The following is a 47,046-nucleotide window of genomic DNA, read 5'->3' on the forward strand; positions in this document are numbered from 1 at the left end:
GATCTTTTTAAATTCATAATTAATTACCTCAAAATTTTTGTTGGATTCTGGTTACAGAATTTGGATGGTCATGTATAAAAGAATTAAATTCTCTAGCAAGCATCAGGCAGTCATATGCATCGCGAGCATAGAAACCTATTTGATGTGTACTGTTTGATGAATCTTTGTAACTTAGTAAATATTTTTTACAAGATCTGATTGATGTTGAAGACATTTGAACCCATGGCTGCTACTACTAAGTTCTAACTAGACTAAGTAACCAACCGACTAAAAAAGATGTACGGTTTGAGGTACAGACATATACGGATAAAGGATCAACAATTGGATTTCAATATGGATAAAATGTTTAAGACTGATCGAGAGAAATCGAGATAAAATATTATTTACAAGTCAATCGTATGTCTCAAGCTAGACCTACCATGCCACTAGATTTAGGTTTGTCTATAAATACAAATCTAGCTTAGTTTTTAATTTTAAAAGAACTGATACAAAAGATAAAAGGAGCACACTTTTAAAACTAATCTGGAAAGGTAAGGATTTAATAGAAAAGTCTTTTATTACTGTTTTCGAAGACATCAAAGATTATGAAATTGACTATGAAGAGTAATGAATAATTTAATTAATCCTATAGCACTTGGAAAAGTTTTAAAGAAGTACAATTCAACTCCACAAAATAAACAGCAAGTAATATCCTTGTCTAAAAGGAAAAAAGCAACATGGTCAGCCATTCATAGACTTGCAAGAAAACTAGAATTTAAGCAGTCAATAATTGATCAGCAGTAATGGAAAAATTTATTTTGATAAATAAAGATAGATCAAGAATAAAAGTATTTGAACCATTTGAAGATGTTTCCAAGCCATCTCCTTCTATTGATGCAATGATGATTAGTTATGCTTGCGTTTACAAGAGATCAAGTAAACCAGTAATAAAAGGAAGCAGAGTAGAAACTATAGAAGCTGCAAGAAAAGAATATAAACAGTTATTAGAAGAAGGTTGGAAGAAAACTAGTATTTATAGAAATTATTTTTAATTTGATAAACATTTGCATAATTTCTTACAACTGGTAATTTTAGTGGAGTTGAATAAGTTCAAATGCAAGATCAAAGAATTGAAAAGATAGCAGCTATTGCAGTAAACACAACTAAGGTGCTGGTAATAATTTATCTAGGCTTCGTAGAAGTATTTAAAATTGGTAAATTACTTAGAGAGAAGTTAGATGCTGAATTTGATATTTCTCGAAAATGGGCTTCACAAGCTTATTCAATTCTAAAAAAACGACATACGGAACGAAAAGTAGCGGGAGTTTAAGAATTTTTGCTATAAATTAATTTTGCCAAAATTGTTCTTGAGAAAACTGGCTACCCAACAACTCCAGAATTTATTCATGGAGCTATAAAGACATTTCTGTTTTCGTGGATTGGAACTCTTGAGCAGATTAAACGTGGGGGATAATTACATCATCTCCTAGCTATCAAGTTTAGTTTTTAATTTTGCTGCCTTATGTAATAGTCCAACTGCTTCTTTTCTTCCAGTAGCAAAGCCATTCATTGAGTAACGTTTAATACTTTATCTTCGATAAATAAAAGAATAGTCTAGAATATTAATTATCAATAAAAAACTCAAATTAATAATTTTTCTAGAAAGAAATATCAAAATTTAATGGTTAAGAATTTTCAAAAATATCCGTGTAATATAAAGCTTTTTTTTAAAAGTTCTACATTTGGGATTGCTTAATTTTCCTTCTAGAAAATAAAAAAAATCCTCGTATTAATTTTAAATTATCTATTATTTAGTAATTATTAATACACAATGAAATCTCTCCTTGAAAGAAAAAGATCCAAAGCGATATTTGGAATTGGGATAGTTGCTATAAGTATTGGTGTAATATCAAAAAAAGTAATTAGTTATCCAGCGTCAGGATGCATGAAAGGGTCTCAAGAATTGACTTATAAGAAGGGAATAAACAACTACTTAATCTAATTAATAATCTTCATAATTGATCATTAGTTCTTATATCCAGTCAATTTGGATAGTTCTTTTAGTGTTAGCACACCTAAAATTAGGTTTCCATTTATTTCCCATGAAGGAAACCCTTGAATTTTTTTATCAATGCATAATTGAGTTTGACTGTTTTTGCCATCTTTTGCGCATTCAACCACATTAAGTTCCTTATAAGCTTGCTTACCAAAAAGTTCACTTTGATAAAGGCAATTAGGGCACCAATATGCTGAATATTTAACTACACCATTATCTTTAAGGTACTTTGCAAACTCAATAGATTCCTTAGTGCTTTCTGAAGTAACTATAAGTTCTTTTTGATTATGTAAATGGGAGCAATGAACTGCATTTGGTAAAGCAAGAACAGCAAATAGTGGGATTAATAAGCGTTTCATTTATTTACTACTTTTCCTCCATACTTCCTAACTATTTTATCAAGTAAAATACGAATATCTTTATTTTTTAGTTTCTCCATTTGCTGCAGATATTCAAGAAGATCATATATTTGATCCTGTGTGTCTTCATTTAATTCAGTAGCTGTCATTAAGATAAATGGGTTTAATCTTCCAATTTTAGATCGATAATAAAAATGTTTATTGTATTAATACTTTTTTGCTATTTTTTTAATGCGGACTAAGGTTCATTTCTCCACGAGGATTTAGTCCGCTGAAATATAAAGATTAAATTAATTTTAGGATCCCTTTTTTAGCAATTGTTTAGACATAGTTTCATAAATATTTATTATTGTTTAATTGCTACATCATATAGAAAAGCTATTTAACATAAACGCTATTAAGTGTGACACCTCTTATTCCAAAATATTGTTATTTTGCTTCATAACTTTCTTGAAATACTTAAACTCAATAAATTCATGCATCATTTTTATATTATCGGAGAATATTTTTTTATTAACTTTATAATCATCACTATTACCTGGGTATTTATTGTTTTTAGAAAATGATTTTTGTTCAAAGGAATAATTGATGAAATTTTGTTTATCACTATTATCAGGATGAAAAGAGTCGCTTAAAACTCCTCTAGACCTTAAAGCTTCTTCAACCAATAAACCTGTAACTTTTGACTGACTAAATTCATTTGCTAAGCACAATTTATCTATAATTTCGTGAATTTCTTCACTTGGCAAAAACCCAATTCTTTTCCTCTGCGAGGGCATAATAATAAATTCGAAGTGTCACACTTGCACATTACAAGTGTTGCACTATATTTAATTTAAGTCAACCAATTTTGTTATGCATATATTAATATTGCCAGCCGGATTTATTCTATGGTACTTAGCTTATGAAGCTAAACCTACTATTAATGATGAAGTAACACTTCATTGGGAAGAGAAAAACACAAATAAAAGAAATAAACTTTTAAATATAATTAACGAAAGCTTTTAAAACTAACTGCTAACAAATTTTGACCATTCCTTGTGCTTAGAATCTAGATCTGAGATTAACTGTTTTTGATAAGTATATTTGAGTTGATTTTCGTTAAGAGACTTTTTTGTGATAATCATCTCTTTAGAGAAAAAATCAGGAGTGTTAGAACTACCAATTTCTTTTTTGATATCCATTAAAAAATTAAATCTATTAATTTATATAGGAGTTAACAGCCTTATGTCTTAATTTTTTTATATTCTTTTTATGTTTCCTTAATATATCTTTTTTGACATGATTGTAAAAATTATTAAATTATTAAATAAAAAGGCTATATTAAAAAAAATACATTCTTTGGTATGAATCTTAAGGAGAGAGGGATAACTATTGGAGATTTACTAATCACATTAATAATAATCCTCACTACTACAATAGTAGTTAAATCATTGAATAAGGATAAGGAAACGACACTTAACCCTCGTAATCAAGAGGAATTTTCTTATAACAAAACCTTATCACCAAAAATTTATTTAAAAAACTTATCTGTTTAATATGAATTAATTTTTTTTTAGTTTTTATTGATAATTTGTAATTTATTTATTTAACTAGTCCTTAATCTCTTATTTAAATTTCAAATATTAATATCTATCCACCATATAGTTTATGTACTTTAAAAATTTCAATGAAATGATTTAGAACTTTCCCATCTTAAATTATCTTTTAAATCATTGATATCATTAGATAGAGGAACTAAATTAACCATTTGGAGCATTTGAGTTTTATTTAGCCTATCAATAGCTATAAGTTTATTAAGCATTTCTAGAACAGATTTATCATTGATATTCATTATTTATAATTCAAAAAACTTTAATGTTTTAATGAAATAAGTCTATCTTAGAATTTAAAAATTACGCCTAAAATTTCTAATATATTTGTTGCTACATATAAAAAAACATTTATAAATACTTCAAATAAAAATTTAACTATTAAGTTAAAATAATAAGCTCACTTTCTTATAAATTCGTTTATTGTAAAAAAAAAAAAAAAAAATGAAAAAAGACTCTAGGAAAGAATTTCTTAATAGAGATGAAGTAAATCAGATGATTGAATCAGCTATTAGAAGACACAATAGAAGATCAACAATAATTTCAAGTGTACTTGGCTGGATCTTAATAGGAGGTTATTCATTTGGACTTTTTCAAGCAGTACAAAACGTCTAATCAAGGTCTCCAGTTAATTAGGCTAGGCTAGATGATAGATTAATACTAAATTTAGTATTAATTATGAGGGAATATATAGAGGCAAATTTAACAGTTATTAGAAAATACTTAAGAAAACGAAAAAAGGTAATATCAAAATTGAACAATGCATCGATAATGGAAGAATTCAAAGAATGGAGCAAGGATCCAATACCGGAAACAGAATCAATATGGACTTTACCTGACTTAACGAGCAATGAAAGATTAAGAAATTTTTGTCGCTCAATCAAAAAAGAAATAAGATAATTTATCAACTACCTAGTTGAATATGATTTAACTTTAAGTAGAAATAACCCGCAAATCCAACTATATTCAACACTATAACGAAAATCCAAGCTCCTATTGGTTGCTTAGAATCGAACTTTTTAATTTTCATTTTATTCTTTAGCCTTTCAATATAATTAGCCATAATTAAAAATCACTTAAAAGAATAATTTAAATTATTATAAAGAGTTGAATTTAAATGAATCTTAAATAAAAAAAATTTACTTTAATTTAATTTTTATTATCTAGCCTATTAATGGGATATTTGATTAACTCCTTTTTGAGATTTTTTAAAAGTTTATTATGGTTCAAAATTGTAAATTTCCTTGTAAAGGAATAATGCCATTTCATTGAATTAAAAAAAACTTGCTAATTTATTATTAATAAAATTATAATACTTATTACGGTCATTTAGACCTTACATAATTCAAATAAGGACAAATTATTCCATGAGCTTAAGAGTTGGCCAAGAAGCACCAGATTTTAGTGCTACAGCAGTATATGATCAAGAGTTTAAGGAGATTACACTTTCAGGTCTAAGAGGTAAGTGGGTTGTTTTATTCTTTTACCCATTAGACTTTACATTTGTATGTCCAACCGAGATCACTGCATTTAGTGATAGATATCAAGATTTCTCATCACTTAATACGGAAATACTCGGTGTATCAGTGGATAGCAAACACTGTCATTTGGCTTGGATACAAACTCCGAGAAATGAGGGAGGAATAGGCGATATTAACTATCCATTAGTTTCTGATTTAAAAAGAGAAATTTGCCAATCATACAATGTTCTAAATGATGATGGAGAGGCAGATAGAGGTTTATTTCTTATCAATCCCGAAGGAATAGTTATGCATACGACTGTTAACAAAGCCCCTGTAGGCAGAAATGTTGATGAGACACTAAGAATACTTCAAGGCTATCAATACGTTGCCGCAAATCCAGATGAAGTATGTCCAGCAAACTGGACCCCCGGTGAGAAAACAATGTTAGAAGACCCCAAAGGTAGTAAAGAATATTTTTCTGCGCTATAGAAGGATTTGTAACTTTTACGTAAGTATTGAGTAATAAATAATTATAAAAAAATAAAAAATAAAAATATTCAGAATTGGGATCATATCCCTTTTTTGAGGTATATTAACAATCCAATCGCTTAAATTAGTTTTATACGATAGAAAAGACCACATAAAAAAAGATATTTCAATAGCAAATAAGATAAAAACATTAATTATATTTATGTCATTCAAACCAAAATATCTATAAATATGAAACTGATCATCAATATTAATATTATTAATTTGTATATACCAAATGCAAAAAGAACTCAAAATAAAATTTACTAATATTAATTTTTTAAATAAAAGTCTAGATTTCTTGAAAATTAATAAAATAGCAATTAAAAGCATGAAAAAAGATAACTGAGAAATATCAGGTTGTTTTAATTTAATTCCCTGCAGAAATAAATTAGATACAAGATCAAAATTTATATATAAATAATCAGCTATTAAGTAAGAAAGAAATAACAAATTTATTGCTACTAAGAATAATAAAGCTTTTCCTTTAATTATTATTTTACTATAAATTTTATTCTTATTAAATTTATAGTTTGTATAGTTATTTAATGAGTTTAAACATATCAAAGATGGGCATATAGTGCCGCTCAAATAGTAAAGAATCGAATAAAAAGAAATATTATTAATACTGAATAAATATAAATTAAACCATTGTTTTTGAACAAAAGGAATAATAAGCAAGAATGAAAGTGTAATTATTAACCTTGTTGAGTTGTTTTTAATTATCAAGATAAATATTTTATTTATGATTTAATTTAAAACAATCAAATCAAACTTTCAACAATTTAGATGTTGTTAATTTAAATTCTTGTTTATCAATAGTTTCTTGATTTAAAAGTATTTCAACTAATTTATCTAGTAAGAATCTATTTTTTTTTAATATTTTTATTGAATTATTTAATGAAATTTTAGAAATCTTTATGATTTCATTATCTATTCTAGAACTAGTATTTTCAGCTATGAGAGGCTTTCTTCTAAATAATCCATCTCCCAAAAACATTTTATTATTATCAGAATCCATTGAAATTGGACCAATAATTGAGAATCCATATTTCGTAACCATTTCCCTTACAATATTTGTTGAATAAGAGATATCATTTATTGAGCATTGTGTGATTTCACTTTCACCAAAAACTATAGTTTCTGCTGCTCTTCCAGCTAAAGCAATTTCAATTTTTGAAAATAATAATTTTTTTGAGATCAAGCCACTAGAAATTACATCTTCGTCAGGGCATATCTTTGTATATCCTCCTAGAGATCCAGATCTAGGTAGAATTGTAATTTTATCAACTGATTCAATTCCATTTCTCACAGCAGATACAATTGCTCTACCTACTTCATTATAAGCAATAATTTTCTTCATATTTGGAGAAGATATTAATGAACTTCTAAGGCCGATGGTGATTTTATCAAGAGCATTTTCTATATGAAGATCACTGATTAGTTTAGATTCATCTCTTGCACAGTGAATAGCACTCTCATTCATCAAATTTGCAAGATCTGCCCCTGAAAATCCAACTGTTCTAGAAGCCCAATAGCCTAAGTCAACTTCGCTTGAAAGTGGTTTTGAAAGTGAGTGAACTGAAAGAATTTTTTTTCTTCCATCTAAATCTGGAAGCATTACTTCTATTTTTCTATCAAATCTTCCTGGTCTTAATAATGCTGCATCCAAAATATCTGGTCTATTTGTTGCTGCTAAAACAATAATCCCAGAATTATCAGCAAAACCATCTAATTCAGTTAGAAGCTGATTAAGGGTTTGTTCTCTTTCATCATTTCCACCTCCGATCCCAGATCCTCTTTGCCTACCAATAGAATCAATTTCATCAATAAAAATTATACAAGGAGATTTTTCCTTAGCCTTAGAGAATAGATCCCGAACTCGGCTTGCACCAACACCAACAAAAAGTTCTACAAACTCTGATGCAGCTATTGAAAGAAAAGGGACTCCTGATTCACCGGCAATTGCTTTAGCCAATAATGTTTTACCTGTTCCTGGAGGACCAATTAAAAGAACTCCTTTAGGAACTTTTGCTCCTAGATTTTCAAATTTCTTTGGTTCTTTCAAAAAAGTTATTACCTCTTTTAATTCCTCAGCGGCTTCAGGAACACCAGCTACATCATCGAATCTCGTATCTACATCATCAATTGTTATAAATTTAGCCTGATTTTTGCTAAAACCAAAGGCTCTTGAAGCTAGTTTTGATGTACTCCTCAAGATTAAAACTATAGCTAATATAAAAATCAGGAAAAGACTAATTGAAGCAAACGAATTAGCTGCTGAAGCTTCTTTTCTACTATTGTTGATAGTAAGTTCTACTTTATTTTCAGTAGCCTTTTCAAGGATTAATTGATCGTTATAAAGTATAGGTATTTTAACTTTATCACCATTTTTATACAGGACATCAATTTCTCTCTGCCTAGGATAGAAAAATATTGATTCTATGTTTCCCGACTCTATATCTTCTAGAAGATCCGAATAACTTGATTTAGAATTTGAATATGAGAATTTTGATCTAAACACTAATCTTTAAAAGTGATTAATAAAGCATATATGCTTATTTATAAAATTGAGGTATATAAACAAAATATACTCAAAAGTTTGGGAGATAACCACTTAAAGGTTATATTATTATAAGGAAATAAAGAAACAGAATGGCTGTACCAAAGAAGAAAAAATCAAAAAGCAAAAGGAATCATAGGCATGCTGTCTGGAAAGGAAAAGCAGCATTAGCAGCTCAGAAAGCTATATCATTAGGTAAATCAGTTTTAACTGGGAAAGCTCAAGGATTTGTTTATCCTATTGAAGAAGAAGAAGAAGAATAGGTTTTAAGATCCTAGCTTAAATGCTTCAAGTATAACTGCATAGATTGCACCAATTCTTAATTTATCAACTACGGACCAAAGATCATAATATATTGAACTTGAGGAGGGCTTAATTCTTATAATAATTTCAATAAACACAATAATTATTGGAACCATAATTAATTCATTTTTACCTTCGGATATAAATTTAGTAATAAAATTTGCAAACAAAAAATAACCTGTCAAAACAGAAATTAGACCAATAGATTTTGACCTCCAAGTATCACTGAGAAAACCAAATAATACATTATTTAATTGATAGGTAATCCTTGAAAACTTAGTTTTTTGCATTGCTAACAGTCTTTAAATAATCACTTAGGAAGCTATGGTCAATATATGGTGTTTTAAGTTTAGGACCTTTAATTACATTTGCCACATTGTTCTCATCACCTAGACTGTCTAAAATACAATCTAATTTAATATTTTCCTCAAGAACTATTGGGATATTAGAAGGAACAAAAATTGTAGGCAGGTTAGCTGCTAAGGCAGATATCAATCCTGGATTCGAGTCTTCAAAAACTATTGAGTTATTTTTTTTAATGCCACTTAATTTAACTGCCTTTAAGTAAGGTAATGGATTTGGTTTCTTTAATTCAACGTCCTCACTTGAAATAATGAACTCAAATGGATTGAAACCATTAAATAAATATCTAATGAGTAAATCAACTTGCTTTCTAGAACTTGAAGTAACAATAAATTGCCTTATTTTTTTGCTATGTAATTCATTTATTAATCTAAAAACTCCAGTTTTAAAGTTAACGCAATTTTTTTTTATAATTTCTAAATAGTGAAACTGTTTCTTTTCATGGATTTTGATAATTAAATCATCTGATAAATCATCATCGTTTGATTTAGAATAGTAGGCAATTCTATTTTTGCCTCCGTTAATTCTCAAAAGCTGGATGTATTTATTAGTTTCCCAATTCCAATTTAAACCAAAGTCCTTAAAAGCTAGATTAAAAGCAGGTAAATGAGCTTCTAATTCTGTATTTGCGATAGTACCATCTAAATCCCAATAAACACCTTCGAGATTAGTATTCACAAAGGAGATTATTTATTTCTAAAAAATACTAGAGCAATTATTGCTGGTCCTGATAGAGCAACTACGCCTAATACAATAAGATTTGCCATAATAATGAATATGTTTTGTGATACTATTTTTACAAATAAATGAAAGAACTGTACTGATACGTTACAAGATTGAATTAAATTATGAAATCATGGACATGTATAGAAAATTGTGGAGCTTGTTGTAAATTCGACTTGAACGAAAGAAGCGACTTGGCTGACAAACTTAACAAAGAAGATATTGCTTTGATAAATTCAATGACTGCTAAAGACGGATGGTGTAAAAATTTGGACAGAGAAAATAAAAAATGCTTAATTTACGAAACTAGACCCCACTTTTGCAGGGTGAATCAATTCTCAATTGCATTTAAAGGATATTTGAATTCTGGTGATAAATTCCTTATAGATTGTTGCAAACAACATATTTCATCAAATTATGGATATAAAAGTAAAGAAATGAAGAATTTTAATATCGCAGTTTCAGGAAAATGAATAGTAAATCAGATAAAAAAGATAACAATATCGAAAAAAGTTTCTTATCGATATTCATAACAACTTTTTCAACAATATTTATTGCAGAACTTGGCGATAAAACCCAGATAGCCACACTAATGCTTTCTGCTGAATCTGGTAGGCCAATAATTGTTTTTATTGGAAGTTCTCTTGCTTTGATTAGCTCTAGTGTAGTTGGAGTCCTAATTGGAAAATGGTTATCAAAAAAAATATCTCCAAGCAAATTTGCTTTATTTACAGGAGCTTTAATGGTAATTATTAGTGTATTTTTAGCCTATGATACTTTCAAAATTTATATATAAATGGTTTTAAGTTTATTACTCTCAACATTTATAACCGTTTTCATAGCTGAATTAGGCGACAAAACCCAACTAGCTACTTTAACCATAAGCGGCACTTCAAATAAACCATTAGCAGTTTTTTTAGGATCCTCTTCTGCGCTTGTCTTTGCAAGCTTAATAGGAGCTTTGACAGGAGGTACTATTTCAAGTTTTTTACCCGAAGTAGTTCTTAAATCAATAGCCTCAATAACATTTTTTATTATTGGGATCAAACTTTTTATAAACTCATTTACTATCGACAAGGAAGAAAAAGAAGACAACGAAAAAAATTAGTTTTAAGCTTGGATAATAAGGTGTAATAATGGAGTATGTACAACCTAATTAATTTATAATTTTTTTTCTATTCCATGTTTACAACATCTTCAATAATTGATAATCTTAATAATTCAGAAGGCTTAGAATATAAAAAACTATGCAGATCATTAAAGATAACAAAGAAATCTGATAAGGATAAATTAGATATCGCATTAACAGCGCTAGAAAAGCTTGAAATAATAAATAAAAATTCAGACAATGAATATACCTGCACAAAAGATAGCAATCATATTGTTGCCAAGATAAGGTGTAGCAGCAAAGGTTATTGCTTTGCCGTAAGGGAAAAAAACAAAGAAGATATTTATATTAAAGAAAATCTACTTAATTTTGCATGGAATGGAGATAAAGTTTTTGTAAGGATCATAAAAGAGGGCTACAGAAGAAGATCTCCGGAGGGAATAGTTGATTGTATTCTTGAACGATCAAATCAAATACTTCTTTCTAAAGTTGAAACAATTAACAATGATATATATGCCATTCCTATAGATGATAGGATTCTTTCTAAAATAAAACTTCCAAAGGAGGATAAGAAATACACCTACAATCCAGAGAATAAGAATGTAGTAAAAGTTGAGATTGATAGATTTCCTATAGGCCAAGAAGAAGGAATAGGCCACGTTATACAAGAACTAAAACTAAATAATGATGAGGAATTAGATACAGATTTTGTTTTATCAAAAAGCAATATCGTAAAGCTAGGTAATAAAAATCTAATTGAATCTAAGAAGATAGAAAAAAGGGAAAGAATAGACTTATCTGATAAAAACTCTTATTTGTTCAAAAGTTGGAATTCCGATAGTTCTCCAATGCTCCCAATGATTCAAATAGAAAAAGCGGGGAAAAGTAGTACTAAATTATGGATACATACAAATAATCTTGCAGAAAGAGTAGAACTAAACAGTAAAAAATCCTTAGAAACATTCATTAATGGCTTTGAATCATTACCCTTGTTAAATAATTGGCAAAACTACCTTAGTGAAGCCCTAAGAAATGCTTCTGAATTTAACTTAGGTGAAAAGAATGAAGCAATAAGCCTCTGCTTGCATTTAAATAGTGATAATGAAATAACTGAATGGTCATTTCATCTTACTTTAGTAAGATGCTCTCTTATTGTTGGAAGCGATCATACCGAAGCTCTTCTATCAAGAAAAAGTAAAACTAGAATTACCTCACGATTATTAAAACCCATAAAGGAATATATTGAGGATTTAGATGAAATACTGGAAATTTCCACATCATTCAGACAAAGACATCTCTTGGAAGGTAAAGTCGAAATTCCTGCACCACTTAATAAAATTGAATCATTAGATGAATTTTTTATTCACAACCCAGCTGAATATTCAAAAGGATACTTTGAACCCTTAATAAAAGAAGATTGTCAAACATATCTTTCCCCAATATTACATGAAGCGAATTTAATATGGTTCAAACATTCAAATCAATGCGGTTTAAAAAGTGCAGGCTACTACTTAAAGGGGTTAGATTACATTAATGCAAATGAAATAATAAAATATTCAGAATTTATAGATACTAATATGGAGTTAAATGAAGATGGTAATTTATCTTTTAGCCAAGTAATTAAGTTATGCGCAGATGATAATAAAAAAAGAATCTTACATAAACTTTTAATTAATGAATTTAAGGAAAATGAAGTAAGCCTGATTTCTAAAAATGAAGATCATGATGAATCAGAAAAACTATTTATTTCTCCATGGACAATGCCTGGCTATGAATTCACTAATCTTTTAAACCAGTACACTATTTTTAATATGATAATTAATGGGAAGAAATCAAGAAAAAATAATGCTAATGAAATAAATATAGTTGAGAGTAATTCATTGAAGTTAGTAAATTGGGATATATTTAATTCATCAATTTCAAAGAATATAGATTCATTATTTAACAAGTTTGTAATAGATAAAGTAAATGAATATAAGTATAAAGTAAATCAATATAAATCTAATATGATAAGTATAAAAAAAGTTAGAAAGGCCGAAAATTTATTAGGTAATATTTATAGTGGGTTGATCTTGTCAGTGCAAAGTTATGGTTTTTTTGTTGAAATATCAGAAATAAATGTGGAAGGTCTAGTTCACGTTAGTACTCTTAATAATGATTGGTATGAATATAGATCAAAACAAAATTTATTGATTGGTAGGAAATCTAAGAAAGCATATAAAATTGGAGATAAAATAGAGGTTCAAATTATAAAAGTCGATATTCTTAAATATCAAATTGATCTAGAATTATCATAAATAAATCTTCAAAAAAATATAATGGGAACAATAATCAAAAATAATATATATTACTTTTTAGAATGATTTTTAAGAGAAAAATTTTATTATTAACTATTTTTTTAATAATAATCTTTCAAACATTACTATATACAAATAACAATCAGAAGAGTTCATTTCGATTCTTTCAATGGACTGTCCAAGAAACAAGTATAGGTAAGTTAATCAATATTTCATTTTTTTCTGGTTTATTTATAAGCACATTATTAAATACTACGGTTTCTAGTTTTAAAAAAAATAATTTCAAAAATATAGAAGAAAATCATGAACCTTTAAATCTTGAAGAAGATAGCGAATCTAATATTGAGATACCTCCACAAAGGGATATCAGAGATGCTCAACCAACAATATCTGTTAATTACAGAGTAGTAAAAAATACGGAAGAAAATTATATGAAAAGAGATCAAAATTATTCAAATAGTTCCAATAACAATGATGATTGGGACAATGATGACAATGATTGGTAGAAAACTAAATAAGTTAATTTATAAAAATTGTCTTTTTTATTTATAATGAGGTATCGTTAGTATTTTTTATGGAAGAAAACTTAGAACTAAACAATAAAATATCAGACAATGTTAATGAAGCCAATTCATCGGAAATAAATGTATCAAAATCAGAAAAAATAAATAATCAAGAAAAAGAAATCAATATAAATGAAAATAGCAATAACTCAAAAAATAGTCTTGTTCCTAAAGTTGATAGAAAAGAGGACAATGATTCACCAGTTAAAACTATTCCCAAGCAAATAAAAGAACCCCCTATAGAAAAAAAGCCATTCCAAGAATTTATAAATATTCATTTGATTCCTGCTTTAATTGAAGAAATCAATCAAAGAGGATTAGAAATAAATAATATTAATCTCAAAAACACCAACAGACCAATTGCTGGAGATAAATGTTGGGTAATAAATTGTGAAATTAAGCAAACTTGTAATTTTTGGTTATCTTTTGAGAAGGAGGATATAACCTCATTAAAAAGTATTTCTTTATCTAAACCAAATCAAAAACCCAGTATTATTGAATCATTTCTAATTGACGAAAAAAGGATAACTCTAAAATTAATCATTTCAAGAGTACTGCAGAGACTAAATGGGCAAAAACTAATAGGAGTAAATTGATGATAAAAAAGAATGACACCTAGTTAACTTTTCCCTCGAAAATACAAATCATAGTAAATAATAGTAATAATAAATAAAAGAAAAGATGTCTCAATCAATTATTGAATCTAAAAATAAAAAAGAAGCAAATAAAGGAAAAATTCCAGCAAAGGAAACAATTTTGTCTCCAAGGTTCTATACAACAGACTTTGAGGCAATGGAAAATATGGATTTATCAATAAATGAGGAGGAATTGGAAGCTATATGTGAGGAATTTAGGAAAGACTACAATAGGCATCATTTTGTTAGGAATAGTGAATTTGAAGGAGCTGCAGAAAAACTAGATCCTGAGACAAGAGAACTTTTTGTTGATTTTCTAGAGGGAAGTTGTACTTCAGAATTTTCAGGTTTTTTACTTTATAAGGAGTTAAGCAGGAGAATTAAAGACAAAAACCCTCTTCTTGCAGAATGTTTTGCTCATATGGCCAGAGATGAAGCTAGACATGCAGGTTTCTTGAATAAATCAATGAGTGACTTTGGATTACAGTTAGATTTAGGCTTCCTAACAGCCAATAAAGATTACACTTATTTTCCACCAAGAAGTATTTTTTACGCTACTTATTTATCTGAAAAAATAGGTTATTGGAGATACATCGCAATTTATAGACATCTTGAAAAGAATCCAGATAGCAAAATTTTTCCACTATTTAATTACTTTGAAAATTGGTGTCAAGACGAAAATAGACATGGTGATTTCTTTGACGCATTAATGAAAGCACAACCTCGTACTGTTAAATCTTTAAGTCAAAAAATTACTATTGGGGGCTCTACCTTTACTCATCCGCTATTTGATTATTTTCATAGATTCAGATACTTTTTGAACAATCTTCCATTAACATCTAAATTATGGTCAAGGTTTTTTCTACTGGCTGTATTTGCAACCATGTATGCTAGAGATCTGGGAATCAAAAAAGATTTCTACAGTTCTTTAGGGTTAAATGCTAGAGATTACGACCAGTTTGTTATTAATAAAACAAATGAAACTTCTGCTAGAATTTTCCCTGTTGTATTAGACGTATACCATGAATCTTTTTATGGAAGACTAGATAAAATAGTTGAAAATAATAAGTTCCTTTCTGATATTGCTAACAGTGATGGAAATAAAGTATCTAAAACTTTAAAGAAATTACCTACCTATTTATCAAACGGTTACCAGCTATTAAGACTATACTTATTAAAACCTCTAGATAGCAAAGATTTTCAACCTGCGATTAGATAATCTTTTATACAGAGCAAATTTCTATACTCATATGCTTTCTTCACAAATTAAATCTAATGAAATCGAATTTGGTAGTTGCAATAAAGATTTATTAGAAGAAATTATTGTCTATGGGATGGGACTCGGCGCTGAGTTTGTAGAAATTTTTATAGAAAATACCGATACCGCAAGTGTACTTGCTGAAGAGGATCACATTACAAGTGTAAGTCCATCATTTGGAAGAGGAGCTGGGATTAGAATCTTCAAAGACAAAAGGGACGGATTTGTAAGTACTAATGATTTAACAAAACATGGCCTTATGAGATCAGTATCTCAAGCTATTGAGATGTTAGATATAACTGACAAAAAAAATAGAGAAGTATTTAACGGTCTAAATAAATTTAGGGATTATAGTTTATCCAAGAGAACATGGATTGATGAAGTTCCATCAATTCATGAGATAAGTGAAAAGCTATTAGTCAGCACAAAGTCTCTTAAAAAAAATAACAAAATAATAACTAGAAAAGGAAGTTACTCTAGAAATCTTCAAGAAGTAATCATAGCCTCCAGCGATGGAACCTATACATCCGATATTAGGTTGCATCAAACAGTTGGTCTTAACGTAATTGCTAGTGATGCCCAATATAGATCTAGTGGGAGTAGAAGATTTGGATCATCAGGAATGCCTAATGAATTTAGACTCTGGGATCATGAAAAAGCAGCAAATGAAGTTTTTGAAAGTTCAATGAATATGTTGTATGCGGATTATGTTGAGGCTGGACAAATGCCTGTTGTATTAGCTAATAAATTTGGTGGCGTTATATTTCATGAAGCCTGTGGACATTTGCTTGAAACTACACAAATAGAGAGAGGGACAACACCTTTTGAGAATAAATTGAATGAAAAAATTGCTCATGAATCAGTCACAGCAATAGATGAAGGCATATCAGAAGGATCCTTTGGCTCATTATCAGTAGATGATGAAGGTATGGAACCGGAGAAATCAATCCTTATAAAAGATGGTATTTTAAAAAAATTCATATCCGACAGAGCAGGTGAATTACGAACTGGCCATAAAAGAACAGGGAGTGGAAGAAGGCAAAATTATTCATTTGCAGCAGCTTCAAGAATGCGAAATACTTATATAGCTAAAGGTGAGTACTCCAAAGAAGATTTAATAAATAGTATTAGTGATGGTCTTTACTGCAAATCTATGGGTGGAGGCAGTGTAGGTGCTACAGGACAATTTAATTTTGCAGTAGAAGAAGGATATCTAATTAAAAATGGAAAATTAACTAACCCAGTAAAGGGAGCTACTTTGATTGGAGAGGCTAAAGAAGTTATGCCAAAAATATCAATGTGCGGGAATGACCTTGAATTAGCGCCTGGATTCTGTGGCTCCATTAGTGGAAGTGTAAACGTAACTGTTGGCCAACCTCATATTAAGGTTGATTCAATAACTGTTGGTGGTAGATAGGATATGAATTCAAGAGAAATTACAACTCAAATCTCCAAAGCTGCAGATTTACTAAATCTTAAAAAATGGGATTATGGTGCAAGCTTTTCTAATGATTATTCTGTACAAGTAGATAAAGGCGAAGCTAAACAACTTAAGGCATCACAAAAGCAAATTTTAACTTTAAGAGTTTGGAATGAATCTAATCTAGTTGGTATTACTACAACAAGTGATATCAGTGAATCTGGTATTAAAAAGGCTCTAAATCAAGCAAATATTGCTTCTGATTTTGGCAACAAGAATGAAAGGACAGAATTCTCACCACTAGCCAATGATCCTATTAAAGTTAAGGATTTAAAAAAAAGAAATCCTGTTGGAATTAAAAAATTACTTACTCTTTTAAGAGAAGCGGAAGTAAAACTACTAGAAAGTCATGAATCCATCAAATCTGTTCCATATAATGGTTTATCTGAGAGTTTTTATGAGAGAGTTTATGCAAATAGTGATGGTGCCTTTCGAAGTTATACCAAAAGTCAAGCTGCACTCTATTTATATGCAAGAGCTGAAGAAAAAGATAGGAAACCTCGTAGCTCAGGTTCAGTAAAACTTGGATATGGAGTTGATGATTTAGATATAGAGTCGTGTATTAAAGACGCTTCGAATAAAACAATTTCTCATTTAAATTATTCATCTATTAAAACTGATAAATATTTAATATGTTTTTCTCCAGAGTCTTTTTTAACGATCATTAATGCCTTTAGCTCAATTTTTAATGCTAGAAGCATTTTAGATGGAGTGAGTTTATCTAATAAAAATTCTATTGGAGAAAAGCTATCTACAGAAGCACTTAATATTTATGATGATGGTCTTCACGAAAAGAATATTTCTTCATCACCATTTGATGGAGAAGGAACCCCTACGAAAAGATTATGTTTAATTAACAAAGGTAGAATTGAAAATTTTATACATTCTGAATCAACTGCAAGAATATTTAAAACAACTCCTACTGGCCATGCTGGACTAGGATCAAAAGTCTCTGTATCTACTGATTGGATAGTAGTTGAGAAATCAGAGGAAAACCTTGATCTCAAAACATCATTAGATCACTCTACTTATGATGGAGAATTTGTTTATATTGAAGAATTAAATGCAATCCATGCAGGTGTCAGAGCAAGTCAAGGTTCATTCTCTCTTCCATTTGATGGATGGCTATATAAAAACGGTACAAAAATCTCAATAGAATCTGCAACTGTTGCAGGGGATATCAAATATCTTTTAAAAAATATAGTAAATATTGAATTAAACCAGGAGGTAACAACAAGTGGGGTTTCTCCACATATATGGGTAGATGAATTATCAATAACTGGTGACGCGTGAGAATTATATTCTGGGGGACACCTGAATATTCCCTTGCGAGCCTTGATATTTTTATTAAATCTAAGCACGAGGTAATTGCAGTAGTTAGCCAACCCGATAAGAAAAGATCTAGGGGAAATAAATTAATATCTTCACCTGTTAAAAGCTTTGCCGAGCAAGAATCTATAAAAATTTATACTCCAGAAAAAATTAGAGAAAATATACATTTTATAAATGAACTTAAATCACTATCTTGTGATTTATTTATTGTTATAGCTTATGGAAAAATTTTACCCAAAGAGATTTTAGAAATCCCAAAATTAGGTTGTTGGAACGCACATGCTTCATTACTTCCAAGATGGCGTGGTGCTGCCCCAATACAATGGTCCCTAATGAAAGGCGATGAATATACTGGAGTAGGAATTATGAAAATGAATGAAGGACTAGATACTGGCGACATTTTGTTGGAAGAAAAAATTAAAATCGATAATAATGATAATTTAAAAACACTAACGGAAAAACTTAGTATTTTATCTGCAAAATTATTTTTAAATGCTACATGTTTACTCGAAGAAAATATTAATAAAAATACTAATTCTCAATTAGCAAAACAAAATACCCTTGGAAGAGAAATTACTTACGCAAGAATGATTGAAAAATCAGACTATAAATTGGATTGGGGTAATGAGGCAATTAAAATTTCTCAAAAAATAAAAGCATTATACCCACGAGCAAATACAATATTTAGAGGTATGAACCTGAAAATAATTAAAATTAAAGTTTTGAGCAGTGAAGAAATTAATAATGAAAAATACTATTTGATGAGCAATTATTCAAAACCAGGTATTATTCTTGCTGTTATAGAAAATGAAGGAATAATAATTTCAACTAAAACTGATCCGATTATTTTGTTAGAAGCAAAACTTGAAGGCAAAAACATATCTAGCAAAAAGCAATTAATACAACAGTTAAAGCCCTCAGTAGGTGAATATCTCTCAGATTAAGTTTTAGATTCTTTTTTAGATAAGCCCCAAAAGAAAGCAAAAAGAATCAAAATATAAAAATAATAGTCTGGAAGAATAGATTCTTTAATTAACGTATTTAGTAAAAGTTTAATCCCAACAATTAAAATTGCTACATAACCCGCTGTTTCTAGTCTAGAAAATATATCCAGAAGTTTTAGAAAAATCCCTGATGTAAATCTTAAGGCTAATACCCCAATTAATGCTCCAAATATTATTAATATGTACTGATCGCTAATAGCTACTGCAGTAGTAATACTGTCTATAGAAAATGCAAAATCAGTAATTGCAAGAAGTGCTACAACCCTTAAGAACCTAAAATTATTTTTATTATCATCTGTGCCATTTTCTGCGTTTTCTATTTCAGAATTCAAAAAAACATTAGCGAAGAATAAATATATTAAATAAAAACCAGCAAAAACCCTAATAAAAATAAACTTGAGAAGAAAATTAGATAGTATAATAAGAATAATTCTAAATAATAAAGATATTGTTATCCCAATATTTAAGGCTCTTGACCTTAATTCCGAACTGTTGAGAGATTTAGTAAGAGAAGCTAGTGCGACAGCATTATCAGCTGATAATAATAATTCTAGTGCAATTAATATTGGTAAAAGTGTAAATATTTCGTACCAACTGTCTACCTGATCTAGTGTTGGTATAAAAGAATTTATTGCGGCTGAATCCATCAAATATTATTCACAAACAGTATAAAATCTAATATAATATGTCGGATATTCGTAATCAAGATTGATAACTATAAATGAGTTTAAATACTTTAGTTAATTATATTTCAAACGCACAAATTACTTCTGAATTAATAAAAAGAATTTCAAAAAATAAAGAATTAAATATTGTTGGTTCAAGTAGATATGCAAAATCAATAATCTTAGATAGCATCGCAAAAAAAGAAGATAAGAATATATTATTAATTTGTCCTAATACAGAAATTGCATACAAATGGATTGGTTATTTTGAAAGTATAAATGATAAAGCAGTTTTATATTATCCACCAACAGAACATCTACCATACGCATCAATTAATAAATCCAAAGAAATTGAATTTACTCAGCTTACTGTTTTATCCAAATTAATAAAAAAAGAGAAAAAAAAACTTAATATTGTTATTTCAACAGAGAGATCACTACAACCTCATCTAATAACTAAAACCTTATTAATTGAAAATAAGCTAGATTTACAAAAAGGGGTTCAAATTGAAATTCAAGAATTAGCAAATAAACTTACCTTGCTGGGTTATACAAGGGAAAATGTAACTTCTACAGAAGGATTCTGGAGTAGGAGAGGGGAAATAATAGATATTTATCCTGTCAATAATGAGTTTCCTATAAGATTAGAATTTTTTGATAATGTAATTGAGAAAATAAGAGAATATGATCCACATACACAAAAAACATTAGAAAATATAAATAATATTGAAATAATACAGGCTGGATTTGATTTACTAATAAAAGATAAGTTAAATAATTTATCTAAGAACAGTATTTTTAATTCAGAAGATATCAATAAAAATAATCTTGATCGTTATTTAGGAATAATTGAAAAAGACCCCTCAAATATAATAGATTTCATAAATAAGGAAACAATTCTTGTAATTGATGAATTAGAAGATTGTAAAAAATTTGCGAATAATTGGTATCTAGATTCAGAAAATAATTTTGATAATTGTGCGCATGAATTAAATGAAAACCTTAAAAATAATGATATTAATTTAAAGGCTAAGCCTAATTTGCATTTAAAGTTTGACGAAATATTAAATTCACTGGAAAATTTTAATTTAATAAAATTGTATGAATTTGAATCTAAAGACAATATTGATAATAGGTTTTTATTAAACGATAAAAGATTAAATTCATACTCTAAAAATATAGGAAAATTATCCAACGATATAAATAGAAACATAAAAAATAAAGATAAAGTATGGATATTATCAGCACAGCCCTTGAGAACAAGGACTTTACTTTTTGAGCATGAATGTAATACAAACTTCTTAAACAATCCAAATGATATTGATGAAGCATTTAAGTCAATTAATAATTCAACTCCTTTAATTATAAAAAATAAAAACAATTATGAAATCCAGGGTTTTTATCTTCCGATTTGGAAAGTTGTCCTCATAACAGATAAAGAATTATTTTCACAACAATCTCTTTTTAATAATGTATTCATAAGAAGAAAAAAAAGAAGTGTCAATTCAAATATAAATGTGAATAAGATTAGTCCAGGTGATTTTATAGTTCATAAAAATCATGGAATAGGAAAATTTTTAAAAATAGAAAAAATCAATATAACTGGTGATTCAAGAGATTATTTAGTGATTCAGTATCAAGATGGGAAGATAAGTGTTGCCGCTGATCAACTTGGTAGTGTTAATAGATATAGATCAAGCGGAAAAATAAAGCCGAAAATAAATAAATTAGGAGGGACAGAATGGGAAAGAATAAAAGAAAAAAATAAGAAACAAATCAAAAAAGTTGCTGTCGATATCCTAAAACTTTATGCAAAGAGAGAAAAATTAAAGGGACATATATACCCAGAAGATGGTCCTTGGCAAGATGAATTAGAGGATTCATTTCCTTATCAACCAACACCAGATCAAATTACTGCTGTAAAAGAAATAAAATCTGATATGGAAAGCGATAAGCCAATGGACAGACTAGTTTGTGGAGATGTTGGGTTTGGCAAAACAGAGGTGGCTGTTCGGGCTATTTTTAAGGCTATTACATCAGGCAAGCAGGTAATATTACTAGCACCTACAACAATACTAGCTCAGCAACATTGGAGAACAATAAATAATAGATTTTCACCTTACCCAATAAAAGTATCATTACTAAATAGATTCAAAACCGTTAATGAGAGAAAGGAAATCTATGCAGGATTAAAAAACAACAAAATTGATTTAGTAGTAGCAACACACCAAATATTAGGGAAAGAAATTGAAATAAAAAACTTAGGACTACTTGTTATTGATGAAGAACAAAGATTTGGAGTAAGGCAAAAGGAGAAAATTAAAAAAATAAAAACTAACATAGACGTTTTAACTCTCTCGGCAACTCCAATTCCAAGAACTCTTTATATGAGCTTATCTGGACTGAGACAAATGAGCTTACTAAATACTCCTCCTCCATCAAGAAGATCAATCAAAACATACTTATCTGAAATAGATATGGATGTAATAAGAACAGCAATAAATCAAGAACTTGATAGGGGAGGTCAAATATTTTATGTTCTTCCAAGGATTTCTGATATTGATCAAGCTGTAAACAAGTTAAAAAATATGTTTCCGAACTTAAAATTTATTATTGCTCATGGACAAATGAACGAAACAGAGCTTGAAAATGCAATGATTTCATTTAATAACGGCGAAGTAGATCTCATGATATGTACAACGATAATTGAAAGTGGATTAGACATACCGAAGGTAAATACAATTATTATTGAAGATTCTCATAAATTTGGACTTTCTCAACTTTATCAACTTAGAGGAAGAGTTGGCAGAAGCGGGGTACAAGCCCATGCCTGGTTATTTTATCCAAATATAAATAAAATCAATGATGCGGCAAAACAAAGATTAAAAGCGATAAAAGACTTTTCGGAATTAGGAAGTGGATATCAACTAGCAATGAAAGATATGGAAATAAGAGGTGTGGGAAGTTTACTAGGAGAAGAACAAAGCGGGAAGGTTAATGCTATTGGATACGATTTATACATTGAAATGCTCCATGAGGCTATTTCAGAAATCAGTGGACAAGAAATACCCGAAGTTAGTGACACACAAATTGATCTCCCAATCAATGCATTTATACCTGCAACATGGATATTAAACAGGGAAGAGAAGCTTGACGCATACAAATCTGCTACTGAATGTTCTAATAATAAGGAATTAACTGAATTAGCTACAGACTGGGTAAATAGATATGGGACCTTACCCAAACCTGTTGAGTCCTTAATTATGTTAATGAGACTAAAATTACTTGCTAAAAAATGCGGTTTTAACAAGATCAAACTCAAAAAGCCAAATATCTTTATAGAGACCAAATTAAAAAAATCTACTTTTAAAATTCTTAAAAATTGCTTACCAAGTAGTGTTCAAAATAAATTTAATTTTGATGAAGGTGAACAATTATCAATAATAACTATAAGAGGTTTAGGAGTAACTGAAATTCAATATCAAATTGATCAATTAATGTTTTGGTTTGGGTTATTTGTAAAAGAAATAATTAATTTTGAAAAAGATCTTCAAATTAAAAAAGAATAAATTATTAAATATTTATTTTAAATCCGCGAAAGAGTTTTATTTCGGTTAGGTTTATAAAAATTTTTTAATTTATGGGTGAATATATAGACATCGGAATTCAAAATTCGATATTACCATTATCAATAATTTTGTCATCTATAATACTTGGTGTATTCGCACTATTCGGAGAAGAAACTGAAAATGATGATGATGATTCTGATTCTGGAAGCGGTGGTCTAATGCAACCAATCTGAAATTATTTATAACTTATCAATTTAGTCTTTCTCTTCGAGACCCTAAATATCCTATAAAAAGATCCTATTAATAAAATTAAAGTAATAATCGAAGAAATAAAAATAAATATAATTAAAAGAATTTCATATAAATTCGAGATTAGATCAATTAACAATATAAATGATTTATTTAAAGTCTTAGGTAGATTTTGTAGAAGGAGATTCTTATTGGGTATTAAATAATTTATATAAATTAAAAAAAGACTCAAAATAAACATAAACGCAGATTCGATAAATAGTCTTTTTTTAGATTTTCTTCTTAAACTTAATTTTTTTTTAAAAATATATTTATTAGAATTCATATTTAAATTGGGAATTTTTAAATCTGCCATATATCAAAGCTAAAAGAATCAATTAATAATTATCCTGAAAAGAAAAATCATCCCATACTATCGTCTTTGTGGTTAGGATGCTATTAAGTCATTATTTTGAATTTATTAGTTCATTTTTTTCTTTATCTTCAACAGGATTATAAAAATAAATAAAAGTAGAGGAGAATAGAATTAAAGAACAAATTGCGATTAGAGGAGGGAGAAAGAAATTGAAAAATTTAACTTTGTTATTTAACCCAAATCTTACTTTTTTAGGAATATTATTTAAAACGGCAGATTTTTTTATAATGACATTTGATGATTCATTTAACTGGTCAAAACAATTTATAATATCTGACAATAAAGAATTGCCAATCTTTATAATTAGTGGTTTAACATCTGGCTTAGAACTCTTAAGAACAATATTATGTATGTGGAGATTGTCAGCTTTCATATCAATCAATTTGGACTCATATAAAGGGATTTCATTATTTATTAGAAGATTTGAATAAATATAAAATGCATCCATAATTGGTCCTAAATGTTGGATTTTCCCTTCAATAAGTGGTTTATCAATAATGGTTAATTTCCATTGTGAAATTATTGATATTTGATCTTTATTTTCATTATTTGAATAATCTGGTAATCCAATTACTTCGAGACTAGCTGAAGATTGATGAAATAATAATCTGTTCTGCATCATATTAAAAACTAAATAAATAAATAATTAATCATCTTTTGATAACCCTTATTAGAGATACAAAGGGATAATATAAGTAAAGACTTTATAATAATCTCGTCATTGCCACTTTGATTTAAAAGCTTTTTCACTCTCATACTATTTATGTTAAACCTCTCGTTAATTAACTCTATAAATCTCTTATTGAAATCATTCCAAATAACTGAAGTATTTTCAGGATCTTCTTTAGATTGAAGTATCTCTCTAATATAGGGATATAAATATCTTGACATTTCAACAGTGATTTTAATTAAGGCATCAAATTCTTCTAATTTAATGTTGTTATTCATATATGATTTTCTTAATGGATTATTATTTCTTAATTTCCAAATTGTAACTTTATTTGGCAAAATATTATTTAATTTGAGCCTATTTGATAGAGAGTAAATGGATTCTATACCATTTAAATCTATGGTCTCTAGGATTAATAATAAAAAATCAAGCTTCTCTATAGATTGCCTTGATACCCGATTCCCTTTTTTTAAAACAGAAATTGTTCTAGATTACGCTATTTATAAATTATAACAGAGTTGTTATTCTATTTTTTGAAATAAAAATGAATATAACTTATCAAGCTCTTCAATAGTTAGCATTCCATAACTCCATAATAAGATTGGTAATGGAGTGTTATTTTTTATTGATAATTTTATACCAAGTTCAATTGATGTCTCATCTAAACCTATTTCATTAAGTAAAAAAATTATAGTATTTTTAGATAAATAATTATCCATGAGTTTTATTTAATTTTTGAATAAATGAGAGATTTAGTCATTTGATTAAGGACTAATTTTCTTATAAAAACAAAATTATTCAAAAGTAAAAATGACAATTTTTTAATTGGAAATAAAAAAAGGTTTCTATTAGCAAAAATTGATATCAAAGAATCAGTTATAAGCATGGTAAAAATAATATCTAAAATTCTGCTTATAAGAAACTTAAATTTAAATAAGATCAAATGGATTTTAGAAATTTCAATATTTTTGTTCAAAAGATCAAAAATAGTATTAACATCTCTCCAACAAGTATTAAGTCCCTGACCTCCTACAGGATGGAAGGTGTGAAATGCATCTCCTACAAAAATTAATTTTTTAAAATTAAAAAATGGTAAATTCAAGGATAATGAAACAGGAAATAAATTATATTCTCCAATTATTTGATCTAACTTAAATTCATCAGGCAGAATAGTTGATAAATTATCCATTAAAAAATTCTTATCAGAATTTAACCTTTCAATGGACTTTAATGTACTAGAAGTCCAAATTACTTGATATAAGTTTTTGTCTAAAGGTAATAATGCAAGTGGGCCTTCTTTTCTAAAAATTTCGTAAGCTCGCTTTTCACAATTACCTCTTAAAGAAACCTTAAAAGTTAAACAAGACTGATTATATGATTTTTTTATATCTATAAAATTAAACAATTTTTTATCAAGGGAATTTGCTCCTGTGGACAAGAATTGATAATCAAAAAATATTTTCTTGTTTAATAATTTTTGTGGCGTCATTAAAAATATATTCTCGTAATTATCCATCTCTCGAAATAATACTGTCATGAGATCTGAATGTTTAACTACCCACCCAATATTTTCAGCAGAACTTATGTCATCATCTAAATCAGAAATTGTTAATTTGGTAAAAGAGGAAGTTATACTGTCTGATATTGAAAGTGTATCAAAGCCAAATAAATATGGTTCTAATTTTTCCCAAAGTCTAAATTTAGATAATATTTTTCTTGTTGAATGCGTAATTGCATAAGTTTTATCTTTATCGATTAATCTATTTCTTGCTAATAAATCAATTAAAAAAATATCGCAATCAAATTTTGCAAGTGCTAATGAAAGAAGTAAACCTGTTGGACCAGATCCAACAATTTTAAAATTAAATCTATTTTTCATCAGAAAATATAAATATCATCTATCTGTTGTTATAAATATAGCAAATTTCCTCAAATGCTGGTCTTAATAAGTAGGGGTACTCTCCAACCCATAAATTAGTTTCTGGCAACCAAGCATCGGTCAAATAAAAATCTCTGTCAAAATTACGGTTATTAGATGTTAATAAACATTTTATTGACGAACCCACTCTAATTTGACTGTGCTTATTTTCCATCGGGAAACTCAACTTTTCTAAATAGCCATCTTCATCTTCTAATTCAAGTACTAACCAAGTTCTTTTATTTTCGATAACCTCTAATCGACCTTGCCTATTGGATTGTTCCCTTGAACTTTCAATCTTTTCTGTTGTATATATGTCGGATACGTAACCATCAAATATAGAAAAAAATTTATTTTTTCTTATTTTCAAATTTTTTCTACTTGATTCAAGAATTGGGCCCCAGATGATATACAAAAAGAAACCTACACATAGGAACAACCAGAAATTATTAGTTTGATCTCCAGTCGAACTAATAATTAATGAGATAAATCCACCAACTGAAGAAACTATTACTCTTTGAAGAATTTTTCTCGGATTCCCCAACGAGTACTTAAATTGACTTCCTGTACCAACTGCAGGAATAAGTTTTGAAATTTGACTTGAATTAATTGGAATTAACATTTTAAAAAATCAATTTTTCAAGTCCGTAAACTAAAGTTTCATAATTACCTATTTTTTTAATAGCCTGTAAAACTCCTGGCATATATGCCTTTCTATCAATAGTGTCATGCTTAATTGTGTAAGTTTCACCTGGAGATCCCATAATTACTAACTGATGAGCGAGCAATCCTGGTAATCGTACAGAATGTATATTAATTCCAGAATCTCTGCGCCCACCACGTACACCTTTCAATGACTCAGACTCTTTTACTAAATTCTGATTAAATTTCTTTGGATATTCTTCAATCATTTCTGCAGTTTTTATACAAGTCCCACTAGGAGAATCAGCTTTTTGATTATGATGCATCTCTATTAATTCAATATTGTCATAAAACCTTGCGGCAACAGATGCTGCCTGCTGAAGAAGAACCATTCCTACTGAAAAATTTGGAATTATTGCACAACCAACGCATGCCTTCTGAGCAAAAATAGATAAGTCTTTTATTTGCGAAGGAGAAAGTCCTGTGGTTCCGACCACTGGTGAAATACCGTATGCGATAGCTGATCTGGTATTTTCATACACAGAATCAGGGTGAGTAAAATCAACCAGAACAGGTTTGATATTTTCATTTCTATAGTTTTGACTAACAGAACATAAAGTTCCTTCAAAATCATTAGAAACAAAAACATCACAATTCTTTACCTTCAATAATTCAGAAATATTTGAGCCATTGTTCTTTTCATTTATGTCAATTGCTCCAACAAGTTCACAATCTGTAGAATTCAATACTGTATTCACAACTTCGCTACCCATTCTGCCCAAAGCTCCGGATACTAGTACTGGTATTGGTTTTTGAGGATTTTCAATCATTTTTGTAAATAATTTTTTTTTAAAGGTTGTTACACGCTATTTATATTGCACACAATAACGTCTTTTCATTCGTAGGCTGGTAGAAATACTTAAATAAAATCAATGTTTACGCAGGTCCGCTCAGCAAATCGCAGAGTATCTCCTGTTGAGGATAACAAACACAAAGTTGTAATAAAAGCAGTTTATGTTGTCCTTGAGCCACAATACCAAAATTCCTTAACGGAAGCTGCAAAGTCAATAAATAAGATGAATGGGCCAATAGGCATAGACCTTAGTGGCTATCTTATCGAAGAGCTTAGAAATGAAAGTAATTTTGAAGATTTTAAAGAAGATATAGCTAATGCAGATATATTTGTTGCCTCCTTAATTTTTATTGAAGATCTTGCTCAAAAAGTAGTTGATGCGGTATCTCCACATAAAGATAAGCTTAAAGCCTCAATTATTTTTCCCTCTATGCCAGAGGTAATGAGATTAAATAAGTTAGGTTCATTTAGTATGGCCCAACTTGGTCAATCTAAAAGTATTATTGGAGATTTAATAAAAAAGAAAAAAGAATCTGATGGAGCAAGCTTCCAAGATTCAATGTTGAAGTTATTAAATACACTGCCTTCAATACTTAAATATCTACCAGTAGAAAAAGCTCAAGATGCTAGAACATTCATTCTGAGTTTTCAGTACTGGTTAGGTGGAACTACTGAGAACTTAAAAAACTTCTTGTTAATGATTTCTGAAAAGTATGCAGTTTCAGAGAGCATAAAAGATCAAATAGAGGAATTCAAGATTCAAGACCCTGAAACATTCCCAGATTTAGGAATTTGGCATCCACTTGCCCCTTGCATGTTTGAAAATCTTAAAGATTATCAAAATTGGGAGAATAATAGAAAAGATATAAATCCTAAAGATGACAAGACTCCAACCATAGGTTTAGTTCTTCAAAGAAGTCATATTGTTACTGGAGATGATGCTCACTATGTTGCCGTTATTCAAGAATTGGAATACAGAGGTGCGAGAGTACTTCCTATATTCTGTGGGGGTTTAGATTTTTCTAAGCCAGTTAATGAATTCTATTATGATTCCATAAATAAAGATCAACCTATTGTAGATGGAGTTGTATCTCTAACAGGATTTGCATTGGTTGGTGGGCCAGCAAGACAAGACCATCCTAGAGCCATTGAATCTCTAAAAAGGCTAAACAGACCCTATATGGTTGCACTTCCATTAGTCTTCCAGACCACACAAGAATGGGAAGATAGTGATCTAGGTTTACACCCAGTTCAGGTGGCACTTCAGATTGCAATTCCAGAACTTGATGGTGCTATTGAACCTATTATTCTCTCAGGTCGTGATGATGCCACAGGTAAGGCGCATACGCTCCAAGATCGAGTTGATGTAATCGCTGAAAGAGCCATAAAATGGTCAACTTTAAGAGTTAAACAAAGAAAGGACAAAAAATTAGCCATTACAGTATTTAGTTTTCCACCAGACAAAGGAAATGTTGGAACAGCAGCGTACTTAAATGTTTTCGGTTCAATTTTTAGAGTTCTCCTTGAAATGAAATCGAAAGGATATCAAATAGATGAACTTCCTAGTAATTCAAAAGAATTAATGGAAAAAGTAATTAACAATCCTGAAGCGATGGATGGCTCTCCAGAGTTAAATATTGCTCATAAGATGTCAGTTAAAGAATACGAAGAGTTCACACCATATTCACAAAGACTTGAAGAGAATTGGGGCAAACCTCCTGGAAACCTTAATAGTGACGGACAAAACCTTCTTATCTATGGAAAACATTTTGGAAATGTTTTTATAGGAGTTCAACCTACATTCGGTTATGAAGGTGATCCAATGAGGCTACTATATTCAAGAAGTGCGAGTCCTCATCATGGTTTTGCTGCTTATTACACGTATGTAGAAAAAATATGGGGTGCTGATGCTGTTCTTCATTTTGGAACTCACGGCTCACTTGAATTTATGCCTGGCAAACAGATGGGCATGAGTGAAACTTGCTATCCGGATTCTCTCATTGGATCATTGCCTAATTTGTATTACTATGCGGCTAATAATCCCTCTGAAGCAACAATTGCTAAGAGAAGAGGATACGCTTCAACTATTAGTTATCTGACTCCTCCAGCGGAAAATGCAGGCCTCTACAAAGGACTTAAAGAACTAAGTGAGCTAGTTGGTTCTTATCAACAATTAAGAGAAAATAGTAGGGGGATTCAAATTGTTAATGCAATAGTTGAGACTTCTAAACAATGTAACCTTGACAAAGATGTAGAGCTTCCATCAAAAGACGTAGAAGAACTTTCAATAGATGAAAGAGATTTATTCGTTGGTAATGTCTATAAACAATTGATGGAAATTGAAAGTAGATTATTACCTTGCGGTCTTCATACTATTGGAGAAGCTCCAACAGCAGAAGAAGCTGTTGCAACACTTGTAAATATTGCATCTTTAGAGAGAGAACAAGAGGGATTAAGATCTCTTCCTGGATTACTCGCAGAATCCATGGGTCTAACTATTGAACAAATTTATGATGGTAATAATAAAGGGGAACTTAAATTTGTAGAGTTAAATGAAAAAATCATAAAGACAGCAAGAGAGTCGATTTTTGCGATGGTCAACTCTTTAAAAATAGTTGATGGCAGAGTTTATTTAGAAAAATCACTTCTTTCCAAACTTTTCGATTTACTTAAAGTTTTCGGTCTAAATCTACCTACCCCTTGGCTAAGAGTCTGCAGATTAAATGGATTTAATGAAGTTAATCAGAAGGAATTAAATAAATTATTTGATTACTTACTTTTCTGTCTTGAACAGATCTGCGCAGACAAAGAAATGGATAGCCTCATTAAAGCATTGGATGGAAATTATGTTTTACCTGGACCAGGTGGAGATCCCATAAGAAATCCAGGTGTTTTGCCCAGTGGTAAAAATATCCATGCACTTGATCCTCAATCAATCCCAACTACAGCAGCAGTAGCTGCAGCAAAGTCTGTTGTTGACAAATTAATTGAAAGACAAAAGGAAGAGCAAGGGAGCTGGCCTGAAACAATAGCTTGTGTTTTATGGGGTACTGATAACATCAAAACCTACGGAGAATCACTGGCACAAATCTTATGGTTTGTTGGAGTAAAACCAAAACCAGATTCTGTTGGAAGAATTAACAAACTAGAATTAATCCCTTTAGAGGAATTAGGTAGACCAAGAATAGATGTAGTAGTTAATTGTTCAGGAGTATTTAGAGATCTATTTATCAATCAAATGGCATTAATAGATCAGGCAGTCAAATTAGCAGCTGAAGCTGATGAACCATTGGAATCTAATTTTGTAAGGAAGCATTCACTAGAACAAGCAGAAAAAGAAGGCACTTCTATTAGAGAAGCTTCAGCGAGAGTATTCTCTAACGCAAGTGGAAGTTACAGTTCAAATGTTAATTTAGCCGTAGAAAATTCAACATGGGAGGAAGAAAATGAATTACAAGAAATGTATTTATCACGCAAAACATATGCTTTTAATGCCGATAATCCAGGTGAGATGAATCAAAAAAGAGAGGTATTTGAGTCAGTAATGAAAACAGCAGATGTTACATTCCAAAACCTTGATTCTTCAGAGATTTCACTAACAGATGTAAGTCATTATTTTGATTCGGATCCAACAAAATTGATCAAGACATTAAGAGATGACGGAAAAGAACCAAGTAGCTACATAGCAGATACAACCACTTCTAATGCTCAAGTTAGAACACTTGGAGAAACTATCAGATTAGACTCAAGAACAAAACTTTTAAATCCTAAGTGGTATGAAGGTATGCTCAAATCTGGCTACGAAGGAGTTAGAGAACTTTCTAACAGACTTAATTACACTCTGGGTTGGAGTGCGACAAGTGGTCAAGTAGATAATTTTGTATATGAAGAAACTAATGAAACATTTATAAATGACGAAGAGATGAGGAAAAGATTAATGGATCTTAATCCTAATAGTTTCAGAAGAATTGTTGGAACATTGCTAGAAGTCAATGGTAGGGGATATTGGGAAACTTCAGATGAGAATATAGAACAGTTGAAAGAACTATACCAAGAGGTAGAGGATAAAATCGAAGGCGTTAAAGAATAATAAATTTATTATTTTCTGTAAATCCTATCTGCTACTTTCAGGATTTGATAATTTAGTTTAACGTTGTGAACTCTCACAATGTCAATGTTAAATTGAGAACAAAGACAACTTATTGCAAGTGTTCCTATATCCCTTTCTTTTGGATTTTTCTCATTCAAAATTGCTCCTATAAATCTCTTCCTAGATGCACCTATCAAAATTGGCAAATTCCATTTTTTAAATACATCTAAGTTTCTCAAGATTTCCAAATTATGAATAATATCCTTAGAAAAACCAATTCCAGGATCCACTATTATATTTTTTTCAGATATATTTTTTTCTAAAGCATTCTTTATTAAATTATCAAGCGAGCACTTAACATCACTCAATACATTCTGGTAATTAGATAGTTGATTCATATTTTGACTATTACCACGACTATGAGTTATGACGAATGGGCAATTAAATTCTGAAACAACATCCAAAATTTTTATATCTCTTCTTCCTCCCGTGACATCATTTATCCAATTAGCACCATTTAAAAGAGCTTCGTAAGCTACTTCAGAATTAAAAGTATCAATAGAAATTAAAACATCTGGATATTCAGATTTTATTAATTTTAGATATGGGATCAATCTCTTTATTTCTATACTAGATCCAACTTCTTCAGCCTCAGGTCTCGTACTTTGAGCACCAAGATCAATAACATCAACACCATTACTAAAGAAATGATTTACTTGATCTAAAACTTTTTTTGAAGAGTTTAATTCCCCACCATCACTAAATGAATCAGGAGTTAAATTAATAACTCCCATAATTGAAGTTTTTTGGCCCCAGCCTTTTGGCCATGGATTTTTCTTATTTATAATTTGCAATTCTCGCAAAACTATTCGGATCTAATGAAGCACCTCCAACTAACACCCCATCTATATCACTCATTGACATGATTTCGTCAATATTATTAGGTTTAACAGATCCTCCATATTGAATAATTAAATCATCAAAACCTATTAATTTCCTAATCAAAGAACATATCTTATTAGCGTCTTCAGCTTCACACGTTTTACCAGTGCCAATAGCCCATATTGGTTCGTAGGCAACAATTAAATTAGATGGATCTGTATTTTCTAATCCTTGTTCAACCTGTCTAGTAATAACTCTATCAGCTTCTCCTCTCTCTCTTTGTTCTAATGTTTCTCCTACACAAACTATTGGAGTAAGTCCACTAGATTGAGCAAAAACTGCTCTTTTATTAATTTGTTCATCACTTTCACTAAAATATTTCCTTGGTTCACTATGTCCAACGATTGCATATGAGACACCATGTTCAAGAAGCATTTTTGGAGATATTTCTGCAGTAAATGCTCCTTGATCTTCCCAATGAATATTTTGACTAGAAATGTCTAAATAATCAAAATCAGAATGATTAGAAAACGTTGAAATAGCTGTAAAAGGTGGAGCAATAACAACTTTACGATCGTCTTTTATGTTTTTTATTAAAGGAATAAACTCTTTTAAATATGATTTAGCTTCAGCACAAGTCATGTGCATTTTCCAATTACCAGCAATAACAGATTTTCTCAAAATACTATCTCCAAGAAAAATATACTAATACAAAGTGAGTTGAATAAGCTAACTATTCAAAAATTAATTCATTTTTTAGAAATATTACTTTATCACCCTTGTTTAACTTCCTTCCTCTCCTAGTCTCAATTACACCATTAACTTTAACAGAACCGGATTTAATAAAAATTTTTGCTTCGCCACCAGAAGATACCAAATTTTTCCATTTTAAGAATTGATCCAATTTCATTGTTTTTATACCCAAAGATATTGATAAAGTAGGATAAACAATTAAATATATAATATCTTGAGACTAATTCCACCAGTCAGAACATATTCAAATAGGTTTATCAAGGGTTTTATATGCATGCTTATTTATGTAGCTTGTTGGCCTTTATTAGCTTATTTAGCTGGAAACTTAATTCCAGCTATTGGGTCAGGTGATCTCTCAAAAGTTTCTAGCATAATAATTAAGTCTTTATTTGTATTTTTAGTTCAGAAAACTGCTCAATTTGGACAGGATGTATTCATAGCAAAACCATCTTTAGAAATTAGTGAAGTGATGAGAGGAAATTTATTTAGCAGAATTCAAAAAATAAAGATGAATTCTTTTGAAAATATTTCAGCCGGGGACATCACATATAGACTGACAGAAGATGCAGACAGGGTAAGCGAAGTTATTTATAAAACAGCTCAAGATACTATTCCATGCACTTTACAGTTGTTAGCGGTAATAATATATATGTTTTATTTAGACTGGTCATTAACAGTATCAACTTTCGTTTTAGCACCATTGATTATTCTTTCAGTTAACAGTTTTGGAAGAAGAGTTTTAATAGCATCCGAAAAAAGTCAAGAATCAACAAGTGATTTAGCAGGTTTAATAGGTGAATCTATAAATGGAATGTCCACGATAAGATCTTTTGCTGCAGAAAATTGGATTGAGAAAAGATTTTATAAAAGATTAAGTACAAATAAAAAAGCAAAATATAAAACATTAAAACTACTTGCATTTCAACATCCAGTTGTTGGTTTTGTTGAAGCATTTGGAATATTAGCAATATTAGGTTTAGGAGCCGCAAGAATCAATCTAGGCCTTCTAACAAGCGAAGAATTTAGTAGTTTTTTTGCAGCAATATTAATGCTTATTGATCCGATAAGCCATATAAGTACAAATTTTAATGACTATAAACAGGCAGAAGCTTCAATAAAAAGGTTGAAAAACATAAATCAAGAACCTGTCGAAGATGATAAGGAAAATTTAATACGGATATCCAATATCGAAGGCAAATTAAGATTCAAAAGTCTTAATTTTGAATACAAAAAAAATAATCAAGTTCTTAGAAATATAAATTTAGAAATTAAGAAAGGGGAAGTTATAGCTTTCGTTGGAGCTTCAGGGGCTGGTAAAAGTACAATGATGGGATTGATATTAAAATTTATAACTCCAACTAATGGTGACATTTTTATTGATGATAAAAATCTAAAATTGCTTAATACAAAAGATTTAAGACAAAAAATTGCAATAGTACAACAACAGCCTTTTTTATTTTCAGGAAAAATTATTGATGTAATAAAAATGGGTAGGAATTTTACTAAAGAAGAAGTTATAGAATCAGCAATAAAAGCAAATGCCCACAACTTTATTCAAAAGCTTCCAGATAAATATGAAACTAAGATAACTGAACGAGGATCAAATTTCTCAGGGGGCCAGATCCAGAGGATAGCAATTGCAAGAGCAATACTAGGAAACCCTTCCATTCTTCTTTTAGATGAAGCTACAAGTGCATTAGATGCAGAATCAGAGGCAGAAGTTCAAGAAGGTCTTCATAGAGCAATGAAAAATAGAACTGTTATTGTAATCGCTCATAGATTAGCCACTACGCAAGAGGCAGATAAAATAGTTGTATTCGATAAAGGCAAAATAATTGAGGTTGGAAAACATCTTGATTTACTCAATAAAAAAGGCATTTATAAAGAATTATGTGAAAAACAATTGATCAAAAAATTATAACTCTATCTTATTAATTAAAAAGTTAATTCCATGAGTGAAAACCCAAATGATACTTCCAACCCAGTTTTAACCTTTGAAGGAAAGAAGTATTTAATAAATGAACTTTCTAATGACATAAAAGAATCTATTAAAGGATTACAAATAGCGGAAACCCAACTTAAAATGCATGAAGACACCTTGAAATTACTTTCAATTAGTCGAAACTTTTTAGCTAATCAATTAAGAGAAAAACTAAAAATCTTAGAGTAAACTCTTAAAAATTATGGATTTCTTGTAGAGAGTATGTATTAATTTTATTGCTTTGCAAGGCTTTGATTGCTTTAATGGCTGCCCTAGCTCCAGGAATGGTAGTAAATGTTGGAATATTATATTCCAACGCAGCACGTCTTAAATAGGCGTCGTCATGAAGAGCTTGAGATCCTATTGGAGTATTAATTACTAATTGAACAAGTCCTGAGCGAATTAGGTCCTCAATATTTGGTCTACCTTCATGCACTTTAAGCACTTCTTCAACTTGAATGCCTAAATCAACCAAGTATACAGCGGTACCTTTTGTTGCTATTAATTTAAATCCTAAAATTAATAATTCCCTGGCTATTTCTTCAAGATTTTTTTTATCTAAATCATTAGTAGACAAAAAAGCTACTCCTTCAGAGGGAACACCATTTCCTGCTGCTAATTCCGACTTAGCATAAGCAATTCCGAAATCTTTAGCTAAACCCATTACTTCTCCAGTAGATTTCATTTCAGGACCTAGTAGCGTATCAGACCCAGGAAATCTTTTGAAAGGCAAAACAGCTTCTTTTACTGCTTGATATTTTGGAGAAAACTCTTTGGTGAAATTAACATCTTCTAATGTAAAACCTTGCATTAATTGGGTAGCTAATTTTGCAACTGGTTTACCAATGGCTTTTGAAACGAATGGGACAGTTCTTGAAGCTCTGGGGTTTGCCTCAAGAATAAATAATTTGTTTTCTTTATTATTTATATTTGTCACTGCAAATTGCAAATTAATTAAACCAACAACATTTAGTCTTTTTGCAATTAATTTAGTCCAATTCTTTACTTTATCTAATGTGGATGTTGAAAGAGAAATTGATGGTAAACAACAAGCCGAATCTCCAGAATGAATTCCTGCAGGTTCCACATGTTCCATTAGACCAGCAATTACAACCGAACCTTCTGAATCACATAAAGCATCAACATCTATCTCAATAGCATTATTTAAATATTGATCAAGCAGGATTGGTTGATCTGGCGATACCTTAACTGCTTCAGAAATGTATCTCGATAATTCATTCTCATCATTAACAATTTCCATTGCCCTGCCTCCTAAAACATAAGAGGGTCTTACAACCAATGGGAATCCAATATCTTTTGCTACCGTTTGTGCTTCATTTAGATTACGAGCTATGCCGTTTAAAGGTTGACTAATACTTAATTCTTCAAGTATTTTTGTAAATTCCTCTCTATTTTCAGCTAAATCTATAGAAATTGGAGAAGTCCCTAGGATTTTTGTTCCAGTTTTGACCCCATCATTAGATTTAAGCCATTCAAATAAAGGTAATGATAATTTCAATGGGGTTTGACCTCCAAATTGAACAATCAAACCATAAGGATTTTCAGCTTCTATTATGTTGAGCACATCCTCCAAAGTTACTGGCTCGAAATATAAAATATCGCTAGTATCATAATCTGTTGATACAGTTTCTGGGTTACTATTAACCATTATTGTTTTGCAACCATTTGCAGAAGCTTGATATGACGCATGACAACAACAGTAATCAAATTCAATTCCCTGACCAATTCTGTTTGGACCTCCGCCAAGAATCATAATTTTTTCTGATTCATTATTTTCTGAAATCTCGCTATCAAAAATTTGAGAATTTAAATTAATAAAAGATTCTTCGTAAGTTGAATAATGATAGGGAGTTGATGACGAGAACTCTGCTGAACAGGTATCAACAGTCTTATAAATTGGTATTATCTTCAGGTCTTTTCTATAGGCTCTTACTTCAAAAAGCTCAGAATAAGTTAACTTTGCTATTTGTTGATCTGAAAAGCCTAATTGTTTAGCATGTAGCATCAAATCCCTATCTAAAGAATAAAGTTTTTTATCCTTCAAAAAATCATGCTCAAAATTAAAGATATTTCGTAGTTTTTCGATAAACCACAAATCTATATTAGTAACTTCTTTAATATAAGAATTAGTTTTTCCAAGCTGCATTGCTTTTTTAACTATTAGAATTCTTTCCGAAGTAGGGTTTCTTAAACTATTCTTTAGGTGATTTTCGTTCTTAAATTCATCAAGAGAATCACATTCCCATCCAAAAATACCTACTTCTAGGGATCTCAATGCTTTCTGAAATGATTCTTCAAAAGAACGACCAATTGCCATTGACTCACCAACAGATTTCATAGCAGTGCTTAAGGTTTTTGATGAGCCTTTAAACTTTTCAAAGGCAAATCTAGGAATTTTGGTAACTACGTAATCAATTGATGGTTCAAAACATGCAGGTGTTTTTTTTGTAATGTCATTAATAATCTCATCTAGTGTATAGCCAACTGATAATAAAGCTGCAATCTTGGCTATGGGAAATCCAGTTGCTTTACTTGCCAAAGCAGAGGATCTACTCACACGAGGATTCATCTCTATGACAATTACTTCTCCATTAGTTGGATTTATTGCAAATTGAATATTACTCCCTCCAGTTTCAACTCCTACCTCTCTAATGATTTTCAATGATAAGTCCCTTAATCTCTGATACTCCTTATCTGTTAAAGTCTGAGCAGGAGCGACAGTAATGGAATCGCCAGTATGGACCCCCATAGGGTCTAAATTTTCAATACTGCAAACTATTACTACGTTATCTGCAGTATCTCTCATTACCTCCAATTCAAACTCCTTCCATCCAATAAGTGATTTTTCAATTAATATTTGATTACTTGGACTTTCCTCTAAACCTGTTGAACACAATTCTACAAATTCTTCAAGATTAAAAGCAATTCCACCTCCTACACCACCCAAAGTAAATGCAGGCCTTATAATAAGAGGATAGGAATTAATTTTTTTTGATACCTCTTTAGCTTCAGTCAGGTTAGATGCTATACCAGATGGGCACACATTTACATTTATTTTTTCCATCGATTCTTTAAACAATTTTCTATCTTCGGCTTTATTAATAGCTCTTAAATCAGCACCAATTAATTCAACATTATTTTTTTTTAAAAAATCTGACTCTGATAATTTAACAGCAAGATTCAATGCGGTTTGACCTCCCATCGTTGGAAGAATAGCATCAGGTTTTTCTCTTAAAATGATCTGGGAGACAATTTCAGGAGTCAAGGGTTCAATATATGTTTTGCTTGCGATCTCAGGATCAGTCATTATCGATGCCGGATTTGAATTTATTAAGATAATTTCATAACCAGCTTTCCTTAAAGCTTTGCAAGCTTGAGTGCCAGAGTAATCAAATTCGCATGCTTGTCCTATAACAATCGGTCCTGAACCAAGAATAAGAATTTTTTTAAGATCACCCCTTTGAGGCATAATTTAAACCTTCTATTTATTTCATGCTACTTATAAATCATCAGATGTTAATCTAGTTACTTGAAAAGCAACATTTGTTTCTATAGTATTGAAAGAAAATAATTTTTTATGAGCGAACTTCAACGACTTAAAAGTTTGTTGCCTCCAGAGAATGAAAGTTGGGTATTTATTGAAGCTGCTGCTGCTATAGATCCACCTTTAATAACACTTGAGGAAATTGGTCGTGACGAAGTAGAAATCCAAATAGATTTAGATGAATGGGATAACTTTGCAATTGACCACAGAAATCTTTTATTTTGGCACGAAATAGGGAAAATCCAAAATGACACAATTCCCAGAGATGGATGGGAAATGGCAGCTCTTGCAATAGGGCTTGGAGGGGCGATAGGGGAATTGTGGGTACAAGATGGTTTACTTTTATTACTTGCTCTTGGTTTATCAAGTTTTGCAGGGTATAGATTATATATAAAAAATAATTCTGAAAAAAAACTTCAAGATGCAATCTTTGCTGATGAAAAAGCTATAGATCTTGCATGTAGATTTGGATATAGCATCCCAAATGCTTACAAAAGTCTTGGAGGAGCATTAAAGGAGTTAATTGATAAAACTCGAAAGAAGAAAAAAAGAAGTTTCTTTGAGGATAGATTAGATGCATTAAGAAAAAGTGCTGAAAAAGCTAGATCAGAATTATCTCAGCAAGAAGGTTCAGAAAAATCAGTCTCAAGCGAAAATGTTTATGGACAATAAAACTTTAGTTTTAATGGCAGCTAAAGCTTGTGATGATAAAAAGGCTAAAGACATAAAACTTATAAAAATAGACAAGGTATCGTTCATTAGTGAATGGATATTAATTGCAGAAGGATTATCTGATGTACAAGTTAGATCTATAACTAACTCTGTAGAGGGAGAGCTTAGAGAGAAGGCTAAAATTGAACCAATTAGAAAAGAAGGGGTAAACGAGGCGAAATGGGCTTTACTTGATTATGGTGATTTGATTGTAAATATTTTTCAACCAGAAATAAGAAAATTTTATGACCTTGAATCATTCTGGAGCAATGGAGATAATCTTACATTTCCATAATTATTATTTTATGAGCGAATCTAAATGTCCTGTACCGAGAGATCAGCAACCCACAAATGAATTCATTGAATTATCAAAATCCATCTTTTTTTCTTGGCCAAAAACAAAAAAATCACTAATACTTATATTAATTAAATTCTGGGTGGGTACTTTTGTTATTTTTCTTGTTATTTCTTCAGGAAGTATATATTTTAAAACATCCCTTTTAAAATATATTTTATTAAGTTTTTTTAGTAGTTTATCAATACCTCTCTTAATTTCTATCAAGTTATATCTTGGATGGAATCACATATTTAAGAGATTATCATCAGAAAGAGTTGAGTATGAAGAATCTGGATGGTATGACGGTCAAATATGGATAAAGCCGTTAGTTTTAAAAGAAAAAGAATCACTTATTGCCTCAATTGAGGTAAAGCCTATTTTGAAAAATTTAATTCAAATTTTATCTATTATCTCAATCTTAGCTTTATCAGGAATATTGCTATTTCAATATAACAATTTCTAAATGAGTTCTAACTTCAAAAACCTTTACACATCGAATAATCCTCCATTACAAGCAATATTAATGAGAGGATCAAATATTGAGTCCATCCATAAAATTCATGCTGTTATTACCGACAAAAAAGGGAGGGTTTTAATGTGTGCAGGGAATCCAGAATATAAAAGTTTCATAAGGTCAGCATTAAAACCTTTTCAAGCAATACCTTTTGTTAGCAGTGGAGCTGCATCAAAAATCAATAATGATTCAAAATCAATTGCACTAGCATGCGGTTCACATAGTGGATCAAAAATTCATTCAAGGGAAGCCTTCAAAATTTTATGGGAATATGACATCGATATTAATAATCTGAAATGTCCAAAATCAAAGATAAGTCCATTAGAACATAATTGTTCCGGCAAACATACTGCTTTTTTAGCTACATGCAAAAAAATGAATTGGCCATTAGATACTTACTTAAAGGGGGATCATCCACTTCAAATCGAAATATTCAGAATTGTTTCTGAATTACTTCAAATCCCCATATCTGAAATAAAAGCACAGCGTGATGATTGTGGTGCCCCAACTCTTTATTTAAAACTATTAGAAATGTCTAAGTTATATTCTCTTCTAAGCAGTTCAGATAATGCTGAATTAGAACAAATCAGCAGAGCAATGATAACTAACCCAATAATGATAAGCGACAACAATAAATTTGATACAGAAATAATTAAGGCATCACATGGACAAGTTATAGGTAAAGGTGGTGCCGAGGGAATACAGTGCCTATGTAAGGTAAATGAAGGGATAGGACTTGCTTTAAAAGTAGAGGATGGTTCAAAAAGAGCCAAGCATGCAGTAAGTCTTCACTTACTTAAACAGTTAGAGTGGATATCTGACTTAAGAATTCAAGACATTGAAGACAAAGTTTTTAATTTTGCTCAAGGAGTCCGAATTGAAGTTAAAGGTCAATTAAAATTCCAAGAATCATAAACAAATCGAAAAAACAACCCTTTCAGATGTATGCTATGTATATATCGCGGGGTAGAGCAGTCTGGTAGCTCGTCGGGCTCATAACCCGAAGGTCGGAAGTTCAAATCTCCCCCCCGCCACCAATGAGAAGCCCGTCATAGACGGGTTTTTTTATTGCCTGAATGGACTCAAGGATATGAGTAGGGTGCTAATAAGGGTACTAAAGAGACATGAGAGACACCAAAAACCTTTGAAAGACACCCAAATGTCAACTTTCTTTGATGTGTTCTTAGTTAATAAGAATTGTTTGAGATCCATCTTTATTATCTGTTACGGTTATTTTTTTATTGGGAAATGACTTAGATAATAATCTTTTCAAATTTTTATTTTTGTTTGAGATTATATATTCATTTTCTTTGGCATTAGCTTTCTCTATCTTGATCAGTTGCATCTTCTTCAAAAAAGCAATCCTCTCTTCTTGTTTAGCTTTCTCTATAGCTAGCCTATCTTCTTCTGCAACGACATCATCATTTGAATTGTTTTCAATCAACAATTTCTTTTGGTCTTTCAAAAGTAATTGGACCAATTCTTTTTTTGTTTTACGACTATATAAGTGAATTGATAATTTTTTTGCTTCTAGACGTATTTCTCTGAAGCTTAGTTTAAGTAACTTATCTTTTATGTTTTCATCACTATCAAGGAGATTATTAATCATTATTTTTAAAAACTGCTAAAGAAGATAGTATGAATGTCCTAGATAATGCAATGTATTAATTACTTATTAATAATTAAAAGTCGATATATTCTTACTAAACCAAACCAATTCCTGATATAGATGATTTAATAGACGAGAAGGAAAATAAGTTTAATGATGTTTGGTGGTAATGAGTACTAAATGGAATGACAAATCCTGGCAGAAAGAATTCTTGAATATGAAGTCACATACTCCTGCTGATGCAAAGCTGCTAATGGGAGGTGTAAAAGGATTAAAAGATGCTTGGCGTTTAGGAGTTCTTCATGTTGAATACGAAAGACTGAAGAAAATACAAGAGCAACAACAGCAATGAAAAAAGAAATAGATTGGACAAAAGAATTAATAGAAAGTGGAAAGTTTAATAATCAATTTTCAAAAAATATATTAGAAAATGGAGCAAAGAATTATATGCTGGAAATTTATATGGGATATATGTATTCCAGATGGAGAAAAATTAGAGAGTTAACTAAATAACAAATACCAAAATACAGACAGCTATGTTTAAGAACAAGCTAATGGTTTTAGAATTAATTCTCATAATTATCTAGCTTTAGTAAGCTTAATTTCTCTCTTAATAAGTAACGGTATAACAACAATAAACATGTTCATTAGAAATACGTCTAATGGCATTGAATAAAAAAATCTCTACTCAATTAATAGCAATGATATTGATGTGCCAATAAAAAAAGAGGGTTTAACCAACCCTCCCTTTTTAGATCATAATTAAGCAAGAAAATTTTAGGAATCTAATAATTCCATTTCTTTTTGAGCTTGCCTGATTCTTTCCTCAAAGACGGATCTCCTGTATGGAGTAACTTCTCCATTTTTAGTTGCCAAAAGCTGGGCTTGATTAAGCCTATTGGCTTTGTTGATTTTGTCTCTTATTTGTAAGAGGTTATTCATGGTCTTATGCAGTTAATGAGAATCCCGTTCCCTATTCCCATGTCATGCGTCCAGTTATATAAATATTGGATGAACGTAAATAAAAAATAACATTCAATAATTATTATTGCGAGAGTAATTCTTACTAAATTTCCTTACTCTTTAAAAAACAAAACCTAATCATCGTAGACCAGACAAAGAGGGTCGGATGGATTTAACTCACATTCCTTTTCCCAATAGTCTGCTAGGTCTGTTGACATCTTTTTCTCTTGGATTAGTTCCTTTAGAATTGAATAATCACTTGCATTATCAAGATCTCTTGAATTCTTATCTTGAATGCAGAATGTTGTTTTTAGTTTCATGGTACTTACCTCTTGTTCATATCTATGGTCTAATCCGTTTAAATAGTTCGTTGAGAATTTTATGTGTGCGGTAAGAGGTACTAAATTGTACGGATTGAGGATCAAAAAGAACTCACTGATCTCGAGTGAGCGAGATAAAAATATTTTTGAGAGGATCTTGGAAGTCTTATTTTAGACCTGTGTTGCCACTCTAAATTCGTATTGCTATAAATTTAAAGCGGACTAAAGTCTGTAAACTCCACGATGATTTAGTCCGCTCCGATTCGAGCATTTTTGTTTTACGAGTAATTATTCTAGAAATGTTTTTTGTTTGAATAATGTTATTAATAAGTGTTCGTAGTGATACAAATGTTTTGATTGTTAGATATAAGAGTTTTGTTTATTGCTAATACACTTCGAATAAGGTTATTTAGGTCAGTTACTAAATCCTCGTGGAAAAGACTTTAGTAAATTTCTTTTATTGGTTACTAATGAGATCAGTCGAATCCCATTACGGCTCATCCTTAGTTCCAGCAAAAGTTCCTTCTAATTCGATCAAGAGTTTCTATTAAATTTTCAAGGTTCTTTAAGGTAGAAATTAAATAATTATTTCTTAGTGTCTAATGCTTTACTAGAGTCTCATGCATTCTTTACAACTTCATACATGGAGTTCTAGCATTACCAATATAGCATAAACTATCCACTAATGGATCTATATTTACAAGCCGACACAAAATACGTTAATATCATAGTCATAAGAGAGGAATTGACTTGAGATGACACAATCAAAACTTGAACAATTTCCGAAGATAGACAACGAATCGTATAACCTTTTACGAGTCCTTACTATGTTTATGAAGTTAGATAAATCGCAGGACGTTCCACTTCAAGCAATGGCAGTATTTTGGTTTGTAGCGACCTTTCAGAATTGCAGTAAAAAGAATATTGAGGAACACTTTAAAATGAGTAAAGCTAGCGCATCAAGACTCACAGACTATTTAAGTAGATATCACCGACTAGGCAAAGCTGGCTTAGGATTAATTTCAAAAGAATCTGATCCTAAAGATAAAAGGAAAACACTTTTAAAACTAACCAGGAAAGGTAAGGATTTAATAGAAAAGTCTTTTAGTACACTTTATGAAGACGTAAAAGATTACGAAATAGACTATGAAGAGTAATGAATAACCTAATTAATCCTCTAGCACTTGGGAAAGTATTAAAGAAGTACAATTTAACTCCACAGAATAAGCAGCAAGTAGTCTTACTATCTAAACAGAAAACCGCAACATGGTCAGCAATACATAGACTTGCAAGAAAACTAGAATTTAAGCAGTCAGTAGTTGATCAACAGCAACAACATTAACGATGGAATTATCTACCACTTCACCTACTACAGTCTTAGAACCAAAGACAGTAAAACAAAAATATCCAGAAGCAAGAGTGATAGTTCTTGATGATAATTTTAATACCTTTCAACATGTAGCAAATTCCCTTTTGGCAATAATTCCAGGAATGAGTGAAAATAGATCATGGGCTCTAGCCATTGAAGTAGACCAGTCAGGTTCCACAGAAGTATGGAGAGGTAATTTTGAACAGGCTGAGTTTTATCACGAGCAACTGGTAAGTAAAGGTTTAACTATGGCTCCAATTGAAAGAACATAAATTTCATTGAGAGTATATGGAAAAATTTACTTTGATAAATAAGGATAGATCAAGAATAAAAGTATTTGAACCATTTGAAGATGTTTCGAAGCCTAGTCCTTGTATTGATGCAATGATGGTTAGTTATGGTTGTGTATATAAAAGGAGTATTAAACCAGTTATGAAAGGGAGTCGAGTTGAAACTATTGAAGCTGCACGTTGTATATGAAAGATTGAAGAAAAAACAAGAGCAGTAGCAAAAGCAAAACTAGATAGTAAATATCAAAATACAAAAGGCTGCGTTGAGTATCAAGCTTATGGTTTTAGAATTAAATTTCATAGAATTAAAAAAAGGACGTAAAATACGTCCTATTAAAAAGCTTGATAATCCCCATCACCCAGCTTTTTTAAAATATTAGCACTACATATGGTGTTTGCATGTAATAAATTTTACCTATTGATGGGGTTGTTCGTTTCTGTTTAATTTGTCATGATAGAAATCCCCATCACCTAGGCTCGCAAGAGTCTATTTTTTTGCATAAAAATAATTGACGTTATTTGAATTGATAGGCAAAAATAAATCTATTAATTACTAACAAATTGTCTCAAGCTACTACCATATTCAATTTATTAAAGAGATAACAATAATAATTAGGCTTTGTTCTGTGGTTTCACTATCAATCTTTCTAATAGTTCTTGGTTTTTATGGTGTGGTTGGCAAAAAGATTTATGCCTTATTTCTAAGGAAACGTTGGATAAACAACCCCAAACACTAATCATCGTAGACCAGACAACGTGGGTCGGATGGATTTAATTCACATTCCTTATCCCAGTAGTCTGATAAATCATTAGAAATCCCTTGCTCTTCTACAAGTTCTTTAAGTATTGAATAATCCTTTGCATTATCAAGATCTCTTGAGTTCTTATCTTGAATTGCGAATGGTGATCTTTTTAAATTCATAATTAATTACCTCAAAATTTTTGTTGGATTCTGGTTACAGAATTTGGATGGTCATGTATAAAAGAATTAAATTCTCTAGCAAGCATCAGGCAGTCATATGCATCGCGAGCATAGAAACCTATTTGATGTGTACTGTTTGATGAATCTTTGTAA

The 47,046-nt window shown here is 30.2% G+C and carries 59 protein-coding genes and 1 tRNA gene; 36 read left to right on the top strand and 24 right to left on the bottom strand.

The genetic code is table 11. The features are described from left to right. Positions 1-28: 28 nt before the first annotated feature. Positions 29-214, bottom strand: coding sequence for a hypothetical protein (locus tag EU96_RS09785; RefSeq protein WP_072014680.1), 186 nt, complete (start codon positions 212-214; stop codon positions 29-31). 392 nt (positions 215-606) lie between these two features. Between EU96_RS09785 and EU96_RS10215 the strand changes: the two genes are divergently transcribed. From EU96_RS10215 to EU96_RS10220, 4 genes are all read left to right on the top strand, one after another. Beyond that, positions 607-783 (top strand): hypothetical protein, encoded by a 177-nt coding sequence (locus tag EU96_RS10215; RefSeq protein WP_193741316.1) that lies wholly within the window; start codon positions 607-609, stop codon positions 781-783. Beyond that, positions 783-1,031 (top strand): DUF1651 domain-containing protein, encoded by a 249-nt coding sequence (locus EU96_RS04875; protein ID WP_032526578.1) that lies wholly within the window; start codon positions 783-785, stop codon positions 1,029-1,031. The genes EU96_RS10215 and EU96_RS04875 overlap by 1 nt, the downstream gene beginning before the upstream one ends. A gap of 62 nt (positions 1,032-1,093) precedes the next feature. Next, on the top strand, positions 1,094-1,309 hold the full coding sequence (locus EU96_RS04870; RefSeq protein WP_032526579.1) for a hypothetical protein: 216 nt from the start codon (positions 1,094-1,096) through the stop codon (positions 1,307-1,309). Positions 1,310-1,810: 501 nt separating this feature from the next. After that, complete coding sequence (locus tag EU96_RS10220) at positions 1,811-1,981, top strand: hypothetical protein (RefSeq protein ID WP_193741317.1); 171 nt, start codon at positions 1,811-1,813, stop codon at positions 1,979-1,981. 23 nt (positions 1,982-2,004) lie between these two features. Here the strand turns inward: EU96_RS10220 and EU96_RS04865 are convergent, their stop codons facing one another. From EU96_RS04865 to EU96_RS04860, 3 genes are all read right to left on the bottom strand, one after another. After that, positions 2,005-2,394: a hypothetical protein gene (locus tag EU96_RS04865; RefSeq protein ID WP_032526580.1), complete on the bottom strand. Its 390-nt coding sequence runs from the start codon at positions 2,392-2,394 to the stop codon at positions 2,005-2,007. Next, positions 2,391-2,543 (bottom strand): hypothetical protein, encoded by a 153-nt coding sequence (locus EU96_RS10225; RefSeq protein WP_193741318.1) that lies wholly within the window; start codon positions 2,541-2,543, stop codon positions 2,391-2,393. Before EU96_RS10225 ends, EU96_RS04865 begins: the two co-directional genes overlap by 4 nt. 264 nt (positions 2,544-2,807) lie before the next feature. Next, a complete protein-coding gene (locus EU96_RS04860; protein WP_032526581.1) occupies positions 2,808-3,173 on the bottom strand; it encodes a hypothetical protein in 366 nt (121 codons plus the stop codon). Positions 3,174-3,249: 76 nt separating this feature from the next. On the opposite strand from EU96_RS04860, the gene EU96_RS10230 reads away from it, so the two are divergent. Next, a complete protein-coding gene (locus EU96_RS10230; protein WP_193741319.1) occupies positions 3,250-3,402 on the top strand; it encodes a hypothetical protein in 153 nt (50 codons plus the stop codon). Positions 3,403-3,404: 2 nt separating this feature from the next. On the opposite strand, the gene EU96_RS10235 is transcribed toward EU96_RS10230, so the two are convergent. After that, positions 3,405-3,578 carry a hypothetical protein gene (locus EU96_RS10235; protein WP_193741320.1) on the bottom strand — a complete coding sequence of 58 codons (174 nt, stop codon included), beginning with the start codon at positions 3,576-3,578 and terminating at the stop codon, positions 3,405-3,407. A gap of 162 nt (positions 3,579-3,740) precedes the next feature. Here EU96_RS10235 and EU96_RS04855 point away from each other — a divergent pair, with 162 nt between their 5' ends. Further along, positions 3,741-3,932 (top strand): hypothetical protein, encoded by a 192-nt coding sequence (locus tag EU96_RS04855; RefSeq protein ID WP_032526582.1) that lies wholly within the window; start codon positions 3,741-3,743, stop codon positions 3,930-3,932. A 128-nt stretch (positions 3,933-4,060) separates the two neighbouring features. Here EU96_RS04855 and EU96_RS10240 read toward each other — a convergent pair whose 3' ends face one another. Continuing rightward, positions 4,061-4,228 (bottom strand): hypothetical protein, encoded by a 168-nt coding sequence (locus EU96_RS10240; protein ID WP_193741321.1) that lies wholly within the window; start codon positions 4,226-4,228, stop codon positions 4,061-4,063. A gap of 202 nt (positions 4,229-4,430) precedes the next feature. On the opposite strand from EU96_RS10240, the gene EU96_RS10245 reads away from it, so the two are divergent. The 3 genes from EU96_RS10245 (at position 4,431) to EU96_RS04845 (ending at position 5,938) form a co-directional block, all read left to right on the top strand. After that, positions 4,431-4,601: a hypothetical protein gene (locus tag EU96_RS10245; protein ID WP_193741322.1), complete on the top strand. Its 171-nt coding sequence runs from the start codon at positions 4,431-4,433 to the stop codon at positions 4,599-4,601. A gap of 138 nt (positions 4,602-4,739) precedes the next feature. Next, complete coding sequence (locus EU96_RS04850; protein WP_440589343.1) at positions 4,740-4,886, top strand: hypothetical protein; 147 nt, start codon at positions 4,740-4,742, stop codon at positions 4,884-4,886. A 467-nt stretch (positions 4,887-5,353) separates the two neighbouring features. Beyond that, positions 5,354-5,938, top strand: coding sequence for a peroxiredoxin (locus EU96_RS04845; protein WP_032526585.1), 585 nt, complete (start codon positions 5,354-5,356; stop codon positions 5,936-5,938). A gap of 808 nt (positions 5,939-6,746) precedes the next feature. On the opposite strand, the gene ftsH is transcribed toward EU96_RS04845, so the two are convergent. Next, a complete protein-coding gene (gene ftsH, locus EU96_RS04835) occupies positions 6,747-8,501 on the bottom strand; it encodes an ATP-dependent zinc metalloprotease FtsH (RefSeq protein WP_032526587.1) in 1,755 nt (584 codons plus the stop codon). A gap of 131 nt (positions 8,502-8,632) precedes the next feature. Here ftsH and rpmF point away from each other — a divergent pair, with 131 nt between their 5' ends. Continuing rightward, positions 8,633-8,803, top strand: a complete 171-nt coding sequence (rpmF, locus tag EU96_RS04830) for a 50S ribosomal protein L32 (RefSeq protein ID WP_025930363.1) — start codon at positions 8,633-8,635, stop codon at positions 8,801-8,803. Positions 8,804-8,806: 3 nt separating this feature from the next. Here rpmF and EU96_RS04825 read toward each other — a convergent pair whose 3' ends face one another. Both EU96_RS04825 and EU96_RS04820 read right to left on the bottom strand, forming a co-directional pair. Continuing rightward, on the bottom strand, positions 8,807-9,133 hold the full coding sequence (locus EU96_RS04825) for a DUF565 domain-containing protein (protein ID WP_032526588.1): 327 nt from the start codon (positions 9,131-9,133) through the stop codon (positions 8,807-8,809). Beyond that, positions 9,120-9,884 (bottom strand): HAD-IA family hydrolase, encoded by a 765-nt coding sequence (locus EU96_RS04820; protein WP_032526589.1) that lies wholly within the window; start codon positions 9,882-9,884, stop codon positions 9,120-9,122. The genes EU96_RS04825 and EU96_RS04820 overlap by 14 nt, the downstream gene beginning before the upstream one ends. A gap of 170 nt (positions 9,885-10,054) precedes the next feature. On the opposite strand from EU96_RS04820, the gene EU96_RS0109120 reads away from it, so the two are divergent. From EU96_RS0109120 to fmt, 10 genes are all read left to right on the top strand, one after another. Next, positions 10,055-10,402 (top strand): YkgJ family cysteine cluster protein, encoded by a 348-nt coding sequence (locus tag EU96_RS0109120; protein WP_032526590.1) that lies wholly within the window; start codon positions 10,055-10,057, stop codon positions 10,400-10,402. Further along, a complete protein-coding gene (locus EU96_RS04815; protein WP_032526591.1) occupies positions 10,399-10,725 on the top strand; it encodes a TMEM165/GDT1 family protein in 327 nt (108 codons plus the stop codon). The genes EU96_RS0109120 and EU96_RS04815 overlap by 4 nt, the downstream gene beginning before the upstream one ends. Continuing rightward, positions 10,726-11,037, top strand: coding sequence for a TMEM165/GDT1 family protein (locus tag EU96_RS09790; RefSeq protein WP_072014691.1), 312 nt, complete (start codon positions 10,726-10,728; stop codon positions 11,035-11,037). 74 nt (positions 11,038-11,111) lie between these two features. Next, positions 11,112-13,334, top strand: coding sequence for an RNB domain-containing ribonuclease (locus tag EU96_RS04810; RefSeq protein WP_032526593.1), 2,223 nt, complete (start codon positions 11,112-11,114; stop codon positions 13,332-13,334). A gap of 62 nt (positions 13,335-13,396) precedes the next feature. Next, positions 13,397-13,840 carry a hypothetical protein gene (locus tag EU96_RS04805; protein WP_032526594.1) on the top strand — a complete coding sequence of 148 codons (444 nt, stop codon included), beginning with the start codon at positions 13,397-13,399 and terminating at the stop codon, positions 13,838-13,840. Positions 13,841-13,908: 68 nt separating this feature from the next. Beyond that, positions 13,909-14,493 carry a DUF2996 domain-containing protein gene (locus tag EU96_RS04800; protein ID WP_032526595.1) on the top strand — a complete coding sequence of 195 codons (585 nt, stop codon included), beginning with the start codon at positions 13,909-13,911 and terminating at the stop codon, positions 14,491-14,493. Between the two features lie 85 nt (positions 14,494-14,578). Beyond that, on the top strand, positions 14,579-15,751 hold the full coding sequence (gene acsF / locus EU96_RS04795) for a magnesium-protoporphyrin IX monomethyl ester (oxidative) cyclase (RefSeq protein ID WP_032526597.1): 1,173 nt from the start codon (positions 14,579-14,581) through the stop codon (positions 15,749-15,751). Positions 15,752-15,782: 31 nt separating this feature from the next. Further along, entirely contained in the window at positions 15,783-17,207 is a 1,425-nt protein-coding gene (locus EU96_RS04790; RefSeq protein ID WP_032526598.1) for a TldD/PmbA family protein, read from the top strand. A 3-nt stretch (positions 17,208-17,210) separates the two neighbouring features. Beyond that, entirely contained in the window at positions 17,211-18,563 is a 1,353-nt protein-coding gene (locus EU96_RS04785) for a TldD/PmbA family protein (RefSeq protein ID WP_032526599.1), read from the top strand. Next, the gene (fmt, locus tag EU96_RS0109130) at positions 18,560-19,546 is read left to right on the top strand and encodes a methionyl-tRNA formyltransferase (protein WP_032526600.1); all 987 of its coding nucleotides are present in this window, start codon (positions 18,560-18,562) and stop codon (positions 19,544-19,546) included. The genes EU96_RS04785 and fmt overlap by 4 nt, the downstream gene beginning before the upstream one ends. Here the strand turns inward: fmt and EU96_RS0109135 are convergent. Beyond that, entirely contained in the window at positions 19,543-20,253 is a 711-nt protein-coding gene (locus EU96_RS0109135) for a TerC family protein (protein ID WP_032526601.1), read from the bottom strand. The two genes, fmt and EU96_RS0109135, sit on opposite strands and share 4 nt — an antisense overlap. A gap of 74 nt (positions 20,254-20,327) precedes the next feature. Between EU96_RS0109135 and mfd the strand changes: the two genes are divergently transcribed. Continuing rightward, on the top strand, positions 20,328-23,840 hold the full coding sequence (mfd, locus tag EU96_RS0109140) for a transcription-repair coupling factor (RefSeq protein WP_032526602.1): 3,513 nt from the start codon (positions 20,328-20,330) through the stop codon (positions 23,838-23,840). A 71-nt stretch (positions 23,841-23,911) separates the two neighbouring features. Beyond that, entirely contained in the window at positions 23,912-24,073 is a 162-nt protein-coding gene (locus tag EU96_RS10250) for a hypothetical protein (RefSeq protein WP_193741323.1), read from the top strand. A 462-nt stretch (positions 24,074-24,535) separates the two neighbouring features. Here the strand turns inward: EU96_RS10250 and EU96_RS04775 are convergent, their stop codons facing one another. From EU96_RS04775 to dapB, 6 genes are read right to left on the bottom strand one after another with little or no spacing between them, the layout of a single operon-like run. Continuing rightward, positions 24,536-25,126 (bottom strand): DUF4335 domain-containing protein, encoded by a 591-nt coding sequence (locus tag EU96_RS04775; protein ID WP_193741324.1) that lies wholly within the window; start codon positions 25,124-25,126, stop codon positions 24,536-24,538. Positions 25,127-25,134: 8 nt separating this feature from the next. Beyond that, positions 25,135-25,656 carry a DUF3038 domain-containing protein gene (locus EU96_RS09795; protein ID WP_342666113.1) on the bottom strand — a complete coding sequence of 174 codons (522 nt, stop codon included), beginning with the start codon at positions 25,654-25,656 and terminating at the stop codon, positions 25,135-25,137. A gap of 39 nt (positions 25,657-25,695) precedes the next feature. Continuing rightward, complete coding sequence (locus tag EU96_RS04770; RefSeq protein WP_032526605.1) at positions 25,696-25,893, bottom strand: DUF2949 domain-containing protein; 198 nt, start codon at positions 25,891-25,893, stop codon at positions 25,696-25,698. Positions 25,894-25,898: 5 nt separating this feature from the next. Next, positions 25,899-27,053 carry an FAD-dependent monooxygenase gene (locus EU96_RS04765; protein WP_032526606.1) on the bottom strand — a complete coding sequence of 385 codons (1,155 nt, stop codon included), beginning with the start codon at positions 27,051-27,053 and terminating at the stop codon, positions 25,899-25,901. A gap of 19 nt (positions 27,054-27,072) precedes the next feature. Continuing rightward, a complete protein-coding gene (locus EU96_RS04760; protein ID WP_032526607.1) occupies positions 27,073-27,714 on the bottom strand; it encodes a hypothetical protein in 642 nt (213 codons plus the stop codon). Between the two features lies 1 nt (position 27,715). Beyond that, on the bottom strand, positions 27,716-28,564 hold the full coding sequence (gene dapB / locus EU96_RS04755; protein WP_032526608.1) for a 4-hydroxy-tetrahydrodipicolinate reductase: 849 nt from the start codon (positions 28,562-28,564) through the stop codon (positions 27,716-27,718). Positions 28,565-28,666: 102 nt separating this feature from the next. Here dapB and EU96_RS04750 point away from each other — a divergent pair, with 102 nt between their 5' ends. Next, entirely contained in the window at positions 28,667-32,677 is a 4,011-nt protein-coding gene (locus EU96_RS04750) for a magnesium chelatase subunit H (RefSeq protein ID WP_032526609.1), read from the top strand. 8 nt (positions 32,678-32,685) lie between these two features. On the opposite strand, the gene folP is transcribed toward EU96_RS04750, so the two are convergent. From folP to EU96_RS04735, 3 genes are read right to left on the bottom strand one after another with little or no spacing between them, the layout of a single operon-like run. Then, a complete protein-coding gene (folP, locus tag EU96_RS04745) occupies positions 32,686-33,531 on the bottom strand; it encodes a dihydropteroate synthase (RefSeq protein ID WP_032526610.1) in 846 nt (281 codons plus the stop codon). Beyond that, a complete protein-coding gene (gene tpiA, locus EU96_RS04740) occupies positions 33,515-34,240 on the bottom strand; it encodes a triose-phosphate isomerase (protein ID WP_032526611.1) in 726 nt (241 codons plus the stop codon). The genes folP and tpiA overlap by 17 nt, the downstream gene beginning before the upstream one ends. A 52-nt stretch (positions 34,241-34,292) precedes the next feature. Further along, on the bottom strand, positions 34,293-34,469 hold the full coding sequence (locus tag EU96_RS04735; protein WP_002807913.1) for an RNA-binding S4 domain-containing protein: 177 nt from the start codon (positions 34,467-34,469) through the stop codon (positions 34,293-34,295). 117 nt (positions 34,470-34,586) lie between these two features. Here EU96_RS04735 and EU96_RS04730 point away from each other — a divergent pair, with 117 nt between their 5' ends. Both EU96_RS04730 and EU96_RS04725 read left to right on the top strand, forming a co-directional pair. Further along, positions 34,587-36,233, top strand: coding sequence for an ABC transporter ATP-binding protein (locus tag EU96_RS04730; RefSeq protein WP_052044253.1), 1,647 nt, complete (start codon positions 34,587-34,589; stop codon positions 36,231-36,233). Between the two features lie 30 nt (positions 36,234-36,263). After that, the gene (locus EU96_RS04725) at positions 36,264-36,482 is read left to right on the top strand and encodes a DUF6447 family protein (RefSeq protein ID WP_032526613.1); all 219 of its coding nucleotides are present in this window, start codon (positions 36,264-36,266) and stop codon (positions 36,480-36,482) included. Between the two features lie 4 nt (positions 36,483-36,486). On the opposite strand, the gene carB is transcribed toward EU96_RS04725, so the two are convergent. Beyond that, positions 36,487-39,783, bottom strand: a complete 3,297-nt coding sequence (gene carB, locus EU96_RS04720; protein WP_032526614.1) for a carbamoyl-phosphate synthase large subunit — start codon at positions 39,781-39,783, stop codon at positions 36,487-36,489. A 108-nt stretch (positions 39,784-39,891) separates the two neighbouring features. On the opposite strand from carB, the gene EU96_RS04715 reads away from it, so the two are divergent. The 5 genes from EU96_RS04715 to EU96_RS0109150 all read left to right on the top strand — a co-directional run bounded on the left by EU96_RS04715 (position 39,892) and on the right by EU96_RS0109150 (position 42,457). Beyond that, positions 39,892-40,530 (top strand): DUF3318 domain-containing protein, encoded by a 639-nt coding sequence (locus EU96_RS04715; protein WP_032526615.1) that lies wholly within the window; start codon positions 39,892-39,894, stop codon positions 40,528-40,530. Then, positions 40,520-40,864 (top strand): ribosome silencing factor, encoded by a 345-nt coding sequence (gene rsfS / locus EU96_RS04710; RefSeq protein ID WP_032526623.1) that lies wholly within the window; start codon positions 40,520-40,522, stop codon positions 40,862-40,864. The genes EU96_RS04715 and rsfS overlap by 11 nt, the downstream gene beginning before the upstream one ends. A gap of 10 nt (positions 40,865-40,874) precedes the next feature. Further along, positions 40,875-41,369, top strand: coding sequence for a CGLD27 family protein (locus EU96_RS04705; protein ID WP_032526624.1), 495 nt, complete (start codon positions 40,875-40,877; stop codon positions 41,367-41,369). Next, the gene (locus EU96_RS04700) at positions 41,370-42,335 is read left to right on the top strand and encodes an asparaginase (RefSeq protein WP_032526616.1); all 966 of its coding nucleotides are present in this window, start codon (positions 41,370-41,372) and stop codon (positions 42,333-42,335) included. Positions 42,336-42,380: 45 nt separating this feature from the next. Then, positions 42,381-42,457: transfer RNA gene (locus EU96_RS0109150), tRNA-Met, on the top strand. Between the two features lie 146 nt (positions 42,458-42,603). On the opposite strand, the gene EU96_RS04695 is transcribed toward EU96_RS0109150, so the two are convergent. Then, positions 42,604-43,029 carry a hypothetical protein gene (locus tag EU96_RS04695; RefSeq protein WP_032526617.1) on the bottom strand — a complete coding sequence of 142 codons (426 nt, stop codon included), beginning with the start codon at positions 43,027-43,029 and terminating at the stop codon, positions 42,604-42,606. A gap of 169 nt (positions 43,030-43,198) precedes the next feature. On the opposite strand from EU96_RS04695, the gene EU96_RS04690 reads away from it, so the two are divergent. Both EU96_RS04690 and EU96_RS10255 read left to right on the top strand, forming a co-directional pair. After that, the gene (locus EU96_RS04690) at positions 43,199-43,381 is read left to right on the top strand and encodes a hypothetical protein (protein ID WP_032526625.1); all 183 of its coding nucleotides are present in this window, start codon (positions 43,199-43,201) and stop codon (positions 43,379-43,381) included. Next, positions 43,378-43,542, top strand: coding sequence for a hypothetical protein (locus tag EU96_RS10255; RefSeq protein ID WP_193741327.1), 165 nt, complete (start codon positions 43,378-43,380; stop codon positions 43,540-43,542). Before EU96_RS04690 ends, EU96_RS10255 begins: the two co-directional genes overlap by 4 nt. A gap of 264 nt (positions 43,543-43,806) precedes the next feature. Here EU96_RS10255 and EU96_RS10260 read toward each other — a convergent pair whose 3' ends face one another. Together EU96_RS10260 and EU96_RS10535 are read right to left on the bottom strand one after the other, a co-directional pair. Beyond that, positions 43,807-43,971: a hypothetical protein gene (locus tag EU96_RS10260; RefSeq protein ID WP_193741325.1), complete on the bottom strand. Its 165-nt coding sequence runs from the start codon at positions 43,969-43,971 to the stop codon at positions 43,807-43,809. A gap of 155 nt (positions 43,972-44,126) precedes the next feature. After that, positions 44,127-44,417, bottom strand: a complete 291-nt coding sequence (locus EU96_RS10535; RefSeq protein WP_241434564.1) for a hypothetical protein — start codon at positions 44,415-44,417, stop codon at positions 44,127-44,129. Positions 44,418-45,067: 650 nt separating this feature from the next. On the opposite strand from EU96_RS10535, the gene EU96_RS04680 reads away from it, so the two are divergent. Genes EU96_RS04680 through EU96_RS04665 form a run of 4 tightly spaced genes read left to right on the top strand, consistent with a single transcriptional unit; the run spans position 45,068 to position 46,161 of the window. Beyond that, complete coding sequence (locus EU96_RS04680; RefSeq protein ID WP_032526619.1) at positions 45,068-45,469, top strand: MarR family winged helix-turn-helix transcriptional regulator; 402 nt, start codon at positions 45,068-45,070, stop codon at positions 45,467-45,469. Next, positions 45,469-45,654, top strand: a complete 186-nt coding sequence (locus EU96_RS04675; RefSeq protein WP_032526620.1) for a hypothetical protein — start codon at positions 45,469-45,471, stop codon at positions 45,652-45,654. The genes EU96_RS04680 and EU96_RS04675 overlap by 1 nt, the downstream gene beginning before the upstream one ends. A 2-nt stretch (positions 45,655-45,656) precedes the next feature. Continuing rightward, the gene (gene clpS, locus EU96_RS04670) at positions 45,657-45,953 is read left to right on the top strand and encodes an ATP-dependent Clp protease adapter ClpS (protein WP_032526621.1); all 297 of its coding nucleotides are present in this window, start codon (positions 45,657-45,659) and stop codon (positions 45,951-45,953) included. A 16-nt stretch (positions 45,954-45,969) separates the two neighbouring features. Further along, positions 45,970-46,161, top strand: coding sequence for a DUF1651 domain-containing protein (locus EU96_RS04665; RefSeq protein WP_052044254.1), 192 nt, complete (start codon positions 45,970-45,972; stop codon positions 46,159-46,161). Between the two features lie 543 nt (positions 46,162-46,704). Here the strand turns inward: EU96_RS04665 and EU96_RS04660 are convergent. Then, on the bottom strand, positions 46,705-46,893 hold the full coding sequence (locus tag EU96_RS04660) for a hypothetical protein (RefSeq protein ID WP_032526222.1): 189 nt from the start codon (positions 46,891-46,893) through the stop codon (positions 46,705-46,707). Between the last annotated feature and the right edge of the window lie 153 nt (positions 46,894-47,046).

Origin of the sequence: Prochlorococcus marinus str. MIT 9302, assembly GCF_000759975.1 — a bacterium.
Classification (GTDB): Bacteria; Cyanobacteriota; Cyanobacteriia; order PCC-6307; family Cyanobiaceae; genus Prochlorococcus_A; species Prochlorococcus_A marinus_M.

Coding starts and splice junctions, on each gene's coding strand:
- EU96_RS09785 (WP_072014680.1), bottom strand. CDS start 214: ATGTCTTCAACATCAATCAGATCTTGTAAAAAATATTTACTAAGTTAC.
- EU96_RS10215 (WP_193741316.1), top strand. CDS start 607: ATGAATAATTTAATTAATCCTATAGCACTTGGAAAAGTTTTAAAGAAG.
- EU96_RS04875 (WP_032526578.1), top strand. CDS start 783: ATGGAAAAATTTATTTTGATAAATAAAGATAGATCAAGAATAAAAGTA.
- EU96_RS04870 (WP_032526579.1), top strand. CDS start 1,094: ATGCAAGATCAAAGAATTGAAAAGATAGCAGCTATTGCAGTAAACACA.
- EU96_RS10220 (WP_193741317.1), top strand. CDS start 1,811: ATGAAATCTCTCCTTGAAAGAAAAAGATCCAAAGCGATATTTGGAATT.
- EU96_RS04865 (WP_032526580.1), bottom strand. CDS start 2,394: ATGAAACGCTTATTAATCCCACTATTTGCTGTTCTTGCTTTACCAAAT.
- EU96_RS10225 (WP_193741318.1), bottom strand. CDS start 2,543: ATGACAGCTACTGAATTAAATGAAGACACACAGGATCAAATATATGAT.
- EU96_RS04860 (WP_032526581.1), bottom strand. CDS start 3,173: ATGCCCTCGCAGAGGAAAAGAATTGGGTTTTTGCCAAGTGAAGAAATT.
- EU96_RS10230 (WP_193741319.1), top strand. CDS start 3,250: ATGCATATATTAATATTGCCAGCCGGATTTATTCTATGGTACTTAGCT.
- EU96_RS10235 (WP_193741320.1), bottom strand. CDS start 3,578: ATGGATATCAAAAAAGAAATTGGTAGTTCTAACACTCCTGATTTTTTC.
- EU96_RS04855 (WP_032526582.1), top strand. CDS start 3,741: ATGAATCTTAAGGAGAGAGGGATAACTATTGGAGATTTACTAATCACA.
- EU96_RS10240 (WP_193741321.1), bottom strand. CDS start 4,228: ATGAATATCAATGATAAATCTGTTCTAGAAATGCTTAATAAACTTATA.
- EU96_RS10245 (WP_193741322.1), top strand. CDS start 4,431: ATGAAAAAAGACTCTAGGAAAGAATTTCTTAATAGAGATGAAGTAAAT.
- EU96_RS04845 (WP_032526585.1), top strand. CDS start 5,354: ATGAGCTTAAGAGTTGGCCAAGAAGCACCAGATTTTAGTGCTACAGCA.
- rpmF (WP_025930363.1), top strand. CDS start 8,633: ATGGCTGTACCAAAGAAGAAAAAATCAAAAAGCAAAAGGAATCATAGG.
- EU96_RS04825 (WP_032526588.1), bottom strand. CDS start 9,133: ATGCAAAAAACTAAGTTTTCAAGGATTACCTATCAATTAAATAATGTA.
- EU96_RS0109120 (WP_032526590.1), top strand. CDS start 10,055: ATGAAATCATGGACATGTATAGAAAATTGTGGAGCTTGTTGTAAATTC.
- EU96_RS04815 (WP_032526591.1), top strand. CDS start 10,399: ATGAATAGTAAATCAGATAAAAAAGATAACAATATCGAAAAAAGTTTC.
- EU96_RS09790 (WP_072014691.1), top strand. CDS start 10,726: ATGGTTTTAAGTTTATTACTCTCAACATTTATAACCGTTTTCATAGCT.
- EU96_RS04810 (WP_032526593.1), top strand. CDS start 11,112: ATGTTTACAACATCTTCAATAATTGATAATCTTAATAATTCAGAAGGC.
- EU96_RS04805 (WP_032526594.1), top strand. CDS start 13,397: ATGATTTTTAAGAGAAAAATTTTATTATTAACTATTTTTTTAATAATA.
- EU96_RS04800 (WP_032526595.1), top strand. CDS start 13,909: ATGGAAGAAAACTTAGAACTAAACAATAAAATATCAGACAATGTTAAT.
- acsF (WP_032526597.1), top strand. CDS start 14,579: ATGTCTCAATCAATTATTGAATCTAAAAATAAAAAAGAAGCAAATAAA.
- EU96_RS04790 (WP_032526598.1), top strand. CDS start 15,783: ATGCTTTCTTCACAAATTAAATCTAATGAAATCGAATTTGGTAGTTGC.
- EU96_RS04785 (WP_032526599.1), top strand. CDS start 17,211: ATGAATTCAAGAGAAATTACAACTCAAATCTCCAAAGCTGCAGATTTA.
- EU96_RS0109135 (WP_032526601.1), bottom strand. CDS start 20,253: ATGGATTCAGCCGCAATAAATTCTTTTATACCAACACTAGATCAGGTA.
- mfd (WP_032526602.1), top strand. CDS start 20,328: ATGAGTTTAAATACTTTAGTTAATTATATTTCAAACGCACAAATTACT.
- EU96_RS10250 (WP_193741323.1), top strand. CDS start 23,912: ATGGGTGAATATATAGACATCGGAATTCAAAATTCGATATTACCATTA.
- EU96_RS04775 (WP_193741324.1), bottom strand. CDS start 25,126: ATGATGCAGAACAGATTATTATTTCATCAATCTTCAGCTAGTCTCGAA.
- EU96_RS04770 (WP_032526605.1), bottom strand. CDS start 25,893: ATGGATAATTATTTATCTAAAAATACTATAATTTTTTTACTTAATGAA.
- EU96_RS04765 (WP_032526606.1), bottom strand. CDS start 27,053: ATGAAAAATAGATTTAATTTTAAAATTGTTGGATCTGGTCCAACAGGT.
- EU96_RS04760 (WP_032526607.1), bottom strand. CDS start 27,714: ATGTTAATTCCAATTAATTCAAGTCAAATTTCAAAACTTATTCCTGCA.
- dapB (WP_032526608.1), bottom strand. CDS start 28,564: ATGATTGAAAATCCTCAAAAACCAATACCAGTACTAGTATCCGGAGCT.
- EU96_RS04750 (WP_032526609.1), top strand. CDS start 28,667: ATGTTTACGCAGGTCCGCTCAGCAAATCGCAGAGTATCTCCTGTTGAG.
- EU96_RS04735 (WP_002807913.1), bottom strand. CDS start 34,469: ATGAAATTGGATCAATTCTTAAAATGGAAAAATTTGGTATCTTCTGGT.
- EU96_RS04730 (WP_052044253.1), top strand. CDS start 34,587: ATGCTTATTTATGTAGCTTGTTGGCCTTTATTAGCTTATTTAGCTGGA.
- EU96_RS04725 (WP_032526613.1), top strand. CDS start 36,264: ATGAGTGAAAACCCAAATGATACTTCCAACCCAGTTTTAACCTTTGAA.
- carB (WP_032526614.1), bottom strand. CDS start 39,783: ATGCCTCAAAGGGGTGATCTTAAAAAAATTCTTATTCTTGGTTCAGGA.
- EU96_RS04715 (WP_032526615.1), top strand. CDS start 39,892: ATGAGCGAACTTCAACGACTTAAAAGTTTGTTGCCTCCAGAGAATGAA.
- rsfS (WP_032526623.1), top strand. CDS start 40,520: ATGGACAATAAAACTTTAGTTTTAATGGCAGCTAAAGCTTGTGATGAT.
- EU96_RS04705 (WP_032526624.1), top strand. CDS start 40,875: ATGAGCGAATCTAAATGTCCTGTACCGAGAGATCAGCAACCCACAAAT.
- EU96_RS04700 (WP_032526616.1), top strand. CDS start 41,370: ATGAGTTCTAACTTCAAAAACCTTTACACATCGAATAATCCTCCATTA.
- EU96_RS04695 (WP_032526617.1), bottom strand. CDS start 43,029: ATGATTAATAATCTCCTTGATAGTGATGAAAACATAAAAGATAAGTTA.
- EU96_RS04690 (WP_032526625.1), top strand. CDS start 43,199: ATGAGTACTAAATGGAATGACAAATCCTGGCAGAAAGAATTCTTGAAT.
- EU96_RS10255 (WP_193741327.1), top strand. CDS start 43,378: ATGAAAAAAGAAATAGATTGGACAAAAGAATTAATAGAAAGTGGAAAG.
- EU96_RS10260 (WP_193741325.1), bottom strand. CDS start 43,971: ATGAATAACCTCTTACAAATAAGAGACAAAATCAACAAAGCCAATAGG.
- EU96_RS04680 (WP_032526619.1), top strand. CDS start 45,068: ATGACACAATCAAAACTTGAACAATTTCCGAAGATAGACAACGAATCG.
- EU96_RS04675 (WP_032526620.1), top strand. CDS start 45,469: ATGAATAACCTAATTAATCCTCTAGCACTTGGGAAAGTATTAAAGAAG.
- clpS (WP_032526621.1), top strand. CDS start 45,657: ATGGAATTATCTACCACTTCACCTACTACAGTCTTAGAACCAAAGACA.
- EU96_RS04665 (WP_052044254.1), top strand. CDS start 45,970: ATGGAAAAATTTACTTTGATAAATAAGGATAGATCAAGAATAAAAGTA.
- EU96_RS04660 (WP_032526222.1), bottom strand. CDS start 46,893: ATGAATTTAAAAAGATCACCATTCGCAATTCAAGATAAGAACTCAAGA.